The organism is Streptomyces sp. NPDC018947, from assembly GCF_044390505.1.
Classification (GTDB): Bacteria; Actinomycetota; Actinomycetes; order Streptomycetales; family Streptomycetaceae; genus Streptomyces.
In genome coordinates, this window is the sequence record NZ_JBIRZD010000010.1 from 57672 (window position 1) to 113452 (window position 55781).

Consider the following 55781-nt stretch of genomic DNA (forward strand, 5'->3'; position numbering starts at 1 on the left):
CTCGCTCCCGGCACCCCACGCAGGTGCGCTCAGGGCGTGCACGGGTAGGTGTCCGGCCAGACACTCCTCAGTCTACCTCCCCGGACCGACCTCACCCCTTTGGGGCAAGAATCGAACAGTTGCCGCGCGCGAACCTGTCGTGATCTCAGCGACCGGCGGCTTGGATCTATTCCCCCGTTCCCGCTCCCCGGAGCGGGAACGCCCTACTCCGCGGGCTGCTCGGTGTCGGGCCGGATGTCGATGCGCCAGCCGGTCAGCCGGGCGGCGAGCCGGGCGTTCTGGCCCTCCTTGCCGATCGCCAGCGAGAGCTGGTAGTCGGGCACGATCACGCGGGCCGAGCGGGCGGCCAGGTCCACGACCTCCACCTTGGAGACGCGGGCCGGCGACAGCGCGTTCGCCACCATCTCGGCCGGGTCGTCCGACCAGTCGACGATGTCGATCTTCTCGCCGTTCAGCTCGCCCATCACATTGCGCACCCGGCCGCCCATGGGGCCGATGCAGGCACCCTTGGCGTTGAGGCCCGAGCGGGTGGACCGCACGGCGATCTTGGTGCGGTGGCCGGCCTCGCGGGCGATCGCGGCGATCTCGACGGACCCGTCGGCGATCTCCGGCACCTCCAGGGCGAACAGCTTCTTCACCAGGTTCGGGTGGGTGCGCGAGAGCGTCACCGACGGGCCGCGCACGCCCTTCGCCACCCGGACGACGTAGCTGCGCAGCCGCGTGCCGTGCGGGTAGCTCTCGCCCGGCACCTGCTCCTGCACCGGCAGGATGGCCTCCAGCTTGCCGATGTCGACGAGCACGTTCTTCGGGTCGCGGCCCTGCTGGACCACGCCGGTGACGATGTCGCCCTCACGGCCGGCGTACTCGCCGAGCGTCGCGTCGTCCTCGGCGTCGCGCAGCCGCTGCAGGATGACCTGCTTGGCGGTGGTGGCGGCGATACGGCCGAAGTCGGACGGGGTGTCGTCGAACTCGCGGGGCTCCTGCCCCTCCTCGAGGTCGGCGGGGTCCTCCTTCGCCCACACGGTCACGTGCCCGGTCTCCCGGTCGAGCTCCACGCGCGCGTGCCGACGGCTTCCCTCGGTGCGGTGGTAGGCGATGAGGAGGGCCGCCTCGATCGCCTCGACCAGCAGGTCGAAGGAGATCTCCTTCTCCCGTACCAAGCCCCGCAGGGCGCTCATGTCGATGTCCACGGCTACGCCTCCTCCTCTTCCGTCAGGTTCTTCTGGTCCTGCATGTCCTGCTTGTCCTTGCGGTTGAACTCGACCTGGACGCGCGCCTTGTCGATGTCGCCGAAGGCGAGTCTGCGGGTGGTGGCCCTGCGGCCCTTCACTCCGGGCACCTCGAGGTCGAGTCCCTCGGCGTCCACGCCGAGGATGCGGGCGACCAGTTCGCCGCCCTCGTGGAGCTGGAAGCGCACCAGGCGGTCCACGGCCCGCACGTAGTGGCGGTGCTCGGTCAGGGAGCGCTCCGCGCCCGGGGTTCCGACCTCGAGGGTGTACTCCGCCTCGCCCATCGCGTCGGTCTCGTCGAGCTTCGCCGAGAGCGCGCGGCTCACATCGGCGATCATGTCCAGGTCCGCACCGGAGTCGGAGTCGACGACGACACGCAGCACACGCTTGCGTCCGACCGAGTCCACGGCGATCTCTTCGAGGTCCAGACCCTGGGAGGTGACGAGCGGCTCCAGCAGCTCTCGCAGCCTCTCGCTCTGGGTGGTGCTCATCCGGGTGACTCCTCGGCCGCGTGTGCTGTTGTGGGATGGGTCGCGTGTCTGGTCAAAGGGTATCCGGTCCCGGGGGGTGTTGCCGTCCACCCGGGAGCGGCGGTGCCGCTGAGTGGTGCCCGGCCGGGGCCCCGGTACCGTGATCACGGGCGTGCCGCGCCGCTGGTCCCCGCTCTTCCCGCTGCGCGCCCTCGCTCGCCCGTCGCTTCCGTACGAGTCTGCCGAGGACGTCTGCCGTGTCGTTCCCCTCATCTCCGCGCGTGCCCTCGGGGCCACGCCGAAGGAGCCTGCTCGCCTCGGCCGCCGGGGCCTTCCTGCTCGCCGGCTGTACCGGCGGTTCCGGTTCCGGCAGTTCGGGCGGCACTCCCCCGGCCGCCGAGCGGGTGCGCGCGCGTGCGGCACGCGACAGCGCGGCGCTGGCCGCGCGGTACGACGCGGTGATCACCGCACACCCGGGACTGGCCGGGCGGCTGCGGCCGCTGCGGGACGAGGTCGTACGGCACACGGAGGCGTTCGGCGGGGCGCCGGACGCCTCCGCCGAGGCGTCGCCGTCGCAGTCCGCGCGGGCCGCCGGGCCGGGCGACGGCTCCGGTGGCGTGCCGGTGAGCGAGAAGGACGCCCTGGCCGCGCTGGCCGCCGCCGAGCGCGAACTGGCCGACCGGCGGGCCGGGGAACTGCTGGACGTGCCGGGCGAATCGGCCCGGCTGCTGGCCTCGGTGTCCGCGGCCGGGGCGGCACATGTGTTTCTGCTGACGGAGGGTGACGGGTGAGCGAGGCGAAGGACCGGGAGCTGGACGCCCTCCAGGCGGCGCTGGCGGCCGAGCACGCGGCGGTCTACGGCTACGGGGTGGTCGGCGGGCGGATCGGCGAGGACCGGCGCGCCGAGGCCCGGCAGGCGTACGACGCCCACCGGGCCCGGCGGGACGTGCTGGCGCGCGCGGTGACGGACGCGGGCGGCAGGCCCGTCGCGGCGGCGGCCGGGTACGCGCTGCCGTTCGCGGTGCCGGACGCGCCGGCGGCCGTGCGGCTGGCGGCCGAGCTGGAGGACGGGGTGGCCGGGGTCTACTCCGACCTGGTGCGGGCGGCCGGGGGCGGCGTGCGGGCCACGGCGGCCCAGGCGCTGCGGGAGGCCGCGGTCCGGGCCGTGCGCTGGCGCGGCGGGAGCGTAGCCTTCCCTGGGCTCGCCGAGCGGGCCGGCACTCCGTCGGCCTCGGCGACACCCACCGCGTGACACGTACGGGAGGGCCCGTACGGGAAGGGAACGGCTCGCGCATGGCTTTCGAACCGCCACGGCGCCTGGTGAAGGCGCTCGGTGAGACGGCACCGGACGGTGACGACTGGCTGGAGGAGCTGCCGCGGACGGCGGAGCGGGCCGTGGCGCTGTGCGGGGCGACCGTCGAGCGGGTGCAGGTGCCCGGCGGGCGCAGCAGTCTGGTGGTTCTGGTGCACACGGCCGACGGGACCCCGGCGGTGCTCAAGCTGGCGCCGCCCCGGGCACGGCCCGGGAGCGAGCGGGCCGCGCTCGCCCACTGGGGCGGGCTGGGCGCCGTCCAGTTGCTCGGCGGGGACCTGCCGGAGGGCGCGCTGCTGCTGGAGCGGCTGCACCCGGACGTCTCGGTGCGGTCGCTGCCCGAGTCGAAGGCGCTGCTGGAGGCGGCGGGCACGCTGCGGCGGCTGTGGGTGGAGCCGCCCGCCGGCCACGCGTTCGAGACCGTGGCCGAGCGGACGGGGCGGCAGGCGGAGGCCATGCGGGCGGTCGCGGAGGCCGAGCCGGAGGTGGCCGCGCTGGTGGACGCGGCGCTCGCGGCCCGCGAGGAGCTGCTGGCCGCGCCGCCCGAACAGCGGCTGCTGCACGGAACGTTCCGGCAGAGCAAGGTGCTCGCCGGGGACCGGATGCCGTGGCTGGCCGTGGGGCCGGACCCGGTGGTCGGCGAGAGCGCCTTCGATCTGGCGCGGCTGGTGCGGGACCGGGTGGAGGACCTCATCGCGCAGCCGTCGGGTGCCTCGACGACCCGGCGGCGGGTGAAGCGGCTCGCGGAGTCGCTGGAGGTCGACCAGGAGCGGCTGCGCGGCTGGACGCTGTTCCGGGCGGTCGAGTCGGGGGTGCGGGCCCACCGGGTGGGCCGGGAGCGGGACGCCGAGCTGCTGCTGGAGTTCGCGGGCTGGCTGTAGGGGCGCGGCGCCCGGGTACGCCACAGGGGCGCCCGCTGACAGCGGGCGCCCCTGTGCGGTGGATCAGGCGGTCAGGCGGGCGATGGCCTCGTCGACCGTCAGCTCCTCGCGCTCGCCGGTGCGGCGGTCCTTGAGCTCGACCACGCCTTCGGCGGAGCGGCGGCCGGCGACCAGGATCTGCGGGACGCCGATCAGCTCGGCGTCGGTGAACTTGACGCCCGGGGAGACGCCGGCCCGGTCGTCGACCAGGACGCGGACGCCGGCGGCGGCCAGCTTGTCGGAGACCTCGAGGGCCAGCTCGGTCTGCAGGGCCTTGCCGGCGGCGACGACGTGGACGTCGGCCGGGGCGACCTCCTTGGACCAGACGAGGCCCTTCTCGTCGGCGTGCTGCTCGGCGAGGGCGGCGACGGCCCTGGAGACGCCGACGCCGTAGGAGCCCATGGTCACGCGGGCCGGCTTGCCGTTCTGGCCGAGGACGTCCAGCTTGAGGGCGTCGGTGTACTTGCGGCCGAGCTGGAAGATGTGGCCGATCTCGATGGCGCGGTCCAGCTTGAGACCGGTGCCGCACTTCGGGCAGGGGTCGCCGTCCCGGACGACGACGACGTCGACGTACTCGCCGACCTCGAAGTCACGGCCCGCGACGACGTTCCTGGCGTGGGTGTGCTCCTTGTTGGCGCCCGTGATCCACGCCGTGCCCGGCGCCACGCGCGGGTCGGCGATGTACTTCACCTTCTCGCCCAGGCCCTGCGGGCCGACGTAGCCGCGCACCAGGTCGGGGCGGCCGACGAAGTCCTCGGCGGTGACCAGTTCGACGGCGGCCGGGGCGAAGTGGGCCTCGACCTTGTCCATGTCGACCTCGCGGTCGCCGGGCACGCCCACGGCGACGATCTCGCCGTCCACCTTGACGAGCAGGTTCTTCAGGGTGGCGGAGGCCGGGACGCCGAGGGAGGCGGCGAGGGTCTCGATGGTCGGGGTGTCCGGGGTGGGGATGTCCTCGGCGGCGGGCACGTCCGACGCGTCCACCGGCGTCAGCGCGTAGGTGATCGCCTCGGTGTTGGCGGCGAAGTCGCAGTTCGGGCAGTCCGCGAAGGTGTCCTCGCCGGCTTCGGCGGGCGCGAGGAACTCCTCGGACTTGGAGCCGCCCATGGCGCCGGCGGTGGCCGCGCAGATGCGGTAGTCGAGGCCGAGGCGCTCGAAGATGCGCTGGTAGGCGGCACGGTGCAGGGCGTAGGACTCGGCGAGGCCCTCGTCGGCGACGTCGAAGGAGTAGGAGTCCTTCATCAGGAACTCGCGGCCGCGCAGGATGCCGGCCCGGGGGCGGGCCTCGTCGCGGTACTTGTTCTGGATCTGGTAGAGGATGACCGGCAGGTCCTTGTAGGAGGACGCCTGGTCCTTCACCAGCAGGGTGAAGATCTCCTCGTGGGTGGGGCCGAGGAGGTAGTCACCGCCCTTGCGGTCCTGGAGGCGGAACAGCTCGGGGCCGTACTCCTCCCAGCGGCCGGTGGCCTCGTACGGCTCGCGCGGCAGCAGGGCGGGGAGCTGCACTTCCTGGGCGCCGATGGCGTCCATCTCCTCGCGGACGATGCGCTCGATGTTGCCGAGGACCTTCTTGCCCAGCGGCAGCCAGCTCCACAGGCCGGCGGCGGTGCGGCGCACGTACCCGGCGCGGACCAGCAGCTTGTGGCTGAGGACCTCGGCGTCCGCCGGGTCGTCGCGCAGCGTCTTCGCCATCAACTTCGACATGCGCTGGACCGGTGCGTTGGCCATGGTTCTCGTTCTCCTGCTGCGTAAGGGTGATGGCTAGGAGGTTAGCCGGGCGGCCCATCCCGGCGGAAATCGTTATGGCCTGCGCAGCGGGAGGCGGGCGCCCATCACGGCGTAGGGCCTCGGGGCGCTGGGGAAGACGACCCGGCGGGCGAGGTCGGTGTAGCCGAGGGAGCGGTAGAGGCCGCGGGCGGGGCTCTCGGTGTCGATCGCGGAGAGGATCGAGCGGGGTTCGGCGGCGGTGTCCGTGAGGGAGGTGATCAGGGAGCGGCCCACACCGCGGTTCTGGTGCGCGGGGTGGACGTGGAGCTCGGTGATGACGAAGGAGTCGTCGAGCCACTCGTCGTTGTGCCGGGCGCGGAGGTAGGGCTCGACGACGGTGGACCACCAGTGGGCGCGGTCGTTGGGCATGCCGTAGACGAAGCCGACGAGGTCGCCCCCGGGGGTGGTGGCGCCGAGGGCGCGGGCGCCGCGGTAGGTCATGTGGCGCAGGACGATCTGGCGGCGGACGGCCACCTCGTCGGGGCTGAGGCCGAAGGCTGCGGCTTGGACGGCGAGGGCCTCGTCGACGTGGGCCGACAGGTCCAGGGGGCCGATGACGAGGTCCATGGCGGGGAGCCTACAGGGGGGACGCGGCTGTGTGCCGGGGTCAGAACAGCACGCTCATGAAGGAACCGACCTCCTGGAAGCCGACCCTGCGGTACGTGCGCCTGGCCGCGGTGTTGAAGTCGTTCACGTAGAGGCTCACCACGGGGGCCACGTCGGCGAGCGCGTAGCGCAGGACGGCCGCCATGCCCGGTGCGGCGAGGCCCTTCCCGCGGTACTCGGGGGCCACCCAGACGCCCTGGATCTGGCAGGCGCGGTCGGTGGCGGCGCCGATCTCGGCCTTGAAGACGACCTTGCCGTCGGCGTCGAAGCGGGCGAAGGAGCGTCCGGCGCCGACGAGTTCGGCGACCCGGGCCTGGTAGAGCAGGCCGCCGTCGCCGGCCAGCGGGGAGACGCCGACCTCCTCGGTGAACATGGCCACGCACGCCGGCATGATCCGCTCCATCTCGTCCTTGCGGACGCGGCGGACGCGGGGGTCCGGGGCGACGTCGGCGGGCATGCGGTCGGTGACCATGAGGGGCTGGCGGCCGCGGATCTCGCGGGCGGGGCCCCAGCCGGGTTCGAGGAGCCGCCAGAGCTGGGCGGTGGACTCGGCGGGGCCGACGATCGAGGAACAGCGGCGGCCGGCCCGCCGGGCGCGGTCGGCGAAGGCGCGGACGGCGCGGGGAGTGGCGCAGATGGGGACGAGGTTGGCGCCCGCGTAGCACAGCGAGGTCAGCATGCCGTCCTCGTACCAGCCCCACATCTCGCCGCCGAGCCGCCACGGGTCGAGGCCGGCGACCTGGACCCGCGCGGTCACGAAGGCGTTGGCGACGGGCTCGCGGTCGAGGACGGCGAGCGCGGCGTCCAGGTCGCTCGGTTCGAGCACGCGGGAGGTGGTCTGCGTCAACACGTGCGGGGCCTCACCCTAAGATCTGCTGATCTGGGCACTGTACCCGCGGAAGCCGAGCGGCGTCGCCCCGCGTTCCGGCGGCCGCTCGTCCGGGGCCGGCCGCCAGGTGCCGGAGATCTCAGCCCGCCACCGCCACCGACGGCTCGCCGGAGGCCACGCCGTCCTTCTCCATCTGCTCGGCGATCTTCATGGCCTCCTCGATGAGGGTCTCCACGATCTTGGACTCGGGGACGGTCTTGATGACCTCGCCCTTGACGAAGATCTGGCCCTTGCCGTTGCCGGAGGCGACGCCGAGGTCGGCCTCGCGGGCCTCGCCGGGGCCGTTGACGACGCAGCCCATGACGGCGACGCGCAGCGGGACCTCCATGCCCTCCAGGCCGGCGGTGACTTCCTCGGCGAGCTTGTAGACGTCGACCTGGGCGCGGCCGCAGGAGGGGCAGGAGACGATCTCCAGGCCCCTCTGGCGCAGGTTCAGCGACTCCAGGATCTGGATGCCGACCTTGATCTCCTCGACCGGCGGGGCGGAGAGGGAGACGCGGATGGTGTCGCCGATGCCCTGGGAGAGCAGGGCGCCGAAGGCGACGGCGGACTTGATGGTGCCCTGGAAGGCGGGACCGGCCTCGGTGACGCCGAGGTGCAGCGGGTAGTCGCACTGGGCGGCGAGCTGGCGGTAGGCCTCGACCATGACGACGGGGTCGTTGTGCTTCACGGAGATCTTGATGTCCCGGAAGCCGTGCTCCTCGAAGAGGGACGCCTCCCACAGTGCGGACTCGGTGAGGGCCTCGGGGGTCGCCCTGCCGTACTTCTGGAGCAGGCGGCGGTCCAGGGAGCCCGCGTTGACGCCGATGCGGATCGGGGTGCCGTGGTCCTTGGCCGCCTGGGCGATCTCCTTGACCTTGTCGTCGAACTGCTTGATGTTGCCCGGGTTCACCCGGACCGCGGCGCAGCCCGCCTCGATGGCGGCGAAGACGTACTTGGGCTGGAAGTGGATGTCGGCGATCACCGGGATCTGCGACTTCTTGGCGATCACGGGGAGGGCGTCGGCGTCGTCCTGGGTGGGACAGGCCACCCGCACGATCTGGCAGCCGGACGCCGTCAGCTCGGCGATCTGCTGGAGCGTCGCCCCGATGTCGGAGGTCCGGGTGGTGGTCATCGACTGCACCGACACGGGCGCGTCGCCGCCCACCGCCACGGACCCGACCTGGATCTGCCGGCTCTTGCGGCGTTCGGCGAGCGTGGTCGGAACGGACGGCATGCCGAGAGAAATCGCAGTCATCTGCTGTGCAACCCCAAGTCGTGGATCAAGGTCCGGCCCGCGGCGGGCTCCGGCATTCGAGATTACGGCACGGACCCGAACGTCCGGCACACGGTGTGCGGCGGGTCCGCCCGTCGGCGTCCGGTTGCCGCGCCGGATGCGGGAAGCCCGGTCCGCGGGGACACGGCCCGGGACCGGGCTTCTCGTCGCGTCATCGGTCCACTAGCTGATCCGGACCGGGTTGACGACGTCCGCCACCAGCACGAGCAGGGTGAAGCAGACGAACACGCCCGCGACCACGTACGCGACCGGCATCAGCTTCGCCACGTCGAACGGGCCCGGGTCGGGCCGGCGCAGCACCCTGGCCACGGCCCGGCGCAGCGACTCCCACAGGGCGCCCGCGATGTGGCCGCCGTCGAGCGGCAGCAGCGGGAGCATGTTGAACAGGAACAGGGAGAGGTTGAAGCCGGCGACCAGCATGACGAACATGGCGAGCTGCTGGGTGGGCGGTATGTCGAGCGTGGCGATCTCGCCGCCGACCCGGGCAGCGCCGACGACGCCCATCGGGGAGTCGGCCTCGCGGGGTCCGTCGCCGAAGGCGGCGTCCCACAGGGCGGGGATCTTGCCGGGCAGGGCGGCGAGGGAGTCGACGGCGTCGCCGATGCGGTCGCCCATCCAGGTCACGGACTCGCCGAAGTCCTGCTTCACCACTCCGGTGGCGGCGCTGAAGCCGAGGAAGCCGGCGTTGACGTACTCGCCCTGGACGATCTGGCCGTGGGAGTCCTTCTTGGCGACCTGGTTGGTGGCGATGTGGGCGTGGAGGGTGACCTCCTCGCCGCCGCGCTGGACGACGATCGGCACGGTCTCGCCGGGGTTGGCGCGGATCAGGTCGGACAGCTTGTCCCAGTTGTCGGTGCGGACGCCGTCGAAGGAGACGATCTTGTCGCGCGGCTTCAGGCCGGCGGCCGCGGCCGGGGACGGCTTGTCGGCGTCGGTGCACTTGTCGCGGTTCTCGCTCTGCGCGATGACGCACTGCGAGACGGAGCTGACCGTGGTGGTCTGCTGGGAGATGCCGAAGCCCATGAGGACGGTGAGGAACAGCACCACCGCGAGGATCAGGTTCATGAACGGGCCGGCGAACATGACGATGACGCGCTTCCACGGCTTGCGCGTGTAGAACAGGCGCTTCTCGTCACCGGGCCGCAGTTCCTCGAAGGCCGCCGAGCGGGCGTCCTCGATCATGCCGCGCCAGGGCGAGGTGGAGCGGGCCTCCATCCGTCCGTCGGGGCCGGGCGGGAACATGCCGATCATGCGGATGTAGCCGCCGAAGGGGATGGCCTTGACCCCGTACTCGGTCTCGCCCTTCTTCCGCGAGAAGATCGTCGGCCCGAACCCGACCATGTACTGCGGCACGCGGATGCCGAACATCTTGGCCGTGGACAGGTGGCCCAGCTCGTGCCAGGCGATGGAGAACAGCAGGCCGACCGCGAAGACGACTATGCCGAGGATGAACATCAGGGTCGTCATGCACGGGCCTCCGCCGTCTGTGCCGCCAGTTCCCGGGCCCGGGTCCGCGCCCAGGTCTCCGCTTCGAGGACGTCCGCGACGGTGAGCGAGGTTCCCGTACGGGGGGTGCCGTGCTCCTCGACCACCCGCGTGACGGTCTCCATGATCCCGAGATACGGCAGCGCGCCGGCCCGGAAGGCCTCGACGCACTCCTCGTTGGCGGCATTGAACACCGCCGGGGCCGTGCCCGCGAGCTCCCCGACGTGGCGTGCCAGGTTCACCGAGGGGAAGGCCTCGTTGTCGAGCGGGAAGAACTCCCAGGTCGAGGCCTTGCTCCAGTCGAAGGCGGGGGCGGCGTCGGGGACGCGTTCGGGCCAGCCGAGGCCGATGGCGATGGGGCCGCGCATGTCGGGGGGCGTCGCCTGGGCCAGGGTCGATCCGTCGGTGAACTCCACCATCGAGTGAACGTACGACTGGGGGTGCACGACGACCTCGATGCGGTCGAAGGGGATGTCGTACAGCAGGTGCGCCTCGATGACCTCCAGGCCCTTGTTGACGAGGGTCGCGGAGTTGATCGTGATGACGGGGCCCATGGCCCAGGTGGGGTGGGCGAGGGCGTCCTCGACGGTGACGGCCGCGAGCTGCTCCCTCGTCCGGCCGCGGAAGGGCCCCCCGGACGCGGTGACGACCAGCCTGCGCACGTCGGCGCGGGTGCCGGCGGCGAGCGCCTGGAAGAGGGCGGCGTGCTCGGAGTCGACCGGGATGATCTGCCCGGGCTTGGCGAGGGCCTTGACCAGGGGGCCTCCGACGATGAGCGACTCCTTGTTGGCGAGCGCGAGGGTGCGGCCCGCCTCCAGGGCGGCGAGGGTCGGCGCGAGGCCGATGGAGCCGGTGATGCCGTTGAGGACGGTGTGGCAGTCGGAGGCGGCGACCTGGGTGGCCGCCTCCGGTCCGGCGAGGATCTCGGGCAGCGCCCGGCCCGCGCCGTACTGGGCGGCGAGCGCCTCCCGCAGGGCCGGTACGACGTCCTCGCGGGCCACGGCGACGGTCCGTGCCTTCAGCCGGTACGCCTGCTCGGCGAGGAGGGCGACCCGTCCGCCGTTGGCGGACAGGGCGGTGACCCGGAAGCGGTCCGGGTTGCGCAGCACGAGGTCGATGGCCTGGGTCCCGATCGACCCGGTGGAGCCGAGGATCACCACGTCCTTCGGGCCGTCGCCCGCCACGGGGTCGTAGACGAGGTGCGGGTCGGCGAGGGGGGCTGGACTGTCGCTCATCCCCCCATTGTTGCCGCAACCGCCCTCCGGCAGGACAGCGCGTCCCTCGGGCGGGTGTCGCGGGGGCGGTCGCGGCGCTTCCCGGGCGGCCGGGACGGGCGGGGGTCAGCGGATGGGACGGTGGACGTTCGCCTTGGTACTGGGGCCGGGAGTGGCGTCCGCGATCCACGGGCCGGTGCCCGACGGGTCGACGACCCCCTGTTCCAGCCATGTGTAGGCGCCGCCGAGCACGCCCTTGACGACCTTGCGGTCGAGGTCGTCGGTGTTGGTCCACAGGCGGCCGAAGAGTTCCTCGACGCGGATGCGGGCCTGGCGGCAGAAGGCGTCGGCGAGCTGGTAGGCCTCGCGGCCGTGCTCGCCCCGGGCGCGCAGGTGCTCGGCGCGCACGCAGGCCGCGCTCATGGCGAACAGCTCGGCGCCGATGTCGACGACGCGGCCCAGGAAGCCCTGCTTGGTCTCCATGCGGCCCTGCCAGCGGGACATGGCGTAGAAGGTGGAGCGGGCGAGCTTGCGGGCGGCGCGCTCGACGTAGCGCAGGTGGGTGGAGAGGTCCACGTGGCCCGCGGGGTGGAACTCGCCGTACGAGAGCGGGAGGCGGCCGGGTCCGGCGACGAGCTTCGGCAGCCACTTGGCGTAGAAGACGCCCGCCTGCGCGCCGGCCCGCGCCTTGTCGGACAGGGACTTGTCGGGGTCGATCAGGTCGCCGGCGACCGAGAGGTGGGCGTCCACGGCCTCGCGGGCGATCAGCAGGTGCATGATCTCGGTCGAGCCCTCGAAGATGCGGTTGATGCGCAGGTCGCGCAGGAGCTGCTCGGCGGGGACGGCGCGCTCGCCTCGGGCGGCGAGGGAGGCGGCCGTCTCGAAGCCCCGGCCGCCGCGGATCTGGACCAGTTCGTCGGCCATCAGGCAGGCCATCTCCGAGCCGTACAGCTTGGCGAGGGCGGCCTCGATGCGGATGTCGTTGCGGTCCTCGTCGGCCATCTGGGAGGAGAGGTCCAGGACGGCCTCGAGGGCGAAGGTGGTGGCCGCGATGAAGGAGATCTTGGAGCCGACGGCCTCGTGCAGCGCGACCGGCTTGCCCCACTGCTCGCGGGCCGCCGACCACTCGCGGGCGATCTTCAGGCACCACTTGCCGGCGCCGGCGCACATGGCGGGCAGCGAGAGGCGGCCGGTGTTCAGGGTGGTGAGGGCGATCTTGAGGCCGGCGCCCTCGGGGCCGATGCGGTTGGCGGCGGGGACGCGGACGCGGTGGAAACGGGTGACGCCGTTCTCCAGGCCGCGCAGGCCCATGAAGGCGTTGCGGTTCTCGACGGTGATGCCCTCGGAGGCGGCCTCCACCACGAAGGCGGTGATGCCGCCCTGGTGGCCCTCGGACTTCGGCACCCGGGCCATGACGACCAGCAGGTCGGCGACGACGCCGTTGGTCGTCCACAGCTTCACGCCGTCCAGGACGTAGTCGTCGCCGTCCGGGACGGCGGTGGTGGCGAGGCGGGCCGGGTCGGAGCCGACGTCCGGCTCGGTCAGCAGGAACGCCGAGATGTCGGTGCGGGCGCAGCGCGGCAGGAACGTGTCCTTCTGCTCCTGGGTGCCGAACATCTTCAGGGGCTGCGGCACGCCGATCGACTGGTGGGCGGAGAGCAGCGCGCCGATCGCGGGGCTGGCGGAGCCGGCCAGGGCGAGGGCCTTGTTGTAGTACACCTGGGTGAGGCCGAGGCCGCCGTACTTCGTGTCGATCTTCATGCCGAGGGCGCCCAGTTCCTTCAGCCCCGTGATCACGTCGTCGGGGATGCGGGCGTCGCGCTCGATCACGGCCCCGTCGATCTTCGTCTCGCAGAAGTCGCGGAGCTTGGCGAGGAACTCCTCGCCGCGCTGGACGTCCTCGTCGGCCGGGACCGGGTGCGGGTGGAGGAGGTCGAGGCGGAAGCGGCCGAGGAACAGCTCCTTGGCGAAGCTGGGCTTGCGCCAGTCCTGTTCCCGGGCAGCCTCCGCCACCTGGCGGGCCTCACGTTCGGTGACGGTGGGTCGGGAGGAGGGGGTGGGTGGAGCGGACATGAGGCTCACCTCGCCGCGAATCGGCATCGAAGGGGGATACGCCCCTGAAGCCGCGCATGCGCGAACTCGCGGGCGTATGTGACGAGTCGGTGCTACTCGATCGTGTGTACCCCTTCCCGGGCGACGCCACCACCCCTCGTGCGGCCGTTCGGCGGAGAGCCGCGTCCGCGGTCGGCGCCGGAGGCGGGGCGGGGGAGGCGGTAGGCGGGCGTGAGTGCCGTGGGCGGTCGCCAGGGCTGTGCCGAGGGGGTGCCGGGGTGTCCCGTGGCGAGTCGGGCCAGGTGGTGCAGGGAGTCGGTGAGGTGGTCCGGGCCGAACGGGGGGAAGCGGATGCCCCGCTCCCGGACGAACCGCGGGACGGCCGACCAGTCGTAGGTGAGGGTGACCTCGGTCCCGGCCGGGCCGAGCGGCACCAGGTCGTAGCGCCAGAGCCAGCCGCCGAACTCGAACCGGCCGTCGTCCAGCTCCCGCCCGGTCAGCCATGCGAGGGCACGGGGAGGATCGAACACCTGCACCTTGTTGACGGTCCGGTAGTCACCGTCCGGGTGGCCGGGGTGGTACATGGCCATCCGGAAGATCTGCCCCGCCTCGGTGAGCGGTGCCGGGTCGACGGCTTCCCGGACCCACCCGGTGCCGTCGATCGCGCGGTGGGCCGCCGGATCCGCGAGCACCGCGAACACCGTCGCGGCGGGCGCGGCGACGACGAGGGTGGCGCTCACCCTCTCTTCGGTCCCCGGTGCACATGGTCCGCGTCCTCTCGTCCCGCGGCCTCTCCCGCGGGCGCGGGAAGCCGCTCCTCAGGTGGACGGCACACGGGAGCGGAACTCATCGGTCCGCGGGATCCCGTACGGGGAAACCACAGCCGGCCCGAGCCCCCGCACAGTGGGCTCGGGCCGGTTGCCTTCCGGGGTGGGTCAGAGCGCGAGGCCCGTGAGGACCAGGACGCGCTCGTAGGTGTAGTCGTCCATCGCGTACTTGACGCCCTCGCGGCCCACGCCGGACTGCTTGGCACCGCCGTACGGCATCTGGTCGGCGCGGTAGGAGGGGACGTCGCCGATGACGACGCCACCGACCTCCAGGGCACGGTGGGCGCGGAAGGCGGCCTCGAGGTCGTGGGTGAACACGCCCGCCTGCAGGCCGTACTTGGAGTCGTTGACCGCGGCGAACGCCTCGGCCTCGCCGTCGACCTTCTGCACGCTCAGGACCGGACCGAAGACCTCCTCGCAGGCGAGGGTGACGTCGGCCGGCAGGTCGGTCAGCACGGTCGGCGCGTACGTGGCGCCGTCCCGCTTGCCGCCGGTGAGGAGCTTGGCGCCCGCGGCGACGGCCTCGTCGACCCAGGACTCCACGCGCTCGGCGGCGGCCTCGCTGACCAGCGGGCCGACGTCGGTGGCGTCGTCGTTCGGGTCACCGGTGACCTGGGCCTCCACCGCGGCGACGATGCGCGGCAGCAGACGGTCGTAGACCGCGGCGTCGGCGATCACGCGCTGCACCGAGATGCAGGACTGGCCGCCCTGGTAGTTGGAGAACGTGGCGATGCGGCCCGCGGCCCGGTCGAGGTCCTCGTCGCTCGCCCAGTCGGCGAGGACGACGGCCGCGCCGTTGCCGCCCAGCTCCAGGGTGCAGTGCTTGCGCGGCACCGAGTCCATGATCGCGTAGCCGACCGTCTCCGAGCCGGTGAAGGAGATGACCGGCAGGCGCTCGTCCTTGACCAGCGCGGGCATGCGGTCGTTGGGCACCGTGAGGATGCTCCAGGAGCCGGCGGGCAGCTCGGTCTCGGCGAGCAGCTCACCGAGGATCAGTCCGGAGAGGGGGGTGGCGGGGGCCGGCTTGAGGATGATCGGGGCGCCGGCCGCGATCGCCGGGGCGACCTTGTGGGCGCACAGGTTCAGCGGGAAGTTGAACGGCGCGATGCCGAGGACGACGCCCTTGGGGAAGCGGCGGGTGAGGGCGAGCCGGCCCTGGCCGCCCGCGTCGGTGTCCAGGCGCTGGGCCTCGCCGCCGTTGAAGCGGCGGGCCTCCTCGGCCGCGAAGCGGAAGACGGACACGGCGCGGCCGACCTCGCCACGGGCCCACTTGATCGGCTTGCCGTTCTCGGCGGAGATGAGCTGCGCGATCTCCTCGGTGCGCTCCACCAGGCGCCGGCTGACGTGGTCCAGCGCGGCGGCGCGGACGTGGGCGGGGGTGGCGGCGAACGCGTCCCGCACGGCGTACGCGGCGGCCACGGCCTCCTCGACCTGGGCGTCGGTGGGCTGGCTCACGGTGGCGACGGTGCGGCCGTCCCACGGGGACGTGACGTCGAAGGTGGCCTCGCCGGTGGCCTGGCGGCCGGCGAGCCAGAAGGCGTGGGTGGAAGTCATAGTGGAGTCCCGGCCCTTCCGCGTTGGGTGTGTGTACGGGGTGTGCGCAGTCCACGGTAGGGCGGCGTGCGGCGGCCGGCGCTTGTCCGGGACGTACTGGTGGGGGCGAGGGGTTCGACGGATTGGCGGGGTGCGGTGCCCGCCCGGCTCAGCGCGCGGGTGTCACTCCGGCGACGTCGCCTTCAGCGCCAGCCACAGCTCCATCCGCACATCCGGGTCGTCCAGGGAACGGCCGAGGATCTCCTCCACGCGCCGCATCCGGTAGCGCAGGGTGTGGCGGTGGACGCCGAGGTCCGCCGCCGCCGCGTCCCACTGGCCGTGGCGGGAGAGCCAGGCGCGCAGGGACTCCACCAGGTCGCCGCGGCCGGTGGCGTCGTGGTCGCGCAGGGCCCGCAGCAGGCCGTCGGCGAAGGCGCGTACCGCGTCGTCGGCGAGCAGCGGGAGCACCGAGCCGGCCGCCAGGTGCTCGTGCTCGACCCAGACGCGTCCGCGCCGGCGGGCCACCGACAGGGCCTGCTCGGCCTGCTTGTAGGCGGCGGACGCGGCGATGGGCCCGGACGGCGCGGACAGGCCGACGACCAGCCGCTCCTCGTCGCCCGCCGCGAGCGGTTCCCGCGCCGCACGGGCCCCCTCCAGGGCCGACGCGTAGGCGGCGCAGGCGGCGACGGCCGCGCCCTCGTCGGTGGCGAGGACGACCAGCCGCTCCCCCTCGGGCACGACCAGGACCGCCTCGCCGGCCCGGGCCGCGGCCGACTCGACGATCTCGGCGAGGGCGCCCAGCGGGTCGCCGTCGGTGTCCGCCGCCGCCAGGGCGGCCGCCGAGGTCTTGGCGGTGGGCACCCGCGCGGGCGGTGCGGGGTGCGCGCGGGCGGCGGAGGCCGAGGCCGCCTCGGCGACGATCATCCGGAAGGGCGCGTCGAGCAGGCCGCCGTACAGGTCCCCGGCGACCGCGCGGGCGTGGTCGGGTTCACCGGCGAGCAGCATCCGCAGGACGGCCGCGCCGATGCGCTGCTCGGCGGCGTGCAGGGAGCGGGAGCGCTCCGTGGTGAGCGTCAGCAGGGCGATGGCCGAGTGGACGGCGTAGCGCTCGGCGGTGCCGAGGGGCGCGGCGGTGCCGACGGCGAGCGCCGCGCGGGCCTTGCGGGAGGTGCCGAGGGAGTGCAGCTCGACCCGGTCGGCGTTCTCGGGGTGCTCGGCGTCGTCCGTGCCGCCGGCCACGGCGGACGCCGGTGCGGGACGTTCGCGCAGCCGCTGGACGTCGGCGGTGAGCCGTGCCGCCCTGCGGCCCGCCCACTCGGGCGCCGCGGCGACGACGGCACCCGCGGTGTCGTACAGCGCAGCCCAGCCGTCGACCTGGGCGGCCAGCGCGGCCAGCAGCCCTTCGGGTCCGCCGGTCAGCGCCTGCCTGGTCAGCTCGCGCTGCGCGGCGAAGCCCGCCGTGACCGCCCGGTACTGGTCGGCGGCGATGGCGGCGGAGACGGCCTTGCTGATGGCGAGGAACGGGGTGCGGCGCGGGACCTCCAGCAGCGGCAGCCCCTCCGTGCGCGCCGCCTCGACCAGCGCCTCGGGGATGTCGTCGTAGTGGACGCCGACGGCGAACCCGAGGCCCACCACGCCGGCCCCGACCAGCCGTTTCACGTACTGGCGCATCGCCGCCGGGTCCTCGGCGTCCAGCTTGAGCGCGGTGATCAGGAGGAGTTCCCCGCCCTCCATGTAGGGCACCGGGTCGGCGAGCTCGCTCGAGTGGGCCCAGCGCACGGGCCTGTCGAGGCGGTCCTCACCCGCGCGCACCGTGAGCTTGAGCGCGGAGTGGTGGACGAGCGAGGCGAGCGTCGGGGGCATGGGGCCTTCAGATCTGCGTCAGGTGTGCGAGGACGGTGGGGAATCTCTGATCTTTTGGCCGCCGCGTATGAACGGCCTGTGTCGATTCTGCCTCACCGTACGATCGCGTGGGCACCTCGCGACCCGGTGCCCTCAGCCCCGCAGATCCACCAGCAGCGGCGGCGCGTGCTCCCCGCCCACGGTGGTCAGGGACAGGACCGCGTGCCCGGCCGGCACGGCGTGCGCCAGCTCGGACGCCGACCACCGTTCCCGCTCGACCTGCCGCACGGTGACCGCCCGGGCGGTGGGCGCCTTGCCGGTGATCACCCGGCGCAGCACGTGGACGGCCTTGCCGGCCGGGGTCTCGGCGATGATCTGCCGGTCGGTGACGTCCCGCGCCTCGGTCCACTCCTTGCCCCACACCTCGGCGAAGTCCTGTCCGTCCCAGGGCGTGAGCCCGGACAGCGCCATCCGGCACCCGATGGCGCCGAGCAGCGGCCCGCGCAGCGGACGCGGTACGTCGTCCAGGGTGCGCAGGGTCAGGACCACCCCGGCGCCCGCGGAGCGCAGCCGCTGGACGCCCCGGACGGCCTCCGGCGTGATCACACCGCTCGCGTCGTCCAGCACCAGGCAGGCGAACAGCGACCGGTCCTCCCGTACCGACACGCTCGCCGTGAACTGGGCGAGCACCAGGCGGGCCAGGATCCGGGAGGCGTCGGCGTGGCCGCGTTCGGGCAGGTCGATGCGGACCCGCACCGGGTGGTCGAGGGCCTTGAGGGAGAACGGCCGGGACTGTCCCGAGGTGTCGAAGAAGGAGGCGAAGGCGGGCCGGTCCAGCAGCGCCACCCGGTCGGCCAGGACGCCGCCCACGTCGCCCGGGTGCCCCATCTGCCGCTCGCGGGCGTCGAGTTCGCGCAGCAGGGACTCCTGCCCGGTCTCCTGGAGCCCCTGGCGCAGCTCGGCCAGCGGCCCGGGCGCCCCGTCGAGGAGTTGCCGCAGCTCGGGGACGCCGGGGAAGCGGCCGTGCACGGCGCGGAACGGGCCGAGGAGCTGGGCGAGGACGGTGGTGGAGCGGCGGCTGTCGCTGCCCGGGTGCGGGTCGGCGAGGTCGCCGACGAGCGCCTCGGCGAGCACGGCGGCGGCCTCGTCGGGGTCGGTGGTGCCGCCGTAGAGGTCGAGGTCGTAGACGGAGTCCGGGTTCCCGACGCGGACGACGACGTCGTATGCGTCGGCCTGGCCGATCCCCGCGCCCGCCGCGCCGACCACGACGACGGCGGCCCGGCCGGCCAGGGCGTGCAGGCACAGCGACTCGGCGAGCGGCCGCACGACGGCGCCGGTCTTGCCGGAGCCGGCCGGTCCGACGGCGAGCAGAGAGGTGCCGAGCAGTTCGGGGCCGAGGGCGAGGCCGGTGCCGCGGTAGGCGTAGGGGTTGCGGGGGTCGTCGGCGGTGGTGCCGATCCGCACCTGCCCGGTGACCAGGTCGTGCCGCGCCTGGCGGGAGGGCAGGTCGCGGGCGCCCGAGGGGTGCGGGCAGGCTCCGGCGCCGTGGCGGAGCACCGCGCCGGTGAAGGTGGCGAGGCTGTGCCGGCCGCGTGCCACGCCCTGCCAGGCGCGGGAGATGCGGGCGTGGTCCACGTCGCGCATCAGCCCGGAGCGGGCGTCGGCGGCGAGCCGCTCGGCGGCGTCGACGGCACCGGCGGCGCGCAGCGCGGGCCAGGCGGCGGGGTCCTCCTCGGGGGCGGGCGGCGGCCCGCCGCCGGGGGCGGCCCGCCGCCAGGCGGGGGGTCCGTAACGGCTCCAGATCTCACCCCAGCGGCCCAGACGGCCGACGCCCACCATGATGATCCCGGCGACCAGGGCGTAGTAGGCGTAGACGGCGACGACGGCGCCGAAGCTGTGGGGCTCGGCCCAGGAGTCCGGGATCATCGCGTAGAGGGGGAGCAGCCACCAGCCGCCGAGGTAGCCGTTCCACAACAGCGACCAGATCAGCCAGCCGACGAGGAAGGCGATCAGCGCCCCGCTCAGGAGCTGGCGTGCCGGGATCCGCTCGGGTTCCTCCTCGGGCCGGGGCCGGTGCCCGAAGCGCCACACGCCGGGCAGCGACTCGGGACGCGGGGTGCGCAGCCAGGCCAGGAACGCCGAGCCGTCCGGCAGCGGGGGCACGGCCGGCGCCTGCGGGGCGCCGGGCGCCTGTGCGGGCCGCGGCGGCACCGCGGGTGCCTCGGGAGGCCCCGCCGGGCGCGGCACAGGACTGGCGTGCGTACCCCGCGCGTCCCGGATCCCGTCGCTGTCCATCGCCCTTGCCCCCTGACCAGCCGCTCCGTCCACCGTCAGCGAGCCAATCTAACGCCCTCCCAAGGGGAGTTCACCGCTTACGCGGCCGGGCCCGTGTCGACGTGTCCCCATGTCGCCCTGGCCGTCACATGTCCACCACGGACAACGGGCGCCGCCGACAACGCCCACATGGAGCATGCCCACCCCTCGCCGACGGTCCTAGCCTGCGAAAAAGAAGGCAAGAGTCCGAAAAGATCCACAGGAGCCCCCATGACCGCACTTCCGCAGGAGCGCCGCGTCGTCACCGCCATTCCCGGCCCGAAGTCGCAGGAGCTGCAGGCCCGCCGGACCGCCGCGGTCGCGCAGGGCGTGGGCTCCACTCTGCCCGTCTTCGTCACGCGCGCCGGCGGCGGCGTCATCGAGGACGTCGACGGCAACAGCCTGATCGACTTCGGTTCCGGCATCGCCGTGACCTCCGTCGGCGCCTCCGCCGAGGCCGTGGTGCGCCGCGCGTCCGCGCAGCTCGCCGACTTCACGCACACCTGCTTCATGGTCACGCCGTACGAGGGCTACGTGGCCGTCGCCGAGGCGCTGGCCGAGCTGACGCCGGGCGACCACGCCAAGAAGTCGGCCCTGTTCAACAGCGGTGCCGAGGCCGTCGAGAACGCCGTCAAGATCGCCCGTGCCTACACCAAGCGGTCGGCCGTCGTCGTCTTCGACCACGGCTACCACGGCCGCACCAACCTCACGATGGCGCTGACGGCGAAGAACATGCCGTACAAGCAGGGCTTCGGTCCGTTCGCGCCCGAGGTGTACCGCGTGCCGGTCGCCTACGGCTACCGCTGGCCGACCGGCCCGGAGAACGCCGGCCCGGAGGCCGCCGCGCAGGCCATCGAGCAGATCACCAAGCAGGTCGGCGCCGAGAACGTGGCCGCGATCATCATCGAGCCGGTGCTCGGCGAGGGCGGCTTCATCGAGCCGGCCAAGGGCTTCCTGCCGGCGGTCCGCCAGTTCGCCGCCGACAACGGCATCGTCTTCGTCGCCGACGAGATCCAGTCCGGCTTCTGCCGCACCGGCCAGTGGTTCGCCTGCGAGGACGAGGGCATCGTCCCGGACCTGATCACGACGGCGAAGGGCATCGCGGGCGGTCTGCCGCTGGCCGCCGTCACCGGCCGCGCCGAGATCATGGACGCCGCGCACGCCGGCGGCCTCGGCGGCACCTACGGCGGCAACCCGGTGGCCTGCGCCGGTGCGCTCGGCGCCATCGAGACGATGAAGGAGCTGGACCTCAACGCCAAGGCGAAGAACATCGAGGCGATCATGAAGGCCCGCCTCGGCGCCATGGCCGAGAAGTTCGACATCATCGGCGACGTCCGCGGCCGCGGCGCGATGATCGCCATCGAGCTGGTCAAGGACCGCGCGACCAAGGAGCCGCACCCCGAGGCGACCGCCGCGCTCGCCAAGGCCTGCCACGCCGAGGGCCTGCTGGTCCTGACCTGTGGCACCTACGGCAACGTGCTGCGCTTCCTGCCGCCGCTGGTGATCGGCGAGGACCTGCTGAACGAGGGCCTCGACATCATCGAGCAGGGCTTCGCCCGCATCTGAGCGCCGGTCTCGAACGCGCGTCTGAGCTGCGGCTCGCCCCCCGGCGGGGCGAGCCGCAGAGCGTGTGAAGAAGGTGTGCGGGGTGGATGGCAGGACGCCGATGACCCTGTCCTCGGCCCTTCCCCTGCCGTAGGTTCTACGCAGATGAGAGATACACCCCGCCCGCAGGGAACTGCGGGTGGACCTCAGGCCGGAGCCTCCCCAGCTTCGACCTGGTCGTGCCTCGCGCACACAGCCGGGACCCACGGGTCCCGGGTCTCCTCACCGATCGGACGGTCGCCCGCCCCACACCCCCCGGGGCGCGCGGCGTTCCGGTCAGGACGGCCGCCCCGGCACCCGGGACGGCGGTTCACCGAAGGGCCGGCACACTCCCCCCCTTGTGCCGGCCCTTCGATGTGTCCGGACGGCCGGCCGCGGCAGCGCGCCTCCCGGGACCGGCCGGCTCCGGTTCCGCCGGGTGCGGGCGCACGCTGCAGTCCGTCCCGCGCTCCGTACGCGGGCGGGAGCCTGTCAGGCTGGGGTCATGCCGGTCTCCTCACCCCGCCCGCTCCGCGGCCCGCTCGGGCTGCTCGCCGTGCCCGTCGTCCTCTTCGCCCTGATCACCTGGCAGGTCGTCGCCGACGGTCCGCTGGTGGGCGTGGACGAGCGGGTGAGCCGCGCGCTCGTCCGGCCGGACCGTTTCTCCGAGGTGCTGGCCGATCTCGGCAATGTCCAGGTGGCCGTGCCCGTCCTCGTCCTCGCGCTGGCGTACGCCGCGTGGCACGGGCGGGCCGGGGGCGTGGACCGGTGGTGGCTGCCGCCCCTCGCCGGGGCCGCGGCGATGGTGCTGGTGCCGGCGCTGGTCGTCCCCCTGAAGGAGTGGACCGACCGCCCCGGCACCCCGGCCGTTCCGCCCGCCGTCGGCTACTACCCGTCCGGCCACACCGCCACCGCGGTCGTCGCGTACGGCGCGGCGGCGCTGCTGCTCCTTCCGCTGCTGCGCTCGCCGGCCGTGCGCCGGGGACTGCTGGCGCTCTGTGCGGTCCTGGTCCTCGGCGCCTCGTACGGGCTGGTGCGTCGCGGCTACCACTGGCCGCTGGACGTCGCGGCCAGTTGGTGCCTGGGTGCGGTGCTGCTGGCGGGGGTCTGGCTGCCGCTCAGCCGAAGTACGCGTCGAAGGTCTTCTGGAACTCCCAGTTCGCGTACCTGTCCCAGTTGATCGACCAGGTCATCAGGCCGCGCAGGCCCGGCCAGGTGCCGTGGGTGGCGTACGAGCCGCAGTCGGTCTTCTTGGTGAGGCAGTCGAGGGTCTTGGTGACCTCGGCCGGGGAGACATGGCCGTTGCCCGCGTTGGTGGAGGCCGGCATGCCGATCGCCACCTGGTCGGGGCGCAGCGGCGGGAAGACGTTGTTCTTGTCGCCCGCGACCGGGAAGCCGGTGAGCAGCATGTCGGTCATGGCGATGTGGAAGTCGGCGCCTCCCATGGAGTGGTACTGGTTGTCCAGGCCCATGATCGGGCCGGAGTTGTAGTCCTGGACGTGCAGCAGCGTCAGGTCGTCGCGCAGGGCGTGGATGACCGGGAGGTAGGCGCCGCAGCGCGGGTCCTGGCCGCCCCACTTGCCGGTGCCGTAGAACTGGTAGCCGTTCTGGACGAAGAAGGTCTCCGGGGCCATGGTCAGCACGAAGTCGTCGCCGTACTTGGCCTTCAGGGTCTTCAGGGCGGAGATCAGGTTGACGATCACCGGGGTCTTCGGGTTCTTGAAGTCGGTGTCGTCGGCGTTCAGGGACAGCGAGTGGCCCTCGAAGTCGATGTCGAGGCCGTCGAGCCCGTACTCGTCGATGATCTTCGAGACGGACGAGACGAAGGTGTCGCGGGCCGCGGTCGTGGTCAGTTGCACCTGGCCGTTCTGGCCGCCGATGGAGATGAGCACCTTCTTGCCGGCCGCCTGCTTGGCCTTGATCGCCGCCTTGAACTCGGCGTCGCTCTCCACGTTCGGGCACTCGGTGACCGGGCAGCGCTCGAAGCGGATGTCGCCGGAGGTGACCGAGGTGGGCTCGCCGAAGGCCAGGTCGATGACGTCCCAGGAGTCGGGCACGTCGGCCATGCGCGTGTAGCCGGAGCCGTTGGCGAAGCTCGCGTGGAGGTAGCCGACCAGGGCGTGGGCCGGGAGGCCGGAGCCGCCGCCGTCCGAGCCGGGGGCGGTGGTGGCCGTGACCGTCGCGGACCGCGCGGACTCGCCCGTGTCGTTGACGGCGGCGACCTGGAAGGCGTACGCCGTGGAGGGGGTCAGGCCGGTCACGGTGGCCGAGGTGCCAGTGACGGTGCTGACCTTGGTGCCGTCGCGGTAGACGGCGTAGCCCGTCGCGCCCGGGACCGGTGACCAGGACAGGGCGACGCTGGAGGAGGTGACCGTGCCGGCGGTGAGCCCGGTGGGCGGCGCGGGCGGCTGTCCCGTCTCCCCGCCCGGGCCGGTGAGGGAGACGTCGTCGGCGTGGTACGCGCCGGTGCCGTACCAGCCGTGGGTGTAGATCGTGACCTCGGTCGTGGACGGGCCGGTGCGGAACGTGGTCGTCAGGCGCTGCCAGTCGGGGGCGGACTGGGCCCACGTGGAGACGTCGGTGGTGCCGGTGCCGCTCGCGCCGAGGTGGACGTACGTGCCGCGGACGTGGCCCGTCAGTGTGTAGGCGGAGTCGGGCCTCACGGTCACCGTCTGCGCGCAGCGGGCGTTGTCGGCGCCGGCCGGGGTGGCCTTCAGGGCGGCGGTGCCGCCGTGCACGGGCGAGGCCACGGTCGTGCCCGCCGTGCACGTCCAGCCGTCGAGGCCGGACTCGAAGCCGCCGTTGCGCACGAGGTCGGCGTCGGCCGCACGGGCGGCCGACGAGAGCGCGGTCGTGCCGGACGCGGCGAGAGCCGCGGCGGTGAGCAGCGTGACGAGGCGGTGACGGCCGAGAGGTCTGGAGCGTTCCACAAGTGCCTCCGGACAGGGGGGAGATGGGGAGGGTGGAGCGCGCCCAACTTGGTCCAGACCAATTCGGTTGTCAACCCCTCGCGCGGCTCACCGCTCGTCCTCCCGTCCCGCCAGACGGGCCGCCGCCTCGTGCATCGCCAGTTCGAGGAGCACCGGATCGGTCAGGGTGCCGGAGCCGTCGGGCGGGATCAGCCAGCGGATCGAACGGGCCGAGGAGCATCCCGGATGCGGCACGACTATCCAGGTGCCGCGCCCGGCCGTGCGGATCCCGGTGCCCAGCCAGCGGGTCGCGGTGCCCGGCGGCACGAGGAAGCCCGCGGGTGCGTCACCGAACCCGCCGAGCACCGGGCCGGGCCGGTCCAGGACGCGGCAGAGCACGTCCAGGGTCGGGCGGCCGAGCCTGCTCGGCAGGAAGAGCACGTCCCAGGACCTGCCCGCGGGCAGCAGCACGACCCCGTGGGGGCTGCGCTCCCACTCCCTCCGGCAGGACTCGGGATCGGGCGCGGCGGACGCCAGCCACGCGACCGCCGACTTCGCACCAGACATGCGGGGACCTCCCTCTCGTTCGTGGACGCGGAAGTGCGTCACGGTGGAGAGGGAGGTCCCGGGGTGGCATTACGCGTGTTGACGTACCTCGTTCGGGTGAACGGGCCGTCCGCGCCCGCGGCCAGGGCCTGTCCGCGGGCGCGATCCGGGCGGCAGGTCCTAGCTGTCGAAGCCCAGACCCAGCCGGTCCATCGTGCGCAGCCAGAGGTTGCGCCGGCCGTCGTGCTCGTCGGCGCGGGCCAGCGACCACTTGGTGAGCGCGATGCCGGTCCAGGCGAAGGGCTCGGGCGGGAACGGCAGCGGCTTCTTGCGCACCATCTCCAGTTCCGTGCGCTCGGTGCGCTCCCCCGCCAGCAGGTCGAGCATCACCTCGGCGCCGAACCGGGTGGCGCCGACGCCGAGTCCGGTGTAGCCGGCCGCGTAGGCGACCCTGCCCCGGTGCGCGGTGCCGAAGAACGCCGAGAAGCGGGAGCAGGTGTCGATGGCGCCGCCCCAGGCGTGGGTGAAGCGGACGCCCTCCAACTGCGGGAAGCAGGTGAAGAAGTGCCCGGCGAGCTTGGCGTAGGTCTCGGGGCGGTCGTCGTACTCGGCGCGGACCCGGCCGCCGTAGGGGTAGATCGCGTCGTAGCCGCCCCACAGGATCCGGTTGTCGCCGGAGAGCCGGAAGTAGTGGAACTGGTTGGCGCTGTCGCCGAGGCCCTGCCGGTTCTTCCAGCCGATCGAGGCGAGCTGCGCGTCGGTGAGCGGCTCGGTCATCAGGGCGTAGTCGTAGACCGGGACGGTGTAGGAGCGCACCCGCTTGACCAGGCTCGGGAAGATGTTGGTGCCGAGCGCGACGGTGCGGGCGCGGACCCCGCCGTAGGGGGTGCGTACGGCCATGCCGGCGCCGTACGGCCGCAGGGTGAGCGCGGGGGTGTTCTCGTGGATGCGGACGCCGAGGTCGAGGCAGGCCCGCTTGAGGCCCCAGGCGAGCCTGGCGGGGTTGACCATGGCCACGCCCCGGCGGTCGTGGAGGCCGGCTCGGAAGGTCGGCGAGTCGACCTGTTCCCGCACGGCCTCGGCGTCCAGGTAGTCGATGCCGTCGGCGAGGCCCTCGGCCCGGATCTTCGCGTACCAGTCCTTCAGTTCGCGGGCCTGGTACGGCTCGGTGGCGACGTCGATCTCGCCGGTGCGCTCGAAGTCGCAGTCGAGGGAGTACCGGGCGACCGCCTCCTCGATGGCGTCGAGGTTGCGGACGCCCAGCTCCTCCAGCTTGTGGATCTCGCCGGGCCAGCGGGAGAGGCCGTTGGACAGGCCGTGCGTGAGGGAGGCGGCGCAGAACCCGCCGTTGCGGCCGGAGGCGGCCCAGCCCACCTCGCGGCCCTCCAGCAGCACCACGTCCCGGCCGGGGTCGCGCTCCTTGGCGATCAGCGCGGTCCACAGCCCGCTGTAGCCGCCGCCGACGACGAGCAGGTCGCAGGTCTCGGCGCCGGTGAGGGCGGGCTCGGGACGGGGACGGCCGGGGTCGTCCAGCCAGTACGCGACGGGCTGGGCGTCGGAGAGGGATTTCGTCCAGTGGTTGCTGCGGCTCATGGCGCTAGGGGCCATGATTTCAACTCCCTACGAATGCACTGATGTGTTTATGCCTTGCGGCGGCTTCGGCGGTTGCCGACGGCCATGGAGGCCAGGACGAACAGTACGGCGACGATGAACATGGCCGTACCGATGACGTTGATCTGGACGGGCGTTCCGCGCTGTGCCGAGCCCCAGACGAACATGGGGAACGTGACGGTGGAACCCGCGTTGAAATTGGTGATGATGAAGTCGTCGAAGGACAGCGCGAAGGCGAGCAGCGCGCCGGCCGCGATACCGGGTGCGGCGATCGGCAGCGTGACGCGTACGAAGGTCTGGAAGGGGCCGGCGTACAGGTCCTGCGCCGCCTGCTCCAGGCGCGGGTCCATCGACATGACCCGGGCCTTGACGGCCGTGACGACGAAGCTGAGGCAGAACATGATGTGGGCGATCAGGATCGTCCAGAAGCCGAGCTGGGCGCCCATGTTGAGGAACAGTGTGAGCAGCGAGGCGGCCATCACGACCTCGGGCATCGCCATCGGCAGGAAGATCAGCGAGTTGATCGCGCCGCGGGCCCGGAAGCGGTAGCGGACCAGCGCGAAGGCGATCGCGGTACCGAGGGCGGTCGCGCCCAGCGTCGCCCACAGGGCGATCTGGAGGCTGAGCGACAGGGAGCCGCACAGCCCGGCGACCCCGCACGGGTCCTTCCAGGCGTCCGTGGAGAACCGCTGCCAGGAGTAATTGAAACGCCCGTTGGGCTTGTTGAAGGAGAAGACCGTGACAATGACGTTCGGCAGCAGGAGATAAGCGAGCGTCAGCAGTCCGGCGGTGACGACCAGATTGCGCTTGAACCAGTTGACGAAGGCCATTTAAACCAGATCCTCCGTGCCGGACTTGCGGATGTAGACGGTGACCATGGCGAGAATCGCGGCCATCAGGATGAAGGAGAGCGCCGCGGCCGTCGGGTAGTCCAGCACCCGCAGGAACTGGGACTGGATCACATTGCCGATCATTCCGGTGTCGGCCGAGCCGAGCAGGGAGGCGTTGACGTAGTCGCCGGTGGCCGGGATGAAGGTGAGCAGGGTTCCGGAGACGACTCCGGGCATCGACAGCGGGAAGGTGACCTTGCGGAAGACGGTGGACGGCTTCGCGTACAGGTCCCCCGCCGCCTCGTGCAGCCGTCCGTCGATGCGCTCCAGCGAGGTGTACAGCGGCAGGATCATGAACGGCAGGAAGTTGTACGTCAGACCGCACACGACCGCGAGCGGTGTGGCCAGCACGCGGTCGCCGGACGTCCAGCCGAGCCAGCTCGTGACGTCGAGGACGTGCAGCGTGTTCAGGACGTCGACGACCGGGCCGCCGTCCGCGAGGATCGTCTTCCAGGCCAGGGTGCGGATCAGGAAGCTGGTGAAGAACGGCGCGATCACCAGGATCATGATCAGGTTGCGCCAGCGGCCCGCCCGGAAGGCGATCAGATAGGCGAGCGGGTAGCCGAGCAGCAGGCACAGCACGGTGGCGGAGGCCGCGTACGCGACCGAGCGCAGGAACTGCGGCCAGTACTCGGACAGCGCGTCCCAATAGGTGGCGAAGTGCCAGGTGACCTTGTAGCCCTCCTCCAGGGAGCCCGTCTGCACGGACGTGGAGGCCTGGTAGACCATGGGCGCGGCGAAGAAGACGATCAGCCACAGGATGCCGGGCAGCAGCAGCCAGTACGGCGTGAGCCGGCCGCGCCGGCGCGGGGGCTTCTTCCCTTCCGCGGCCGGGGCGAGCGGGGGCGGTGCCTCGGTGAGCGTCGACATCAGGCCGCCTCCTCCTCGGCCAGGCCCGCGTCGATGTCCTGTGCGGCGTCCAGGCCGAAGGTGTGCTCCGGCCGCCAGTGCAGGACGACGTCGGCGCCGGGCACCAGGCGGGAGTCGCGGTCGATGTTCTGGGCGTAGACCTCGAACTCCGGGCAGGCCGGGCAGTCGACCACGTACTGCGTGGAGACGCCGATGAAGCTGGTGTTGACGATCTTCCCGGTGATGCGGTTGCGGCCCTCGGGGACGGAGGCGGCCTCGTCCGCGTGGGTCAGGCCTATCTTCTCCGGGCGCACGCCGACCAGGACCTTGCCGCCCGTCCCGGTCGGCGCCGAACACCGGGCACCGGGCAGGACCAGCTTGTCGCCGGCCGCCTTGACCACGATGTCGTCCCCTCGCGTCGAGACGACCTCGGCCTCGATGAGGTTGGAGGTGCCGAGGAAGTTGGCGACGAAGGTGGTCCGCGGGTTCTCGTACAGGTCGGCGGGGGCGCCGAGCTGCTCGACGCGGCCCGCGTTCATCACGGCGACCTGGTCGGCCATCGTCATGGCCTCCTCCTGGTCGTGCGTGACGTGCACGAAGGTGATGCCGACCTCGGTCTGGATGCGCTTGAGCTCGAGCTGCATCTGGCGGCGCAGCTTGAGGTCGAGGGCGCCGAGCGGTTCGTCCAGGAGCAGCACCTTGGGGTGGTTGATCAGGGCGCGGGCGACGGCGACGCGCTGCTGCTGGCCGCCGGAGAGCTGGTGCGGTTTCTTGCGGGCCTGCTCGCCGAGCTGGACCAGGTCGAGCATCTCCTCGACCTGTTTCTTCACGGACTTGATGCCGCGCCGGCGCAGGCCGAAGGCGACGTTCTCGAAGATGTCGAGGTGCGGGAAGAGGGCGTAGGACTGGAAGACCGTGTTCACCGGCCGTTTGTACGGCGGGAGCGCGGTGACGTCCTGGTCGCCGAGGTGGACGGTGCCGGTGCTGGGCTCCTCCAGTCCGGCGATCATGCGCAGGGTGGTCGTCTTGCCGCAGCCGGAGGCGCCGAGCAGGGCGAAGAAGGATCCCTGGGGCACGGTCAGGTCGAGCGGGTGCACGGCGGTGAAGGAGCCGTAGGTCTTGCTGATGCCGGTCAGGCGGACGTCGCCGCCGCGGTCCGTCGCGTCTGTCGTGGTCTTCATCGTCGTCACGCCCCAGTGAGCTTCGCGAACTTCTCTTCGTAGGCCGTCTCTTCCTTCGCGCTCAGGGAGCGGAAGGCATGGGACTTGGCCTGCATGGCCTTGTCGGGAATGATCAGCGGATTGTTCGCCGCGTCCTCGTCGATCTTCGCCAGTTCGTCCTTCACCCCGTCGACGGGACAGACGAAGTTGATGTAGGCGGCGAGTTCCGCGGCCGGGCCGGGCTCGTAGTAGTAGTCGATGAGCCGTTCGGCGTTCGTCTTGTGCCGGGCCCTGTTGGGGATCAGCATGTTGTCGCTGGACGTGAGGTAGCCGCTGTCCGGGATGACGAAGTCGACGTCGGGGCTGTCCGCCTTGAGCTGGACCACGTCACCGGCCCAGGCCAGACAGGCCGCGAAGTCGCCCTTGGTGAGGTCGGACGTGTAGTCGTTGCCGGTGAAGCGGCGGATCTGGCCGCTGTCGACGCCCTTCTGGAGGCGGGCGACGGCCGCGTCGTAGTCGTCGTCGGTGAAGCGGGCGGGGTCCTTGCCCATGTCGAGCAGCATCATGCCGATGCTGTCGCGCATCTCGGTGAGGAAGCCGACGCGGCCCTTCAGCTTCGGGTTGTCGAGCAGGTCGGAGACCGACTTCACCTCGATGCCGTCCAGCGCCTTCTTGTTGTAGGCGATGACGGTCGAGATGCCCTGCCAGGGGTACGAGTAGGCGCGGCCCGGGTCCCAGTCGGGGTTGCGGAACTGGGGCGAGAGGTTGGTGAAGGCGTGCGGCAGGTTGGCCGGGTCCAGCTTCTGGACCCAGCCGAGGCGGATCAGCCGGGCGGCCAGCCAGTCGGTGAGCACGATGATGTCGCGCCCGGGGTCCTGGCCCGCGGCGAGCTGCGGCTGGATCTTGCCGAAGAACTCGCTGTTGTCGTTGATGTCCTCCGTGTACGTGACCCGGATGCCGGTCCGCTCGGTGAACGCCTCCAGCGTCGGGTGCCGCCGCCCGCTCTCGTCGACGTCCATGTACTCGGTCCAGTTGGAGAAGACGACCTTCCGCTCCTTCGCCGACCGGTCCTCCGAGGAGACGCCGCCCTCGGTCTTGCCGGCCGCGGGGATGCCGCAGGCGCTCAGCGTGCCGAGTCCGCCGAGCGTGAGCGCGCCGGTCGCGGAGGCGCGCAGCAGCGACCGGCGGGTGAGCGCGGCCCTGCCGTTGGTCAGACTGCGCCGCATGGCGGCCACTTGGGCCGGGGAGAGGCGGTCGGGCTCGTACTGCTCCATGCGCGTGGTTGCCCTTTCGGGTGGGTCGGCCGTGGTCGGCGGCCTTGAGGTGATGGCTAACGGTCCCCGAAGACAGTGCGGTGCCAGTCCTTGCGGACCACCGCGGTGTTGTCGAACATCACATGCTTGACCTGTGTGTACTCCTCGAAGGAGTAGGCGGACATGTCCTTGCCGAAGCCGGACGCCTTGTATCCGCCGTGCGGCATCTCGCTGATGATCGGGATGTGGTCGTTGACCCACACGCAGCCCGCCTTGATCTCGCGGGTGGCGCGGTTCGCCCGGTACACGTCCCGGCTCCACGCGGAGGCCGCGAGCCCGTACGGCGTGTCGTTGGCCAGCCGGATGCCCTCGTCGTCGGTGTCGAAGGGCAGCACGACCAGCACCGGCCCGAAGATCTCGGACTGGACGGCCTCGCTGTCCTGCGCCGCGTCGGCGATGAGCGTGGGCCGGTAGTAGGCGCCGTCCGCGAGGTCGCCCTGCGGTGTCTGTCCGCCGGTCACCACGCGCGCGTAGGAGCGCGCCCGGTCGACGAAGCCGGCGACGCGGTCCCGCTGCACGTGGCTGACCAGCGGACCGAGGTCGGTGTCCGGGGCGAAGGGGTCGCCGACGCGGACGGTGTCCATGAGGGCGGCGGTCTTCTCGACGAACGCCTCGTACAGGGGCCGCTGCACGTAGGCGCGCGTGGCGGCCGTGCAGTCCTGGCCGGTGTTGATGAGCGCGCCCGCGACCGCGCCGTTGACGGCGGCGTCGAGGTCGGCGTCGTCGAAGACGAGGAAGGGGGCCTTGCCGCCGAGTTCCAGGTGGATGCGCTTGACGGTGGCGGTGGCGACCTCGGCGACGCGCTTGCCGACGGCGGTCGAGCCGGTGAAGGAGGTCATCGCCACGTCGGGGTGGGCGACGAGGTGCTCGCCGGCTTCCCGTCCGGTGCCGCTCACGATGTTGATCACGCCGTCCGGGATGCCGGCCTCGGTGGCGGCCTGCGCGAACATCAGCGAGGTCAGCGGGGTGATCTCGGCGGGCTTGAGCACGATGGTGTTGCCCGCGGCGATCGCCGGGAGGATCTTCCAGGCGGCCATCTGGAGCGGGTAGTTCCAGGGCGCGATGGAACCGACGACGCCGATCGGCTCGCGACGCACGTACGAGGTGTGGTCGCCGGAGTACTCCCCCGCCGACTGGCCCTGCAGATGGCGGGCGGCGCCGGCGAAGAAGGCCGCGTTGTCGACCGTGCCCGGGACGTCGAACTCGCGGGTCAGCTTCAGGGGCTTGCCGCACTGGAGGGACTCGGCGCGGGCGAAGTCCTCGGCGCGGTCGGCGAGCACGGCGGCGAAGCGGTGCAGGGCGTCGGAGCGCTCGCCCGGGGTGGCGCCGGCCCAGCCGGGGAACGCCGCCCGCGCGGCGGCGACGGCCGCGTCGACGTCGTCGGCACCGGCCAGTTCGTAGGTGAGGACGTCCTCACCGGTCGCGGGGTCGACGACCGTGTGGGTGCGTCCGGAGGTGCCCTTCGTGAGGCGGCCCGCGATGTACTGCGCGCCGTCCGCGAAACGCTGCTGGGCCGGGAATCGTTCCGGGGTGGCGTTGCCCGGGTTGTGCATGTCGGCTCTCCTCGATGTGCCCGTGACAGGCCCGTGACGGGAGTCCCCATGACGGGGCCGGCGTGGCTCAGGCTCGATGTGAGTGCCGATCCTGGCAGAGCACCAGACGCCCAACAAGTGATTCCGTTGTTGCCATTTGGTTACGCGACGGAATCTGTCGACCAGGTGTCGAGTGGCCACGGAAAAGGACGGACGGAGTGTCCGTGGCGCGTGCCAGACTCGCGTGCATGGAGAGGAACACGGGGGCCGGGACCATCGGCGACAGGCAGGAGCTGCTCGGACGGATGCGGGCGGACGCGAGGATCAAGTACCTCTTCTTCTGGGGGCACCGGCCGCTGCCGGACGGCCGGATCGGTCCGGGCTGCCTGAGTCAGTGGTGGCCGTCGCCCTTCGCCGTGGACGGCGTGGAGTACGCGACCGCGGAGCACTGGATGATGGCGGGCAAGGCACGGCTCTTCGGGGACGCGGAGGCGGAGCGCCGGGCGCTGGCCGCGGAGCATCCCGCCGAGGCGAAGAAGGCGGGCCGGCTGGTGCGCGGTTTCGACGAGGCGGTGTGGGCACGGGAGCGGTTCCGCATCGTCGTCGAGGGCAGCGTCCACAAGTTCGCCTCGGACCCCGCGCTGCGCGCGTTCCTGCTGAACACGGGCGAGCGGGTCCTGGTGGAGGCCAGCCCCGTGGACCGCGTGTGGGGCATCGGCCTCGCGGCGGACGACGCGGCGGCCGGGGATCCGGAGCGGTGGCGCGGGGAGAACCTGCTGGGCTTCGCGTTGATGGCCGCGCGGGAGGAGCTGCGGGGGCGCAGCGAGGCGGGGGCGTAGCGGCGCCGCGGCCTTTGCCGCCGGTCCGCCGGGCAGGCGGAGGACTCACCGCCGCGACCGAGACACAGCCGATGTCCCGCGGCCCGATCCGGACGACACGCTTCAGGTGAGGAGCACCAGCAGCCCGAAGCCCACGCCCAGCACGATGCCGGCGATTCCGCAGATGACGCCGGCCAGGGCCTGGCCCGGGTTGGTGGCCTCGCCGCGGGTGGCCTTGGCGCGGCCGACGGCGCCGAACACGACGCCCAGGACGCCCAGGACGATGGCGAGCGGCCACAGGCAGAAGACGGCGGCCGAGACGATGCCGAGCACGAGTCCGGCCGTGCCCAGTCCGTTGCTCGGCATCGGCGCCGCACCGGGCCAGCCGTAGTAGCCCTGCGACGGAGGTGCGGGGTAACCGGCCTGGCCGGGATAGCCGTAGGGGACCTGCCCCGGGCCGTCGGGGGCTATGGGCGGCGGGGGCACCGCCTGTTCCTGGCCGGCGTGGGGCGGCGCGAAGGGGTCGCCCGCACCGCTCACGGGGGCCGGGGGCGCGAAGGGGTCGGCCCCGCCGCTCACGGGCGCGGGCGATACCGCGGGCGCGGGCCCGGTCGTCCACGGCGGGGCCGGGGCGCCCATGGCCGGCATCGACGTGACCGTGTGCTGGTCGTGGACGGACGGGGCGGCCCACGGGGACGGCTCGTTCGACGCGAGGGTCCCTCCCGGACCGCCGCCGGACGCGGGCGCGGCACCGTCCGCCGGCGGCGCCCACGGATCGTCGCCCCGCGCGGCCGGCGTCCGCCCGCCCGCGGCGTCCGGCTTGCCGAGCCCCACCGTGCCGGGGACCGCGTCGGAGGGACCGTCGTGCGGCCCGCCTCCCGGAGTCGCCCAGGTGCCGCCGGCCCCGGTGGTGTCGTGGGGTGCCGGCCGGGACGCGGGGCCGGTGCCCGCGGCTTCCGGCGCGTGCGCGTCGGCTCGCGCCGGCTTCGCGTCGTCGGACATGCGCGGGATCCCCTCTGTGCGGACGTCCCGTCATGCTACGGCCCTCCCCCGTACAGCCCGGCCCCGGCCTACGATGATCCCGACTCACCGATCAGCCGATCACCCGCGCCCCGGCGCCGCCCCGGCGGCCGCGGGGGGCGCCGTTTGGGGAGGGAACCCCTTGACCGAGCACCTCGTCGACCCCGACGTCCCGCGCGATCTGCACGCCTTCATCGCCGGACTGCCCAAGGCCGAACTGCACGTCCACCACGTCGGATCCGCCTCCCCGCGCATCGTCTCGGAGCTGGCCGCGCGCCACCCCGACTCCAAGGTCCCCACCGACCCCGAGGCCCTGGCCGACTACTTCGTCTTCACGGACTTCGCGCACTTCATCGAGGTGTACCTGTCCGTCGTCGACCTGATCCGCACCCCGGAGGACGTACGGCTGCTGACGTACGAGGTGGCGCGGGACATGGCCCGCCAGCAGGTGCGCTACGCCGAGCTGACCGTCACCCCGTTCTCCTCCACCCGGCGCGGCATCGACGAGAACGCCTTCATGGACGCGATCGAGGACGCCCGCAAGGCGGCCGAGGCCGACTTCGGGACCGTGCTGCGCTGGTGCTTCGACATTCCCGGCGAGGCCGGTCTGGAGGCCGCCGAGGAGACGACGCGGCTCGCCACGGACGACCGGGTGCGTCCGGAGGGGCTGATCTCCTTCGGTCTCGGCGGACCCGAGATCGGCGTCCCCCGGCCGCAGTTCAAGCCGTACTTCGACCGGGCGCTGGCCGCCGGGCTGCGCTCGGTGCCGCACGCCGGCGAGACGACCGGCCCGGGGACGGTGTGGGACGCGCTCACCGACCTGCGCGCCGAACGCATCGGGCACGGCACCAGCTCCGCGCAGGACCCCGAGCTGCTGGCGCACCTCGCCGAGCACCGGATCCCGCTGGAGGTGTGCCCGACCTCGAACATCGCCACCCGTGCGGTCCGCACCCTGGACGAGCACCCGATCAAGGAGTTCACGCGGGCCGGGGTCCTCGTGACCATCAACTCCGACGACCCGCCGATGTTCGGCACCGACCTCAACAACGAGTACGCGGTCGCCGCCCGGCTCCTCGGCCTCGACGAACGGGGCCTCGCCGAGCTGGCGAAGAACGGGGTCGAGGCGTCCTTCCTCGACGCGTCCGGCAAGGCGCGGCTGCGGGACGAGATCGACACGTACACGTCCTCGTGGCTCGCCTCCTGATGCCCGCCGACGTGCACGGGGTGACCGCCGTGGCCCACCGCGGCGATCCGTACCGCTTCCGGGAGAACACGCTCGACTCGCTGCGCTCCGCCCTGGCCCGTGGCGCGGACGCGGTCGAGGTCGACGTACGCCTCACCCGGGACGGCGTGCCGGTGCTCCTGCACGACGAGACGCTGAAGCGGCTGTGGGAACGGGACCGGCCGCTGCGCTCGCTGACGGCGCGCGAGGTGGGCGAGTTGACGCAGGGCCGCGTGCCGACGCTCGCGCAGGCGCTGGCGGCGTCCGACGGCAGCCGCGTGATGCTCGACCTGCCGGGCGGCCCCGGGGAGGCGGCGGTCCGCCGGATCGTGGACACGGTGCGCGAGTGCGGGGCGGACGACCGCGTGTACTACTGCGCGGGCGCGGCCACCATGCTCACCGTGCGCGCCGCCGACCCGGCCGCCGAGATCGCGCTGACCTGGTCCACGGCCGCGCCGCCCCGGCCCGCGCTGCTGGCGGCGCTCCGGCCACGCTGGCTCAACTACCGGTTCGGGCTGGTGGACCGGGCGCTGGCCGAGCGCGTGCACGGTGACGGCCATCTGCTGTCGGTGTGGACGCCGGACACCCGGCGTTCCATGCGCCGCCTGCTCGCCCTGGGTGTCGACTCGATCACGACCAACCGCGTCGACACCCTGTGCGCCCTGCGCGCCGGCCACCGCCGGACTCCCCCGGAGTGATCCCGAGGAGGCGCTCGACTCCCCTGGCGGGCAGGTGAGTCACCGGACCCGGTGCCCAGCCCTCGGGCGGCGGTCCGGCGCGCGGGGCGCACAGGGTGTCGACGGTCGCCGTCCTTCGCGCGCAGGGTGTCGGCGGTCACCGTCCTTCGCGCGCAGGGCCGTCGATCCCCGCGGCCTCGCTCAGCCGGTCCCGACGAGCCGCCGCGCCACCGCGTGCGAGGCGGCCGTCGCCGCGCCCGCCAGGCCCAGCCCGAGGGCAAGGTCCCGCGGGCGCGTGGGGCGCAGGACGCCGGCGCGGCGCAGGCGGTGGCGGGCCCAGAGGGTGAACGGGACCACGAGCAGGGGCGAGGTGGCGGAGCCGGGGGTGTAGCCGCGGACGAGCCCCGCCTGCGCGAGGTGGACCAGGCCGTGCAGCCCGAAGGCGTTGAGCGCGGTCTGGTACGCGGCGGAGCGGCCGCCGGTCACCCGGCCCGCGGCGGACGCGGAGGCCACGATCACGGCCATCGCCCCGACGGCGGCGGCGAACTCCCTCGGACCGACCGACCCGGCCCGCCGCCACACCGCCTCCGGCACGGCCGGGTACCGCTCGCGCAGCGCGGGCAGGTTGCGCCGCCACCAGCCGGGCACGGCCGCCAGTTCCTCGGCGTCGTGCAGCGCCCAGGCGGCCAGCAGTCCGAGGGTCACCGCACCGGCGACCTCTTCATCGCGTGACGAATTGTCCACGGCGGTCAGTGTGCTACACGCCCACGATGGCGTTCCACCGCTTGGCGAACTCCGCGCGCTCCCCCGCCGCGATGTCCCGTGCGATCGCCAGCCGTTCGCGCATCGACGCGTCGGGGAAGATCAGCGGGTCCTCGGCGAGTGCCGCGGTCTCCTCGTCGCCGGAGGAGGCGAGCACGTCCCGCGCGGCGGGGACGGGGCAGACGTAGTTGACCCAGGCGGCCAGTTCGGCGACGACCTCCGGCTGGTAGTAGTGGTCGATCAGCCGCTCCGCGTTGGCCTTGTGCGCGGCCAGGTTGGGGATCATCAGGGACTCCGCCCACAGTTCGGCGCCCTCCTCGGGGACGACGAACTCGATGTCCGGGTCGTCCGCCTGGAGCTGGATCACGTCACCGGAGTAGGCCTGGCAGGCCAGGACGTCCCCGCTGGTGAGGTCCTTGATGTAGTCGTTGCCGGTGAAGCGGCGGATCTGGCCCCGGTCCACCTGCTTCTCCACCTGGTCGCAGACGGTGTGGAAGTCGTCGGCCGTCCAGTCGGTGATGTCCACGCCGTTGCCCTGCATCAGCAGCGCGAAGGCCTCGTCCATGCCGGACAGCAGGGTCACGCGGCCCTTGAGGTCGTCGGACCACAGCTCGGAGACGTGGCGGATCTCCCGGCCGAGCCTGCGGCGGTTGTAGGCGATGCCGGTGATCCCGGACTGCCAGGGCACGGTGAACCGTCGGCCCGGGTCGAAGGCGGGCCGACGCAGCAGCGGATCCAGGTACTCGGTGACGTTCGGCTGGCGGGAGCGGTCCATCTCCTGCACCCAGCCGAGCCGCACGAACCGGCCGCACATCCAGTCGCTGATGACGATCAGATCCCGGTCGGTGGGCTGGTGGTTCATCAGGGACGGGCTGATCTTGCCGAAGAACTCGTCGTTGTCGTTGATCTCCTCGACGTACGCGACGGAGATGCCCGTCCGCTTCTCGAAGGCATCCAGTGTGGGCCGCCGGTTCGGGTGCTCGTCGTCGGTGTCGATGTAGAGCGGCCAGTTCGCCCAGGCGAGCCGCTTGTCCCGGGCGGACCGGTCGGCCGCCGCCCGGTCGCCGGGCGCCACGTACGCGGCCGGCACCCCGCACCCGGCGAGCCCTCCGAGAGCGGCGCCCGCGCCCAGGGCGCGCAGCAGCTTCCGGCGGGAAACGGGGGATGTCCTCGAAGTCAGCGGCATGGCCGCAGCATGCCGCCCCCGGCGAGGGGCTCACAATTGACGCCCCGTCGAGCGGAACCGGTCAACAGCGACACCCTGTCGACCACGGTGGGCGGACGCACGCGAAAGGGGCGGGGAACCGCGCGGCCGTCACGGGCAGACCCGTGGCGGCGCGCCGTTCCCCGCCCCTCGCACACGTGGACGCGTGAACGCGACGGAGACCGTCCGTCACACGTCCAGCGACGTCATCACGTGCTTGATCCGCGTGTAGTCCTCGAAGCCGTAGCCCGACAGGTCCTTGCCGTAGCCGGACTTCTTGAAGCCGCCGTGCGGCATCTCGGCGACCAGCGGGATGTGGGTGTTGATCCACACGCAGCCGAAGTCGAGCTTCTTCGACATCCGCATGGCACGGCCGTGGTCCTTGGTCCACACCGAGGAGGCCAGCGCGTACTCGACGCCGTTGGCCCACTGAACGGCCTGGTCCTCGTCGCGGAAGGACTGGACGGTGATGACCGGGCCGAAGACCTCGTTCTGGATGATCTCGTCGTCCTGCTTGAGGCCCGAGACGACGGTCGGGGCGTAGAAGTAGCCCTTGTCGCCGACCTGGTGGCCGCCGGCCTCGACCTTGGCGTGGGCGGGCAGGCGCTCGATGAACCCGGCGACCTGCTTGAGCTGGTTGGGGTTGTTGAGCGGGCCGAAGAGCACGTCCTCGTCGTCCGGCTGACCGGTCTTCGTCTCGGCGGCGGCCTTCGCCAGCGCGCTCACGAACTCGTCGTGGATCGACTCGTGCACGAGCACGCGCGTGGCGGCGGTGCAGTCCTGGCCGGCGTTGAAGAAGCCCGCTACGGAGATGTCCTCGACGGCCTTGGGGATGTCGGTGTCCTCGAAGACCACGACCGGGGCCTTGCCGCCCAGCTCCAGGTGGACCCGCTTGAGGTCCTTGGAGGCCGACTCGGCGACGGACATGCCGGCCCGTACGGAGCCGGTGATGGAGGCCATCGCCGGGGTCGGGTGCTCGACCATGAGGCGGCCGGTGTCGCGGTCGCCGCAGATGACGTTGAAGACGCCCTTGGGCAGGACCGAGCCGATGATGTCGGCGATCAGGACCGTGGAGGCGGGGGTGGTGTCGGACGGCTTCAGGACGACCGTGTTGCCCGCGGCGAGCGCCGGAGCGAACTTCCACACGGCCATCATCATCGGGTAGTTCCACGGCGCGACCTGCGCGCAGACGCCGATCGGCTCGCGGCGAATCATGGAGGTCAGGCCCTCCATGTACTCGCCGGCGCTGCGGCCCTCGAGCATCCGCGCCGCGCCCGCGAAGAAGCGGATCTGGTCGACCATCGGCGGGATCTCCTCGGAGCGGGTGAGCCCGACGGGCTTGCCCGTGTTCTCCACCTCCGCCGCGATCAGTTCCTCGGCCCGCTCCTCGAACGCGTCCGCGATCTTGAGCAGGGCCTTCTGCCGCTCGGCCGGGGTGGTGTCGCGCCAGGCCGGGAAGGCCGCGGCGGCGGCCGCCATGGCGGCGTCCACGTCCGCCTGCCCGGACAGGGGGGCGGTCGCGTAGGCCTCGCCGGTCGCGGGGTTGACCACCTCGGTGGTCCGTCCGTCGGCGGCGTCCCGGAACTCACCGTCGATGTAGTTGCGCAGACGACGCAGCTCGGTGCTCACTGCCGGCCCTCCAAGTTCGGTGTCTGTCTGTTGCTTCGGATCTCTCGGGTCGGGACCCCTCGGGGGTGTCCGAACACTGAGACACCACCCTAGACGCAGACCCCACGTTTTCAACACCCCCACTCCCCTCCACAATGCGAAATCCGCAGGCTTGACGTCCTCAGACAACGAATTTCATCGATCCGACCTTGCAAAACTATCGATACGTCGTGCAGAGTGAAGCCGTGGCCAGTCGAAGCGCAGACCCGAAGGACTCCCGCGAGTCCAGGAACGGCGGTCCCCAGTTGGACGCCGTCTCCCTCGCCATCATCGAACAGCTCCAGGAGGACGGCCGCAGGCCGTACGCCGCGATCGGCAAGGCCGTCGGCCTGTCGGAGGCGGCCGTGCGCCAGCGCGTCCAGAAGCTGCTCGACCAGGGCGTGATGCAGATCGTCGCCGTCACGGACCCGCTCACCGTGGGCTTCCGCCGGCAGGCGATGGTCGGCGTCAACGTCGAGGGCGACGTGGAGTCCGTCGCCGACGCGCTGGCGGCCATGTCCGAGTGCGAGTACGTGGTGATGACCGCAGGCTCCTTCGATCTGATGGTGGAGGTCGTCTGCGAGGACGACGACCACCTCCTGGAGGTCATCAACCGGCGCATCCGGGCCGTCCCCGGCGTGCGCTCCACCGAGAGCTTCGTCTACCTCAAGCTCAAGAAGCAGACCTATATGTGGGGAACCCGATAATCGTGAGCACCGACAGCCCCAAGGACCTCAGCAGGACCGCGTACGACCACCTGTGGATGCACTTCACCCGCATGTCGTCGTACGAGAACGCCCCCGTCCCCACCATCGTCCGCGGTGAGGGCACCCACATCTACGACGACAAGGGCAGGCGCTACCTCGACGGCCTCGCCGGCCTCTTCGTCGTCCAGGCCGGCCACGGCCGCCAGGAGCTGGCCGAGACCGCCTCGAAGCAGGCCCAGGAGCTCGCCTTCTTCCCGGTGTGGTCCTACGCGCACCCGAAGGCCGTCGAGCTGGCCGAGCGCCTCGCCAACGAGGCCCCGGGCGACCTCAACAAGGTCTTCTTCACCACCGGCGGCGGCGAGGCGGTCGAGACCGCCTGGAAGCTCGCCAAGCAGTACTTCAAGCTGACCGGCAAGCCGACCAAGTACAAGGTCATCTCCCGCGCGGTCGCCTACCACGGCACCCCGCAGGGCGCCCTGTCCATCACCGGCCTGCCCGGCCTGAAGGCCCCCTTCGAGCCGCTGGTCCCCGGCGCGCACAAGGTGCCGAACACCAACATCTACCGCGCCCCGCTGTTCGGCGACGACCCCGAGGCCTTCGGCCGCTGGGCCGCCGACCAGATCGAGCAGCAGATCCTGTTCGAGGGCCCGGAGACGGTCGCCGCCGTCTTCCTCGAGCCCGTGCAGAACGCCGGCGGCTGCTTCCCGCCCCCGCCCGGCTACTTCCAGCGCGTGCGCGAGATCTGCGACCAGTACGACGTGCTGCTCGTCTCGGACGAGGTCATCTGCGCCTTCGGCCGCCTCGGCACGACCTTCGCCTGCGACAAGTTCGGCTACGTCCCGGACATGATCACCTGCGCCAAGGGCATGACCTCGGGCTACTCCCCGATCGGCGCGTGCATCATCTCCGACCGCCTGGCCGAGCCGTTCTACAAGGGCGACAACACCTTCCTGCACGGCTACACCTTCGGCGGCCACCCGGTCTCCGCCGCGGTCGGCCTGGCCAACCTCGACCTGTTCGAGCGCGAGGGCCTCAACCAGCACGTCCTCGACAACGAGGGCAAGTTCCGCGCCACCCTGGAGAAGCTCCTCGACCTGCCGATCGTCGGCGACGTACGCGGCAACGGCTTCTTCTACGGCATCGAGCTGGTCAAGGACAAGAACACCAAGGAGTCGTTCAACGAGGAGGAGACCGAGCGGGTCCTCTACGGCTTCCTCTCCAAGGCGCTCTTCGACAACGGCCTGTACTGCCGTGCCGACGACCGCGGCGACCCGGTCATCCAGCTCGCCCCGCCGCTGATCTCCAACCAGGAGACCTTCGACGAGATCGAGCAGATCCTGCGCGCCACCCTCACGGAGGCGTGGACCAAGCTCTGATCCCGCGACGCCCCGATCATCCTTCCGGATGATCTTCACCGGCCCCGGCGCCGTCCGTTCGAGTGAGAAACGGCGGCCCGGGGCCGCGTGCTGTCCGGCCTCCTCCCGGCGACTGCCTACCGTGCCGAGTGACCGATCGGCCCCGCCTTCGTTCACCCGGACGGGGGATCGTGACGGGGAAACACGGATCAGAACCGAGGTGTACGCCCATGGAGGCTCCGCCGGACAACGACGTGCTCTGGGCCCGCGCCCTGCACTACCAGCACCACGACGGCACTCCCGCGCTGCAGGGCGTCTCGCTCGGCGTGCGGGAGGGGGAGATCCTCGCCGTCAGCGGCCCGCGCGGCAGCGGCAAGACGACGCTGCTGCGGTGCCTGTCCGGGCTGGTGCGGCCGCGGGAGGGCGAGGTGTGGTTCAACAGCGTGCCGGTGCACACCATGGGCGCCCTCAGCCGCGAACGGCTGCGCCGGGACCGGTTCGGCTGGATCGACCCCTCCCCCGCGCTCGTCCCGGAACTCAACGTCTGGGAGAACACCGCCCTGCCGCTGATGCTGCGCGGCACCGGCCGGCGCCGGGCCAGGACGGCCGCCCTGGAGTGGCTGGAACGCCTCGACGTCGGCGGCGCCTCCCGCCGGCGTCCGCACGAACTCCAGCAGGCCGAACGGCAGCGGGTCTGCATCGCCCGCGCGCTCGCCGTCACGCCCTCGGTGCTCTTCGCCGACGAGCCGACGGCGCCCCTGCACCGGGCCGACCGCGCCCATGTGCTGCGCACGCTGACCACGGCGGCCCGCTCCCACGGCATCACCGTCGTCCTCGCCACGCACGACGCGCAGACCGCCGCGCTCGCGGACCGCACGGTGTCACTGCTCGACGGCCGGCGCGTGCGGACCGTGCACCTTCCGCCGGTGGCCGACGCCACGGTGGCCACCGAGGGCCCCGCTACGGAAGGCCGGGCGGCGTGCTCGCTCTCCGTCTGACCCGCCGCGCCCGCATCGCCGTCCAGTGCCGCCGCCTGCTGGTGGCGGCGGCCTCGGCGGGCACGGGCTTCCTGCTGCTGTGCGCCCTCGGTCACGCGCTGGGCCACCCGGACACGCCCGGCGCCTCCGCCCTGCGCCTGGCCTGGTGCGCGGCCCCGCTCGCCGCCACCGTGTACTTCGCCGTCGCCGTGGCCCGTACCGACCCGGGCACCCGGCCCCGGTCCGGCCTGTCCGCCATCGGCCTCGGTCCCGGCCGGCTGATGGCCGTCTCGGCGACGACCACGGCCCTGTCCGGGGCGCTCGGTTCCCTGGTCGCCCTGCTGGTCTTCCTCCACCTGCGCGGCGACCTGACGGGGCTGCCCTTCGACGGTGCCGCGGCCGACTCCCTCGCCGCGGGGCCGGCCCTCCCCTTCCCCGCGGTCGTCACCCTGCTGACGCTTGTCCCGGCGACCGCGTCCGTCGCGGTGGCGCTGGCCCTGCGTCCCCGCGAGGTCCGCACGGCGCCCGCCGGCGCCGTCCGCGGCTTCGGCCGCTTCGGCGCGTACGGCTGGGGCGCGGCCCGCGAGACCTTCGGCGCCTACGGCCGCTACGGGGCCCGCCGCCCCCGCGCCCAGCCCCCTGCCTCCGCCTCCGCCGACGTCCCGGCCCCCGAACTCGCGGGCGCCCTGGCGACGACCGGAGGCGTCGCCAGGCCGGCGGGCGTCGACGCCGGTGCGTCCATCGAGACCGCTCCGCCCGCGGGCGGTGGTGCCGGCGAGGCGGGCTCCCCGCACGCTGCGGCGAGCGGGACCCGCCCCGCGTCCCCGGCGCCGGCCGACACCACCACCCTCCCCTGGGGCATCGCCCTGCTCGCCGCGGGCCTCGCCATCGAGACCTACGCGGGCGGCTCCACCAGCCCCGACAGCCTCCCCACCGCCGGCGTCCTCGTCGGCTGGACCCTGACCGCCCTGGGCCTCGCGCTGGCCGGCCCCGGCCTCACCCACCTCTGCGGCCGCCTCCTCCAGGCCGTCCGCCCCGGCGCCCTGCGCCTCCTGGCCGGCCGCGTCCTCATGGAGGAGGCCGGGCGCATCGGCCGCCCCCTGGGCGTCGTCTGCGCCGTCGCCTCCGCGGCCTACGCGGCGGCGGCCCTGTACGACACCGACGAGCCGCCTCTCGGCCCGTTGGGCGTCCTCGGCTTCCTCCTGGTCGCCGGCTGCACGGTGGCCACCCTCCTCACCGCCGCCGTCGAGGCCAGGCAGACCCGCGCCGACACCACCGCCGCCCTGCTGCGGCTCGGCGCCCCCGCCTCGGTGCTGCGCGCCGCGGCCGCCCTGCGGGCCGGTGCCCTGCTCGCCGTCTTCGGCCCGCTGACCCTGCTCGTGGCGGCCCTGGCGGCGCTGCCGCTGACCCGCTGACCCGCCTCACGGCGGCCGGGCCGTACGGACGCCCGGCCGTCCGGCTGAGAAGTCCTCCGAATAATTCTTCGAGCCACCGATGATTTCCGCGCGCCGCCGCCGTCTACCCCGCGAACGACTCGACCACAGCACGGCACCGACGGAAGAGGCACCATGTACCAGCAGATGATCTTCGTGAACCTGGCCACCGACGACCTCGCGGCCTCGAAGAGGTTCTTCACGGAGCTCGGCTACACGATCAACGACCAGTTCAGCGACGAGACCGCCGCCTCGGTCGTGATCAGCGACACGATCGTCGCCATGCTGCTCACCCGCGAGAAGTACGCCCAGTTCACGGCGAAGGAGATCGTGGACGCGACGAAGTCCAGCGAGGTGCTGATCGGGCTGAGCGCGGAGAGCCGCGAGAAGGTCGACGAGCTGGTGGACAGGGCGATCGCCGCGGGCGGTTCGGCCACCGGCGAGACCCAGGACCACGGCTTCATGTACGGCCGCGCCTTCGACGACCTGGACGGGCACACCTGGGAGGTCATCTGGATGGACCCGGCGGCCGTCGAGGGCTGACCGGGCGGCCGGTGACTCCGACCTCGCCGCGACCGGGGCCGGCTCCGGCACCCGCGTGATCGCCGGGCTCGCGGCGGCCCTGGTCGCCGTCGGCGGCGGCGCCGTCCTCCCCGGGATGCGCGCCGTGGAGCGAACGGCGACCGCTGACGCACCGTACGGTGGCCCGTTCCCCTGGCCGGGGGCCGGGCCGTCGCCGTCTCAGCCGAAGCTCGCCCGCTTCAGCCAGAACTCCAGCACGTCCCGGTCCCCGAGCACCTCGAGGCCGGGGGCGTCCAGCGGCAGCCTGCGGTAGAAGGCGAGCAGCAGGTCCGTGAGCGGGCCCTTGAGCGCGACGGTGGCCTTCTCGTGCCCCCGGCGCCAGGTGAAGCCGTCCTCGCCGAACTCGATCAGCCACTCGGCGTCCACCCCGGGGGCGTCGGTGGCGTGCAGATGGATGCTGCCGTCGGACCGGCGCAGCTCGTTGGCCTCCGGATCCGTGCCGGTCCCCTGCACGAACCGCAGGATGTCCAGCCACTCGTCGATCGCGTCGGCGGCCACGTCGGGCGCGACCCGGTAGGGTCGGCCGGCGGCGAGCACGGCGTCCGCGCGGTGGACGGTGAGTTCCTGCGCCATCCGGCGTGCCCAGAACCCGGCGTCCTGCCGCCAGGCCCACGTCCACACCCGCGTGTCCGGGCCGGCCTCGCGCAGCGCGGTGACGAGAGCGGCACCCGACTCCGCCAGCCAGGCGTCCAGCGCGGGGGCGTCGCCCCGGACGTCCGGGCCGGCTATCCGCGGCACCTGCTCGTCGGGGATGTTCTCGGTCGCGCGGGTGCGCACCAGGAGCTCCACCCAGCGCAGGGCGCCGCCCGTGTGCCTCAGCAGGTCCTCCAGGGACCATTCGGGGCAGGTCGGCACGGTGACCGAAAGATCGGCGCCGGAGGTCACCAACTCCCTCAACTCTTCGACCTGCTGGGTGATTTCGTCGCAGAAACGCTCGTGTGCCAATGACGTCATGCTCCGCATCCTAGAAGCGGAACGATCACCCGAGCACCACGATTTCCTCACCGTCGAACTCCACCCCGACCGTGTCCCCCACCTCAGGGGCCGCCCGCAGCGCGCACGCCGCCTCCAGACGGGGAGCGTCCCCGGGCTGGAGGTGGACGGCGACGTGGGTGCCGCGGAAGGTGCGGGCGGCGACCGTGCAGCGCAGGCCGGCGTCGGCGGGGACGATCCTGACCCCGGCGGGCCGCACCAGCACGGTCCGCGCCCCCTGGGGAGCGTCCTCGGGGACCGGCACCTTGCCCCAGGGCGTGGCCGCCGCCTGACCGGCGACGGTCGCCTCCACCACGTTGTCGAAACCGAGGAACCGGGCCACGAACGCGTCCGCCGGCCGCTGCCACACCTGAAGCGGTGTCCCCTCCTGCGCGATCCGCCCGTCCCGCATCACCACCACCCGGTCGGCGAGCGCGAAGGCCTCCGACTGGTCGTGCGTCACGGCGAGCACGGTGGTGCCCAACAGGCCGAACAGCTCGCGCAGTTCCACCACCAGCCGCTCCCGCAGCGAGCGGTCGAGCTGGCCGAGCGGCTCGTCCAGCATCAGCAGCCGCGGCCGGGGCGCCAGCGCGCGGGCCAGCGCCACCCGCTGCTGCTCACCGCCCGAGAGCCCGGCGACGGACCGGCGCCCCGCGCCCGGCAGCCCGACCAGCTCCAGCAGCTCCCGTACGTCCTCCTGCTGCCGGGACCGCGACGCACCACGCATCCGCGGGCCGAAGGCGATGTTCCCGGCGACGTCCCGCTGCGGGAAGAGCTGGTGGTCCTGGAACATCAGCCCGACCTCGCGCTTGTGCGCGGGCACCCCGGCCTGGTCGCGCCCGTCGAGCAGCACCCGCCCGGCGTCCAGCGGCTGGAGGCCGGCGACCGCGCGCAGCAGCGTCGACTTGCCGCTGCCGCTGGGGCCCAGCACACACACGATCTCGTGCTCGGCGACGTCCAGGCCGACGGCGTCGAGCACGGCCCGCCCGCCGAATCGGACGGTCGCGTCCCGCAGGCTCAGCAGCATCCCTAGAACTCCCCGCTCCGGTCGGTCCGCAGGCGCTCCAGCACCACCAGGGCCACGGCGCACACCACCATCAGAATCGTCGACAGGGCCATCGCCTGCCCGTAGTTCATGTCCCCCGGCCGCCCCAGCAGCCGCGCGACGGCGACCGGGAGCGTCGGGTTGTCGGGACGCGCGATGAACACGGTCGCCCCGAACTCCCCCAGCGACACGGCGAAGGCGAATCCGGCCGCCACGAGCAGCGCCCGCCGCACCATCGGCAGGTCCACCTCCCGCCACACCCGCCACGGCGACGCCCCGAGCACGGCCGCCGCCTCCCGCAGCCGTACGTCCACGGCGCGCAGCACCGGCAGCATGGTCCGTACGACGAAGGGGACGCCGACGAGAGCCTGGGCGAGCGGCACCAGGATCCAGGAGGACCTGAGGTCCAGCGGGGGCTCGTCCAGCGCGATCAGGAACCCGAAGCCGACCGTGACGGCGGACACCCCGAGCGGCAGCATCAGCAGCGCGTCGAAGCCGCGCACCAGATGGCCCGCGTCCCGGCGGGCGAGGGCCGCGGCGGCCAGACCTCCGACGAGCACGGCGACGGCGGTGGCGGCGACGGCGTACTGCAGGGAGTTGCCGACCGCGGCGATCGGCGGGACCAGGAAGGTGCCGCCGTCCTCGTGGGCCAGGGCGCGGTAGTACCCGAGTCCGGCGTCGCCGAAGGACCGCTGGACCAGTACGGCGAGGGGCAGCAGGACGAGGACGGCGACGGTGGCGAGCACGCCCGCCAGCAGCGCCCGCTGCCCGGCTCCGCGCGGCCGGCGCCCGGTGCGGGAGGCGTCCACGAGCCGCAGGGCGGTCTCGCGCCGCCGTACCGTCCAGGCGTGCACGGCGAGGATGGCGCAGACGGCGGCGAACTGGATCAGCGTCAGCACGGCGGCCGTGGACAGGTCGAAGACCTGCGAGGTCTGCCGGTAGATCTCCACCTCCAGCGTGGAGAAGGTGGGGCCGCCGAGGATCTGGACGACGCCGAAGGAGGTGAAGGTGAACAGGAAGACCATCAGCGCGGCGGCGGCCACGGCGGGCGCGAGCGCCGGGAGGGTAACCCGCCGCCAGGCTGTCAGGGGGGACGCGCCGAGCATCCGCGCCGCCTCCTCCTGGCGCGGGTCGAGCTGGGCCCACAGCCCGCCGACGGTGCGCACGACGACGGCGTAGTTGAAGAAGACGTGCGCGAGCAGGATCGCCCACACGGTCGTGTCCAGCCGTACGCCCCACAGCTCGTCGAGCAGCCCGCCGCGGCCGAGCAGGGCCAGGAACGCCGTGCCCACGACGACCGTCGGCAGCACGAAGGGGACGGTCACCACGGCCCGCAGCAGTTGCTTGCCGGGGAATTCGAGGCGGGCGAAGACATAGGCTCCGGGCAGCGCGATCAGCAGGGTGAGCGCGGTCGAGGCGAGGGCCTGCCAGGTGGTGAACCACAGCACGTGCCGGATGTCGGGCTGGGCGAGGACGTCCACGACGCGCCCGAGGCGCCAGGTGCCGTCGGCCTCCAGTCCGCGCGCGACGATCGCGGCGACGGGGTAGGCGAAGAAGACCGCGAAGAACGCGACGGGGCCGGCCATCAGGGCCAGCCGCGCCGCGTTCCCCCGCCGCCGCAGGGGAACGGGCCCGGCGGTCTTGGTCACTTCAGGAGGAGCGAGGTCCACGACTTGACCCACTGGTCACGGTTGTCGGCGATCTTCTCCGGGGCCAGGGTCTGCGGGTGCTCGGCCTGCGGACCGAACTTCCGGAACTCCGGCGGGACCTGTGCCCCCTCGCGCACCGGGTAGACGAACATGTTCAGCGGCATGTCGTCCTGGAACTCCTTGCTGACCAGGAAGTCCAGCAGTGCCTTGCCGCCCTCGGGGTTCTTCGCGTTGCTCAGCAGGCCCGCGTACTCGACCTGGCGGAAGCAGGTGCCGGTGGCGACGCCGGTCGGCGCGGTGTCCGGCTTGGGGTCGGCGTAGATCACCTCGGCGGGCGGCGAGGAGGCGTAGGAGACGACCAGCGGGCGGTCGCCGCCGGCCTTCTTGCCGCCGGACGAGCCGGAGAACTCCTCGTTGTAGGCCTGCTCCCAACTGTCGACGACGCGGACGCCGTTGGCCTTCAGCTTCTTCCAGTAACCCTCCCAGCCGGCGTCGCCGTAGTGGGCTGCGGTGCCGAGCAGGAAGCCGAGGCCGGGCGAGGAGCTGCCGGCGTTCTCGGTGACGAGGAGGTTCTTGTACTCGGGCTTGACCAGGTCGTCGAAGGAGTCCGGCGGGGTCAGCTCGTGCTTGTCGAAGTACGCCTTGTCGTAGTTGACGCAGATGTCGCCGGTGTCGATGGGCGTGACGCGGTGCTTGTCCTGGTCGGCCCGGTACTCGGGCAGGATCATGTCGGAGCCCTTGGGCTCGTACGACTGGAACAGGCCGTTGTCGAGCGCGCGGGACAGCAGGGTGTTGTCGACGCCGAAGAAGACGTCGCCCTGCGGGTTGTCCTTGGTGAGGATGGCCTTGTTGACGGCCTGTCCGGCGTCGCCGTCCTCGAGGACCTTGACCTTGTAGCCGGAGCTCTTCTCGAAGTCCGCGATGACGTTCTTGGACGCGGCCCACGAGTCGTGGCTGACGAGGGTGACGGTCTTGGAACCGCCGGCCCCCTCGTCGCCGCCGTCGGACGATCCGCAGGCGGCCAGGCCGCCGACGAGACCCAGCCCGACGACCAGGGCACTGGCCTTCTTGGTGATGCTCACGAAATTCCTCCTGGGTGACCAGGAGAAGACGCGGCCCTGCCCGGGACCCCTGGCGAGGATCCCGGGCAGGGCGCAACAGCTCGAGTGATGACCGATCTCCCTACCCAGAATGACCTGGGCCAGGTTCGGAGGGTCTGCGGCCGGTGCCGCACTCTCAGCGCTGTGGCGCTCCCCTGTCGGAATATGAAGATGTCTGAATATGAAGATGTACGCCGGTCAGACTACCTCTCGCTTGCGGCGAGCTGACCACACGCCCCGTCGATCTCCTGCCCCCGGGTGTCCCGGATGGTCACCGGCACACCGTGTGCCTCGATCGCCGCGACGAACGCCTTCTCGTCCTCGGGCCGCGAGGCGGTCCACTTGGAGCCCGGCGTCGGGTTGAGCGGGATGAGGTTGACGTGCACCGGCTTGCCCTTGAGCAGCCGGCCGAGCCGGTCACCGCGCCACGCCTGGTCGTTGATGTCCCGGATCAGCGCGTACTCGATGGACAGCCGTCGGCCGGACTTCGCCGCGTACTCGAACCCGGCGTCGAGGACCTCGCGCACCTTCCACCGCGTGTTGACGGGGACGAGGGTGTCGCGCAGTTCGTCGTCCGGGGCGTGCAGCGAGATGGCGAGGCGGCACTTGAAGCCCTCGTCGGCGAAGCGGTGGATCGCCGGGACCAGGCCGACCGTGGAGACGGTGATGCCGCGCTGGGACAGCCCCAGCCCGTCGGGCTCGGGGTCGGTGAGGCGCCGGATGGCTCCGACGACCCGGTTGTAGTTGGCGAGGGGCTCGCCCATGCCCATGAAGACGATGTTGCTCAGCCGCGCCGGGCCGCCGGGCACCTCGCCGTCCCTGAGCGCCCGCATCCCGTCGACGATCTGGTGCACGATCTCGGCGGTGGACAGGTTGCGGTCGAGCCCCGCCTGGCCGGTGGCGCAGAACGGGCAGTTCATGCCGCAGCCCGCCTGGGAGCTGATGCACATGGTCACCCGGTCCGGGTAGCGCATGAGCACGGACTCGACGAGCGTGCCGTCGAACAGCTTCCACAGCGTCTTGCAGGTGGTGCCCTGGTCGGTCGACAGATGCCGGACGACCGTCATCAGATCGGGCAGCAGCGCGTCCCGCAGCCCCTCGCGCGAACCGGCGGGGATGTCGGTCCACTGCTCGGGGTCGTGCGCGTACCGCGCGAAGTAGTGCTGCGAGAGCTGCTTCGCGCGGAACGGCTTCTCACCGATCGCGGCGACGGCCTCCTTGCGCTCGGCGGGCGTGAGATCGGCGAGATGCCGCGGCGGCTTCTTGGCTCCGCGCGGGGCGACGAATGTGAGTTCTCCGGGCTTAGGCATGGCTGTACCAGTGTCGCAGATCGACTCGGGTGGCCCGCGGGTGTCGTCAGCGGCGCCACCGGTCACCGCCGGGCCGCCCGGAGACGGCCCGAGCGTGCGCTACCGGCCGCAGGCACATCCCGCGGCGCTCGGAGACTCCTCGGCGGCCCGGCCGGTGCAGCAGCCGTCGCCGGTGGCATGGAGGTCGGCGCTCTTGCCGAGGGTGTCGGCGTCGGCCTTCACGACGTAGACCTCCCAGGGCTCCTTGCCGGGGCCGTGCACCCACACCTTGTCCTGGAGGGCGTAGCAGCACGACGTGTCGTTCTCCTCGAAGGTGGCCAGGCCGGCGTCCTTGAGCCGGGCGGTGGCCGCGGTGACCTGGTCGGTGGACTCGACCTCGACGCCGAGGTGGTCCAGTCGGGTTTCCTCGCCGGGGGCGCCCTCGATGAGGACGAGCTTGAGCGGGGGCTCGGTGAGGGCGAAGTTGGCGTAGCCCTCGCGCCGCTTGGCCGGTTCGGTGCCGAACAGCTTCGCGTAGAAGGTGATCGACGCTTCCAGGTCACTGACACGCAGGGCGAGCTGAGCGCGGGACATGGCAGGGCTCCCATCCGACTGTTTCGATATCTGTCAATACAAGATTGCGCGCTGAATCGAAGGCTGTCAACATAGAGCCATGTCGAATCAAGACGTGGTACTCGGCCGGCCCGACGGCTCCGGGGCCTGCTGCCCCGGACTGTTGACCGCTCCCCTGGACGAGGACCAGGCCGTGGAGCTGGCGAAGGTGTTCAAGGCGCTGGGTGACCCGGTGCGGCTGCGCCTGCTGTCGATGATCGCCTCACGGGCGGGCGGCGAGGTGTGCGTCTGCGACCTGACCCCGGCCTTCGACCTGTCCCAGCCGACGATCTCCCACCACCTGAAGCTGCTGCGGCAGGCCGGTCTCATCGACTGCGAACGGCGCGGCACCTGGGTCTACTACTGGCTGGTCCCCGAGATGACCGACCGGCTCGCGAGCATCCTGACCCGCCCCATGGGCGATCCACTGCCCGACCGCACCGCGCCGGCCGGGGCCGCTTCGTGAGCTCTGCCGCACCCGACCAGAACGTGGCGGGGCGTCTGTCCCTCACCGACCGCTACCTCGCCGTCTGGATCCTCGCCGCCATGGCTGCCGGGCTGGGCCTGGGCCGCCTGGTCCCGGGCCTCGGTGACGCGCTGGCCGAGGTGACCGTTACGGGGGTGTCCCTGCCGATCGCCCTCGGCCTGCTCGTGATGATGTACCCGGTGCTGGCCAAGGTCCGCTACGACCGCCTCGACACCGTCACCCGCGACCCAGGCCTGTTGCTGCCGTCCCTGCTGCTCAACTGGGTCATCGGCCCGGCTGTCATGTTCGTCCTGGCCTGGCTGCTCCTACCGGACCTGCCCGCCTACCGCACCGGCCTGATCATCGTCGGTCTGGCGCGCTGCATCGCCATGGTCATCATCTGGAACGACCTCGCCGGCGGCCACCGCGAAGCCGCCGCCGTCCTCGTCGCCCTGAACTCCGTCTTCCAGGTCATCGCGTTCTCGGCACTCGGCTGGTTCTACCTCTCCGTGCTGCCCGGATGGCTCGGCCTGGAACAGACCGGCCTGGACGTCTCGGTCTGGGAGATCGCCCGGAGCGTGCTCGTCTTCCTCGGCATTCCCCTCGCGGCCGGCTGGCTCACCCGCCGCATCGGCGAGAAGGCCAAGGGCCGCACCTGGTACGAAACCGAGTTCGTCCCACGCATCGGCCCCTTCGCCCTGTACGGGCTGCTCTTCACGATCGTCGTCCTCTTCGCCCTGCAAGGCGAAGCCATCACCTCTCGGCCCCTCGACGTCGCCCGCATCGCCCTGCCGCTGCTGGTGTACTTCGCGCTCATGTGGGCCGGTTCGATGCTCCTGGGACGTGCCGTCGGCCTGGACCACTCACGCGCGACGACGCTGGCCTTCACCGCTGCGGGCAACAACTTCGAACTGGCCATCGCGGTCTCCGTCGCCACCTTCGGCGCCTCCTCCGGCCAGGCCCTCGCCGGTGTCGTGGGCCCCCTCGTCGAAGTGCCCGTACTGATCGGTCTCGTGTACGTCGCCCTGTACGCACGCCGCTGCTTCCCCGCCCCGGCCGCCACCCCTGCGCCCCAGGAAGACACCGCCCATGCCTGACACCGCCGCCTCGTCCGTCCTGTTCGTCTGCGTCCACAACGCCGGACGCTCCCAGATGGCCGCCGCCTTCCTCACCCACCTCGCGGGCGACCGCGTCCAGGTCCGCTCCGCCGGCTCCGCCCCCGCCGACACCGTCAACCCCGCCGTCGTCGAGGCCATGGCGGAGGCGGGCATCGACATCGCCGCCGAGGTGCCCAAGGTGCTCACGGTCGAGGCGGTCGAGGCGTCCGACGTCGTGATCACGATGGGCTGCGGCGACACCTGCCCCGTCTTCCCCGGCAAGCGCTACCTCGACTGGGAGCTCCCCGACCCGGCCGGGCAAGGGGTCGAGGCGGTCCGCCCGATCCGCGACGAGATCGAGAAGCGCGTCCGCGGCCTGGTCGACGAGATCGCCCCGGCGAGCCGATCATGAGCACGGCTCCCGAGTACCGCATCACCGCGATGACCGCCGAGCACGCCGGCCAAGTCCTGGCGATCTACCGGCTCGGCATCGACGAAGGCGACGCCACCTTCGAGACCACCGCTCCCACCTGGGAGGAGTTCGACACCACCAAGCTGCCGGAACACCGGCACGTCGCCCTGGGCCCCACGGGCCGGGTCCTCGGCTGGGTCGCCGCGGTACCGGTCTCCGACCGCTGCGCGTACGCCGGCGTCGTCGAGCACTCGGTGTACGTCCACCCCGACGCACGCGGCCACGGCGTCGGCGCCGCGCTGCTGCGCGAGCTGACCAGGTCCACCGAGACCGCCGGGATCTGGACGATCCAGTCCGGCGTCTTCCCCGAGAACACCGCCAGCCTCGCCCTCCATCAGAAGGTCGGCTTCCGCGTCGTCGGAACGCGCGAGCGCATCGGTCGGCACCACGGCGTATGGCGCGACGTCGTCCTGATCGAACGCAGAAGCCCCGTCGTCTGAGACATCCGCTTCGCCCGGCCACCGGCTCGGGCGAGAACGGATGGTCCAGGGGTTCATCTGAGTACCCGTGCTCATGCGCGGCGACCGTCCGCGACAGCATGCTGACGGACATGCGAGCAACAGGCCGGCACGTGAAGTGGGCACGGTGGCCGTCATGAGCCCCCGGCGTGGGCCGTCGACGGGCGAGCAGGTCGGCGTCGGCGTGGCGCTGCTCGTCATCGACCTCATGGTCATCGCTTGGCTGGTGGTCATCCGGTACGGGATGGCCGGTTGGGCCGACAACTACAACGATGGCGCTCCCCCCGGTGCGCCCGGGGAAGCGATGCGGGGAATGTGGATCCTCGCCGGCGGCGCGGTCGTCACCGGCGGTGGCCTTATCGCTCTGGGGTGGCGTCTTGCGGGCACGGTGCAGTTGGTCGTCCTGGGAGCCGGAGCGGGGCTGCTCGCCTCCGCCGCTCAGGGACAGCTCGCGTAGGCACCAGACACCGAGGGGAGCGTGCGCCGCTGACGGCACCGGCGTGCAGGAGACGGCTCCCCGGGCGCGCACCGCACACGACGAGGGACCCGCCGCCCGGGGGCGACGGGTCCCTCGTCAGTACGACAGCGGGTCAGCCCGAGCCGACGAAGATCACCAGCAGCAGCCACACCACCGGCGCCGTCGGCAGGAGGGAGTCCAGGCGGTCCATGATGCCGCCGTGGCCCGGCAGCAGCGTGCCCATGTCCTTGATGCCCAGGTCCCGCTTGATCATGGACTCGCCGAGGTCGCCCAGTGTGGCGCTGGCCGCGACGGCGAGGCCGAGCAGCAGACCCTGCCACCAGGAGCCGTCGTCGATCAGGAACTGCATGCACAGCGCGCCCGCGGCCATCGAGAAGGCCACCGCTCCGAGCAGGCCCTCGCGGGTCTTGCCGGGACTGATGCGCGGGGCCAGCTTGGTCTTTCCGAAACGCCACCCGACGGCGTACGCGCCGGTGTCGCTGACGACGGTCAGCAGCAGGAAGGTGAGCACGCGCCACGGGCCGTCGTCGGCGGTGAGCATGAGGGCGACGAACGTGGCCAGGAACGGCACGTAGAACGCCGCGAACACGCCCGCCGTGACGTCCTTGAGGTAGCCCTCCGGCCGCTCGGTCATCCGCCAGACGAGGACCGCGAGCGCGGTGAGCGCCATGGCGATCCACGCCCCCTCGACGCCGCGCGCGTACCCGGCGACCACCATCGCCGCGCCGCCGACGGCGAGCGGCACGAGCGGTGCCTTGATGCCCTTGCGCTCCTCGAGCCGTGTGGTCAGCTCCCACAGGCCCACCACGACGGCCACCGCGATGACGCCGACGAAGACGGCCTTCACGACGAACAGCGAGGCGATGATCACGACGCCGAGCCCGACACCGACCCCTATCGCGGCTCCCAGGTCACGGCCCGCGCTCTTCTTCTGCGGCTGCGCCGGCTGCCGCGGCTGTGCCGGCTGAGGGGCGTCGGGCATGGGCTCCGCATTCTGCGGCACCGCCGCATACGGCTGTGCCGACGGGTTCTCGCCGCGATACGTGTCGTCGCGGAACGGCTCGTCTCGGAACAGGGGGCCGCTCGGCCGAGCGGCCCCCTGGTCGTCCTGGTCTCCGCCGTGTTCGGGTACGTCGGGTACGAGGGGCATGGGGCGAGTCCGCTGCGCGTGGTGCGCATCGTACGCGGGACCCGCCGGGGCGGCACCCTGGACAGGCCCCTGGTCGGACGGCTCCCAGTACCCGGCTTGTGGCGGCGCTGCCCAGGAAGAGTCGTTCATCAGACCTCGAGCAGTTCGGCTTCCTTGTGCTTCAGGAGCTCGTCCACCTGGGCGACGTACTTGGCGGTGGTGTCGTCGAGCTCCTTCTCCGCACGGCGGCCCTCGTCCTCGCCGACCTCGCCGTCCTTGATCAGCTTGTCGATGGCGTCCTTGGCCTTGCGGCGCACGGAGCGGATGGACACCTTGGCGTCCTCGCCCTTGCTCTTGGCGACCTTGATGTAGTCGCGGCGGCGCTCCTCGGTGAGCTCGGGGAACACCACCCGGATGATGTTGCCGTCGTTGCTGGGGTTGACGCCCAGGTCGGAGTCGCGGATCGCCTGCTCGATGTTGC

The 55781-nt window shown here is 72.4% G+C and carries 53 protein-coding genes and 1 riboswitch (2 of these 54 cut by a window edge); of the genes, 19 read left to right on the forward strand and 34 right to left on the reverse strand.

Annotated elements, in window-relative coordinates; all coding sequences use genetic code 11:
- From ACH499_RS19930 to rimP, 3 genes are all read right to left on the reverse strand, one after another.
- Nucleotides 1–64, reverse strand: partial view of a YlxR family RNase P modulator gene (locus tag ACH499_RS19930; RefSeq protein WP_356200882.1) — the beginning only. 218 nt of this gene lie to the left of the window's left edge; the window shows 64 of its 282 coding nt (coding positions 1–64); the start codon lies at nucleotides 62–64; the stop codon falls past the left edge of the window.
- A gap of 139 nt (nucleotides 65–203) precedes the next feature.
- The gene (gene nusA, locus ACH499_RS19935; RefSeq protein ID WP_356200880.1) at nucleotides 204–1190 is read right to left on the reverse strand and encodes a transcription termination factor NusA; all 987 of its coding nucleotides are present in this window, start codon (nucleotides 1188–1190) and stop codon (nucleotides 204–206) included.
- Between the two features lie 2 nt (nucleotides 1191–1192).
- Nucleotides 1193–1720 (reverse strand): ribosome maturation factor RimP, encoded by a 528-nt coding sequence (rimP, locus tag ACH499_RS19940; protein ID WP_356200879.1) that lies wholly within the window; start codon nucleotides 1718–1720, stop codon nucleotides 1193–1195.
- 236 nt (nucleotides 1721–1956) lie between these two features.
- Between rimP and ACH499_RS19945 the strand changes: the two genes are divergently transcribed.
- Genes ACH499_RS19945 through ACH499_RS19955 form a run of 3 tightly spaced genes read left to right on the forward strand, consistent with a single transcriptional unit; the run spans nucleotide 1957 to nucleotide 3892 of the window.
- Complete coding sequence (locus ACH499_RS19945; RefSeq protein WP_399017274.1) at nucleotides 1957–2490, forward strand: hypothetical protein; 534 nt, start codon at nucleotides 1957–1959, stop codon at nucleotides 2488–2490.
- Nucleotides 2487–2951 carry a ferritin-like domain-containing protein gene (locus ACH499_RS19950; RefSeq protein WP_399017275.1) on the forward strand — a complete coding sequence of 155 codons (465 nt, stop codon included), beginning with the start codon at nucleotides 2487–2489 and terminating at the stop codon, nucleotides 2949–2951. Before ACH499_RS19945 ends, ACH499_RS19950 begins: the two co-directional genes overlap by 4 nt.
- Nucleotides 2952–2992: 41 nt before the next feature.
- Nucleotides 2993–3892 (forward strand): aminoglycoside phosphotransferase family protein, encoded by a 900-nt coding sequence (locus tag ACH499_RS19955; protein WP_399017277.1) that lies wholly within the window; start codon nucleotides 2993–2995, stop codon nucleotides 3890–3892.
- A 63-nt stretch (nucleotides 3893–3955) separates the two neighbouring features.
- Here ACH499_RS19955 and ACH499_RS19960 read toward each other — a convergent pair whose 3' ends face one another.
- The 11 genes from ACH499_RS19960 to ACH499_RS20010 form a co-directional block, all read right to left on the reverse strand.
- Nucleotides 3956–5659, reverse strand: a complete 1704-nt coding sequence (locus ACH499_RS19960) for a proline--tRNA ligase (RefSeq protein WP_399017279.1) — start codon at nucleotides 5657–5659, stop codon at nucleotides 3956–3958.
- A gap of 72 nt (nucleotides 5660–5731) precedes the next feature.
- Entirely contained in the window at nucleotides 5732–6265 is a 534-nt protein-coding gene (locus ACH499_RS19965; RefSeq protein WP_356200872.1) for a GNAT family N-acetyltransferase, read from the reverse strand.
- 40 nt (nucleotides 6266–6305) lie between these two features.
- Nucleotides 6306–7154, reverse strand: coding sequence for a GNAT family N-acetyltransferase (locus tag ACH499_RS19970; RefSeq protein WP_356200870.1), 849 nt, complete (start codon nucleotides 7152–7154; stop codon nucleotides 6306–6308).
- 118 nt (nucleotides 7155–7272) lie between these two features.
- Nucleotides 7273–8430: a flavodoxin-dependent (E)-4-hydroxy-3-methylbut-2-enyl-diphosphate synthase gene (gene ispG / locus ACH499_RS19975; protein ID WP_356200869.1), complete on the reverse strand. Its 1158-nt coding sequence runs from the start codon at nucleotides 8428–8430 to the stop codon at nucleotides 7273–7275.
- Between the two features lie 201 nt (nucleotides 8431–8631).
- On the reverse strand, nucleotides 8632–9924 hold the full coding sequence (locus ACH499_RS19980; RefSeq protein WP_356200949.1) for a site-2 protease family protein: 1293 nt from the start codon (nucleotides 9922–9924) through the stop codon (nucleotides 8632–8634).
- 8 nt (nucleotides 9925–9932) lie between these two features.
- Nucleotides 9933–11189 carry a 1-deoxy-D-xylulose-5-phosphate reductoisomerase gene (gene dxr, locus ACH499_RS19985; protein ID WP_399017282.1) on the reverse strand — a complete coding sequence of 419 codons (1257 nt, stop codon included), beginning with the start codon at nucleotides 11187–11189 and terminating at the stop codon, nucleotides 9933–9935.
- A gap of 105 nt (nucleotides 11190–11294) precedes the next feature.
- Nucleotides 11295–13241 (reverse strand): acyl-CoA dehydrogenase family protein, encoded by a 1947-nt coding sequence (locus ACH499_RS19990; protein WP_356200866.1) that lies wholly within the window; start codon nucleotides 13239–13241, stop codon nucleotides 11295–11297.
- Between the two features lie 92 nt (nucleotides 13242–13333).
- Entirely contained in the window at nucleotides 13334–13960 is a 627-nt protein-coding gene (locus tag ACH499_RS19995; protein WP_399017284.1) for a polyketide cyclase, read from the reverse strand.
- Between the two features lie 195 nt (nucleotides 13961–14155).
- On the reverse strand, nucleotides 14156–15601 hold the full coding sequence (locus ACH499_RS20000; protein ID WP_356200862.1) for an aldehyde dehydrogenase family protein: 1446 nt from the start codon (nucleotides 15599–15601) through the stop codon (nucleotides 14156–14158).
- Nucleotides 15602–15763: 162 nt separating this feature from the next.
- Nucleotides 15764–17443: a PucR family transcriptional regulator gene (locus ACH499_RS20005; RefSeq protein WP_399017286.1), complete on the reverse strand. Its 1680-nt coding sequence runs from the start codon at nucleotides 17441–17443 to the stop codon at nucleotides 15764–15766.
- A 132-nt stretch (nucleotides 17444–17575) separates the two neighbouring features.
- Entirely contained in the window at nucleotides 17576–19717 is a 2142-nt protein-coding gene (locus ACH499_RS20010; RefSeq protein WP_399017288.1) for an ATP-binding protein, read from the reverse strand.
- Nucleotides 19718–19966: 249 nt separating this feature from the next.
- Between ACH499_RS20010 and gabT the strand changes: the two genes are divergently transcribed.
- The gene (gene gabT / locus ACH499_RS20015; RefSeq protein ID WP_356200857.1) at nucleotides 19967–21301 is read left to right on the forward strand and encodes a 4-aminobutyrate--2-oxoglutarate transaminase; all 1335 of its coding nucleotides are present in this window, start codon (nucleotides 19967–19969) and stop codon (nucleotides 21299–21301) included.
- A gap of 523 nt (nucleotides 21302–21824) precedes the next feature.
- On the forward strand, nucleotides 21825–22499 hold the full coding sequence (locus ACH499_RS20020) for a phosphatase PAP2 family protein (protein ID WP_399017290.1): 675 nt from the start codon (nucleotides 21825–21827) through the stop codon (nucleotides 22497–22499).
- Here ACH499_RS20020 and ACH499_RS20025 read toward each other — a convergent pair.
- The 8 genes from ACH499_RS20025 to ACH499_RS20060 all read right to left on the reverse strand — a co-directional run bounded on the left by ACH499_RS20025 (nucleotide 22438) and on the right by ACH499_RS20060 (nucleotide 32150).
- Nucleotides 22438–24249, reverse strand: coding sequence for a chitinase (locus ACH499_RS20025; protein WP_399017292.1), 1812 nt, complete (start codon nucleotides 24247–24249; stop codon nucleotides 22438–22440). The genes ACH499_RS20020 and ACH499_RS20025 overlap by 62 nt on opposite strands.
- Nucleotides 24250–24336: 87 nt before the next feature.
- The gene (locus tag ACH499_RS20030; protein ID WP_399017294.1) at nucleotides 24337–24795 is read right to left on the reverse strand and encodes a hypothetical protein; all 459 of its coding nucleotides are present in this window, start codon (nucleotides 24793–24795) and stop codon (nucleotides 24337–24339) included.
- Between the two features lie 159 nt (nucleotides 24796–24954).
- A complete protein-coding gene (locus ACH499_RS20035; RefSeq protein ID WP_399017296.1) occupies nucleotides 24955–26382 on the reverse strand; it encodes an NAD(P)/FAD-dependent oxidoreductase in 1428 nt (475 codons plus the stop codon).
- A 32-nt stretch (nucleotides 26383–26414) separates the two neighbouring features.
- Nucleotides 26415–27215: an ABC transporter permease gene (locus tag ACH499_RS20040; protein WP_399017298.1), complete on the reverse strand. Its 801-nt coding sequence runs from the start codon at nucleotides 27213–27215 to the stop codon at nucleotides 26415–26417.
- Nucleotides 27216–28145, reverse strand: coding sequence for an ABC transporter permease (locus ACH499_RS20045; RefSeq protein WP_356200848.1), 930 nt, complete (start codon nucleotides 28143–28145; stop codon nucleotides 27216–27218). It lies immediately after the preceding gene.
- Nucleotides 28145–29305 (reverse strand): ABC transporter ATP-binding protein, encoded by a 1161-nt coding sequence (locus ACH499_RS20050; protein WP_356200846.1) that lies wholly within the window; start codon nucleotides 29303–29305, stop codon nucleotides 28145–28147. The genes ACH499_RS20045 and ACH499_RS20050 overlap by 1 nt, the downstream gene beginning before the upstream one ends.
- Before the next feature lie 5 nt (nucleotides 29306–29310).
- Nucleotides 29311–30558: a PotD/PotF family extracellular solute-binding protein gene (locus ACH499_RS20055; RefSeq protein ID WP_399017300.1), complete on the reverse strand. Its 1248-nt coding sequence runs from the start codon at nucleotides 30556–30558 to the stop codon at nucleotides 29311–29313.
- A gap of 56 nt (nucleotides 30559–30614) precedes the next feature.
- A complete protein-coding gene (locus ACH499_RS20060; protein WP_399017302.1) occupies nucleotides 30615–32150 on the reverse strand; it encodes a gamma-aminobutyraldehyde dehydrogenase in 1536 nt (511 codons plus the stop codon).
- A gap of 227 nt (nucleotides 32151–32377) precedes the next feature.
- Between ACH499_RS20060 and ACH499_RS20065 the strand changes: the two genes are divergently transcribed.
- Nucleotides 32378–32968: an NADAR family protein gene (locus ACH499_RS20065; protein WP_356200840.1), complete on the forward strand. Its 591-nt coding sequence runs from the start codon at nucleotides 32378–32380 to the stop codon at nucleotides 32966–32968.
- 102 nt (nucleotides 32969–33070) lie between these two features.
- Here the strand turns inward: ACH499_RS20065 and ACH499_RS20070 are convergent, their stop codons facing one another.
- Nucleotides 33071–33949 carry a DUF4190 domain-containing protein gene (locus ACH499_RS20070; protein WP_399017304.1) on the reverse strand — a complete coding sequence of 293 codons (879 nt, stop codon included), beginning with the start codon at nucleotides 33947–33949 and terminating at the stop codon, nucleotides 33071–33073.
- Between the two features lie 160 nt (nucleotides 33950–34109).
- Here ACH499_RS20070 and ACH499_RS20075 point away from each other — a divergent pair, with 160 nt between their 5' ends.
- A complete protein-coding gene (locus ACH499_RS20075) occupies nucleotides 34110–35171 on the forward strand; it encodes an adenosine deaminase (protein WP_399017306.1) in 1062 nt (353 codons plus the stop codon).
- Nucleotides 35171–35887, forward strand: a complete 717-nt coding sequence (locus ACH499_RS20080) for a glycerophosphodiester phosphodiesterase (protein WP_356200948.1) — start codon at nucleotides 35171–35173, stop codon at nucleotides 35885–35887. The genes ACH499_RS20075 and ACH499_RS20080 overlap by 1 nt, the downstream gene beginning before the upstream one ends.
- A 180-nt stretch (nucleotides 35888–36067) precedes the next feature.
- Here the strand turns inward: ACH499_RS20080 and ACH499_RS20085 are convergent, their stop codons facing one another.
- From ACH499_RS20085 to ACH499_RS20095, 3 genes are all read right to left on the reverse strand, one after another.
- Nucleotides 36068–36610, reverse strand: coding sequence for an HXXEE domain-containing protein (locus ACH499_RS20085; protein WP_356200835.1), 543 nt, complete (start codon nucleotides 36608–36610; stop codon nucleotides 36068–36070).
- A 13-nt stretch (nucleotides 36611–36623) separates the two neighbouring features.
- The gene (locus ACH499_RS20090; RefSeq protein WP_399017309.1) at nucleotides 36624–37814 is read right to left on the reverse strand and encodes a spermidine/putrescine ABC transporter substrate-binding protein; all 1191 of its coding nucleotides are present in this window, start codon (nucleotides 37812–37814) and stop codon (nucleotides 36624–36626) included.
- A 207-nt stretch (nucleotides 37815–38021) separates the two neighbouring features.
- Nucleotides 38022–39461 carry a gamma-aminobutyraldehyde dehydrogenase gene (locus tag ACH499_RS20095; RefSeq protein ID WP_356200832.1) on the reverse strand — a complete coding sequence of 480 codons (1440 nt, stop codon included), beginning with the start codon at nucleotides 39459–39461 and terminating at the stop codon, nucleotides 38022–38024.
- A gap of 209 nt (nucleotides 39462–39670) precedes the next feature.
- Here ACH499_RS20095 and ACH499_RS20100 point away from each other — a divergent pair, with 209 nt between their 5' ends.
- The 6 genes from ACH499_RS20100 to ACH499_RS20125 all read left to right on the forward strand — a co-directional run bounded on the left by ACH499_RS20100 (nucleotide 39671) and on the right by ACH499_RS20125 (nucleotide 44786).
- Nucleotides 39671–40186 carry an Lrp/AsnC family transcriptional regulator gene (locus ACH499_RS20100; protein ID WP_356200830.1) on the forward strand — a complete coding sequence of 172 codons (516 nt, stop codon included), beginning with the start codon at nucleotides 39671–39673 and terminating at the stop codon, nucleotides 40184–40186.
- Nucleotides 40187–40188: 2 nt separating this feature from the next.
- Nucleotides 40189–41562, forward strand: a complete 1374-nt coding sequence (locus ACH499_RS20105; RefSeq protein ID WP_356200828.1) for an aspartate aminotransferase family protein — start codon at nucleotides 40189–40191, stop codon at nucleotides 41560–41562.
- A 209-nt stretch (nucleotides 41563–41771) separates the two neighbouring features.
- On the forward strand, nucleotides 41772–42539 hold the full coding sequence (locus tag ACH499_RS20110; protein WP_356200826.1) for an ATP-binding cassette domain-containing protein: 768 nt from the start codon (nucleotides 41772–41774) through the stop codon (nucleotides 42537–42539).
- Complete coding sequence (locus ACH499_RS20115) at nucleotides 42521–43933, forward strand: hypothetical protein (protein WP_399017312.1); 1413 nt, start codon at nucleotides 42521–42523, stop codon at nucleotides 43931–43933. The genes ACH499_RS20110 and ACH499_RS20115 overlap by 19 nt, the downstream gene beginning before the upstream one ends.
- Before the next feature lie 153 nt (nucleotides 43934–44086).
- Nucleotides 44087–44494: a VOC family protein gene (locus ACH499_RS20120; RefSeq protein WP_356200822.1), complete on the forward strand. Its 408-nt coding sequence runs from the start codon at nucleotides 44087–44089 to the stop codon at nucleotides 44492–44494.
- Between the two features lie 55 nt (nucleotides 44495–44549).
- On the forward strand, nucleotides 44550–44786 hold the full coding sequence (locus ACH499_RS20125; protein ID WP_399017314.1) for a hypothetical protein: 237 nt from the start codon (nucleotides 44550–44552) through the stop codon (nucleotides 44784–44786).
- On the opposite strand, the gene ACH499_RS20130 is transcribed toward ACH499_RS20125, so the two are convergent.
- The 6 genes from ACH499_RS20130 to ACH499_RS20155 all read right to left on the reverse strand — a co-directional run bounded on the left by ACH499_RS20130 (nucleotide 44693) and on the right by ACH499_RS20155 (nucleotide 51182).
- Nucleotides 44693–45487, reverse strand: coding sequence for a maleylpyruvate isomerase family mycothiol-dependent enzyme (locus ACH499_RS20130; RefSeq protein ID WP_399017315.1), 795 nt, complete (start codon nucleotides 45485–45487; stop codon nucleotides 44693–44695). The genes ACH499_RS20125 and ACH499_RS20130 overlap by 94 nt on opposite strands.
- A gap of 25 nt (nucleotides 45488–45512) precedes the next feature.
- Nucleotides 45513–46532 carry an ABC transporter ATP-binding protein gene (locus ACH499_RS20135; protein ID WP_356200819.1) on the reverse strand — a complete coding sequence of 340 codons (1020 nt, stop codon included), beginning with the start codon at nucleotides 46530–46532 and terminating at the stop codon, nucleotides 45513–45515.
- 2 nt (nucleotides 46533–46534) lie between these two features.
- Nucleotides 46535–48136, reverse strand: coding sequence for an ABC transporter permease (locus ACH499_RS20140; RefSeq protein ID WP_399017499.1), 1602 nt, complete (start codon nucleotides 48134–48136; stop codon nucleotides 46535–46537).
- A gap of 59 nt (nucleotides 48137–48195) precedes the next feature.
- Nucleotides 48196–49281 carry a thiamine ABC transporter substrate binding subunit gene (locus ACH499_RS20145; RefSeq protein ID WP_399017317.1) on the reverse strand — a complete coding sequence of 362 codons (1086 nt, stop codon included), beginning with the start codon at nucleotides 49279–49281 and terminating at the stop codon, nucleotides 48196–48198.
- Nucleotides 49282–49360: 79 nt separating this feature from the next.
- Nucleotides 49361–49466, reverse strand: a riboswitch (TPP riboswitch).
- A 36-nt stretch (nucleotides 49467–49502) separates the two neighbouring features.
- Nucleotides 49503–50609, reverse strand: a complete 1107-nt coding sequence (rlmN, locus tag ACH499_RS20150) for a 23S rRNA (adenine(2503)-C(2))-methyltransferase RlmN (RefSeq protein WP_399017320.1) — start codon at nucleotides 50607–50609, stop codon at nucleotides 49503–49505.
- Nucleotides 50610–50708: 99 nt separating this feature from the next.
- A complete protein-coding gene (locus ACH499_RS20155; protein ID WP_399017322.1) occupies nucleotides 50709–51182 on the reverse strand; it encodes an ArsI/CadI family heavy metal resistance metalloenzyme in 474 nt (157 codons plus the stop codon).
- A gap of 79 nt (nucleotides 51183–51261) precedes the next feature.
- Here ACH499_RS20155 and ACH499_RS20160 point away from each other — a divergent pair, with 79 nt between their 5' ends.
- The 5 genes from ACH499_RS20160 (at nucleotide 51262) to ACH499_RS20180 (ending at nucleotide 54150) form a co-directional block, all read left to right on the forward strand.
- Nucleotides 51262–51666, forward strand: coding sequence for an ArsR/SmtB family transcription factor (locus tag ACH499_RS20160; protein ID WP_399017324.1), 405 nt, complete (start codon nucleotides 51262–51264; stop codon nucleotides 51664–51666).
- Nucleotides 51663–52763 (forward strand): ACR3 family arsenite efflux transporter, encoded by a 1101-nt coding sequence (gene arsB / locus ACH499_RS20165; RefSeq protein ID WP_399017326.1) that lies wholly within the window; start codon nucleotides 51663–51665, stop codon nucleotides 52761–52763. Before ACH499_RS20160 ends, arsB begins: the two co-directional genes overlap by 4 nt.
- On the forward strand, nucleotides 52756–53175 hold the full coding sequence (locus ACH499_RS20170) for an arsenate reductase ArsC (protein ID WP_356200810.1): 420 nt from the start codon (nucleotides 52756–52758) through the stop codon (nucleotides 53173–53175). Before arsB ends, ACH499_RS20170 begins: the two co-directional genes overlap by 8 nt.
- Nucleotides 53172–53675 (forward strand): GNAT family N-acetyltransferase, encoded by a 504-nt coding sequence (locus ACH499_RS20175; RefSeq protein WP_399017328.1) that lies wholly within the window; start codon nucleotides 53172–53174, stop codon nucleotides 53673–53675. Before ACH499_RS20170 ends, ACH499_RS20175 begins: the two co-directional genes overlap by 4 nt.
- A 154-nt stretch (nucleotides 53676–53829) precedes the next feature.
- Complete coding sequence (locus ACH499_RS20180; protein WP_399017330.1) at nucleotides 53830–54150, forward strand: hypothetical protein; 321 nt, start codon at nucleotides 53830–53832, stop codon at nucleotides 54148–54150.
- A gap of 133 nt (nucleotides 54151–54283) precedes the next feature.
- On the opposite strand, the gene ACH499_RS20185 is transcribed toward ACH499_RS20180, so the two are convergent.
- Together ACH499_RS20185 and frr are read right to left on the reverse strand one after the other, a co-directional pair.
- Nucleotides 54284–55450: a phosphatidate cytidylyltransferase gene (locus ACH499_RS20185; protein ID WP_399017332.1), complete on the reverse strand. Its 1167-nt coding sequence runs from the start codon at nucleotides 55448–55450 to the stop codon at nucleotides 54284–54286.
- Nucleotides 55450–55781, reverse strand: partial view of a ribosome recycling factor gene (gene frr / locus ACH499_RS20190; protein ID WP_356200805.1) — the 3' portion only. 226 nt of this gene lie beyond the right edge of the window; 332 of the gene's 558 nt are visible here — the last part of the coding sequence; its start codon lies off the right edge, out of view — the gene reads right to left on this strand; it ends in the stop codon at nucleotides 55450–55452. The genes ACH499_RS20185 and frr overlap by 1 nt, the downstream gene beginning before the upstream one ends.

Bases quoted from the DNA above. Each gene is read 5' to 3' on its own strand.
- rimP (WP_356200879.1), bottom strand. From the start codon at position 1,720: ATGAGCACCACCCAGAGCGAGAGGCTGCGAGAGCTGCTGGAGCCGCTC.
- ACH499_RS19955 (WP_399017277.1), top strand. From the start codon at position 2,993: ATGGCTTTCGAACCGCCACGGCGCCTGGTGAAGGCGCTCGGTGAGACG.
- ACH499_RS19960 (WP_399017279.1), bottom strand. From the start codon at position 5,659: ATGGCCAACGCACCGGTCCAGCGCATGTCGAAGTTGATGGCGAAGACG.
- ACH499_RS19965 (WP_356200872.1), bottom strand. From the start codon at position 6,265: ATGGACCTCGTCATCGGCCCCCTGGACCTGTCGGCCCACGTCGACGAG.
- ispG (WP_356200869.1), bottom strand. From the start codon at position 8,430: ATGACTGCGATTTCTCTCGGCATGCCGTCCGTTCCGACCACGCTCGCC.
- ACH499_RS19980 (WP_356200949.1), bottom strand. From the start codon at position 9,924: ATGTTCATCCTCGGCATAGTCGTCTTCGCGGTCGGCCTGCTGTTCTCC.
- dxr (WP_399017282.1), bottom strand. From the start codon at position 11,189: ATGAGCGACAGTCCAGCCCCCCTCGCCGACCCGCACCTCGTCTACGAC.
- ACH499_RS19990 (WP_356200866.1), bottom strand. From the start codon at position 13,241: ATGTCCGCTCCACCCACCCCCTCCTCCCGACCCACCGTCACCGAACGT.
- ACH499_RS20000 (WP_356200862.1), bottom strand. From the start codon at position 15,601: ATGACTTCCACCCACGCCTTCTGGCTCGCCGGCCGCCAGGCCACCGGC.
- ACH499_RS20005 (WP_399017286.1), bottom strand. From the start codon at position 17,443: ATGCCCCCGACGCTCGCCTCGCTCGTCCACCACTCCGCGCTCAAGCTC.
- ACH499_RS20010 (WP_399017288.1), bottom strand. From the start codon at position 19,717: ATGGACAGCGACGGGATCCGGGACGCGCGGGGTACGCACGCCAGTCCT.
- gabT (WP_356200857.1), top strand. From the start codon at position 19,967: ATGACCGCACTTCCGCAGGAGCGCCGCGTCGTCACCGCCATTCCCGGC.
- ACH499_RS20020 (WP_399017290.1), top strand. From the start codon at position 21,825: ATGCCGGTCTCCTCACCCCGCCCGCTCCGCGGCCCGCTCGGGCTGCTC.
- ACH499_RS20030 (WP_399017294.1), bottom strand. From the start codon at position 24,795: ATGTCTGGTGCGAAGTCGGCGGTCGCGTGGCTGGCGTCCGCCGCGCCC.
- ACH499_RS20035 (WP_399017296.1), bottom strand. From the start codon at position 26,382: ATGGCCCCTAGCGCCATGAGCCGCAGCAACCACTGGACGAAATCCCTC.
- ACH499_RS20040 (WP_399017298.1), bottom strand. From the start codon at position 27,215: ATGGCCTTCGTCAACTGGTTCAAGCGCAATCTGGTCGTCACCGCCGGA.
- ACH499_RS20045 (WP_356200848.1), bottom strand. From the start codon at position 28,145: ATGTCGACGCTCACCGAGGCACCGCCCCCGCTCGCCCCGGCCGCGGAA.
- ACH499_RS20050 (WP_356200846.1), bottom strand. From the start codon at position 29,305: ATGAAGACCACGACAGACGCGACGGACCGCGGCGGCGACGTCCGCCTG.
- ACH499_RS20055 (WP_399017300.1), bottom strand. From the start codon at position 30,558: ATGGAGCAGTACGAGCCCGACCGCCTCTCCCCGGCCCAAGTGGCCGCC.
- ACH499_RS20060 (WP_399017302.1), bottom strand. From the start codon at position 32,150: ATGCACAACCCGGGCAACGCCACCCCGGAACGATTCCCGGCCCAGCAG.
- ACH499_RS20065 (WP_356200840.1), top strand. From the start codon at position 32,378: ATGGAGAGGAACACGGGGGCCGGGACCATCGGCGACAGGCAGGAGCTG.
- ACH499_RS20070 (WP_399017304.1), bottom strand. From the start codon at position 33,949: ATGTCCGACGACGCGAAGCCGGCGCGAGCCGACGCGCACGCGCCGGAA.
- ACH499_RS20080 (WP_356200948.1), top strand. From the start codon at position 35,171: ATGCCCGCCGACGTGCACGGGGTGACCGCCGTGGCCCACCGCGGCGAT.
- ACH499_RS20090 (WP_399017309.1), bottom strand. From the start codon at position 37,814: ATGCCGCTGACTTCGAGGACATCCCCCGTTTCCCGCCGGAAGCTGCTG.
- ACH499_RS20110 (WP_356200826.1), top strand. From the start codon at position 41,772: ATGGAGGCTCCGCCGGACAACGACGTGCTCTGGGCCCGCGCCCTGCAC.
- ACH499_RS20120 (WP_356200822.1), top strand. From the start codon at position 44,087: ATGTACCAGCAGATGATCTTCGTGAACCTGGCCACCGACGACCTCGCG.
- ACH499_RS20130 (WP_399017315.1), bottom strand. From the start codon at position 45,487: ATGACGTCATTGGCACACGAGCGTTTCTGCGACGAAATCACCCAGCAG.
- ACH499_RS20135 (WP_356200819.1), bottom strand. From the start codon at position 46,532: ATGCTGCTGAGCCTGCGGGACGCGACCGTCCGATTCGGCGGGCGGGCC.
- ACH499_RS20140 (WP_399017499.1), bottom strand. From the start codon at position 48,136: ATGGCCGGCCCCGTCGCGTTCTTCGCGGTCTTCTTCGCCTACCCCGTC.
- rlmN (WP_399017320.1), bottom strand. From the start codon at position 50,609: ATGCCTAAGCCCGGAGAACTCACATTCGTCGCCCCGCGCGGAGCCAAG.
- ACH499_RS20155 (WP_399017322.1), bottom strand. From the start codon at position 51,182: ATGTCCCGCGCTCAGCTCGCCCTGCGTGTCAGTGACCTGGAAGCGTCG.
- ACH499_RS20160 (WP_399017324.1), top strand. From the start codon at position 51,262: ATGTCGAATCAAGACGTGGTACTCGGCCGGCCCGACGGCTCCGGGGCC.
- ACH499_RS20170 (WP_356200810.1), top strand. From the start codon at position 52,756: ATGCCTGACACCGCCGCCTCGTCCGTCCTGTTCGTCTGCGTCCACAAC.
- ACH499_RS20175 (WP_399017328.1), top strand. From the start codon at position 53,172: ATGAGCACGGCTCCCGAGTACCGCATCACCGCGATGACCGCCGAGCAC.
- ACH499_RS20180 (WP_399017330.1), top strand. From the start codon at position 53,830: ATGAGCCCCCGGCGTGGGCCGTCGACGGGCGAGCAGGTCGGCGTCGGC.
- ACH499_RS20185 (WP_399017332.1), bottom strand. From the start codon at position 55,450: ATGAACGACTCTTCCTGGGCAGCGCCGCCACAAGCCGGGTACTGGGAG.